51 protein-coding genes (1 of these 51 running past the window's edge) are annotated in these 57,671 nt (G+C 72.0%); 14 read left to right on the top strand and 37 right to left on the bottom strand.

Going from position 1 to position 57,671, the window contains the following annotated elements; translation table 11 throughout:
• On the bottom strand, positions 1–797 hold the 5' portion of the coding sequence (locus AB0K14_RS34965) for an NAD(P)-binding domain-containing protein (protein WP_360460346.1). Its footprint begins 64 nt before the window's first position; the window shows 797 of its 861 coding nt (coding positions 1–797); the start codon lies at positions 795–797; its stop codon lies off the left edge, out of view.
• A 105-nt stretch (positions 798–902) separates the two neighbouring features.
• On the opposite strand from AB0K14_RS34965, the gene AB0K14_RS34960 reads away from it, so the two are divergent.
• Positions 903–3,959, top strand: a complete 3,057-nt coding sequence (locus tag AB0K14_RS34960; RefSeq protein ID WP_360460344.1) for a BTAD domain-containing putative transcriptional regulator — start codon at positions 903–905, stop codon at positions 3,957–3,959.
• Positions 3,960–4,138: 179 nt separating this feature from the next.
• Here AB0K14_RS34960 and tsaD read toward each other — a convergent pair whose 3' ends face one another.
• The 3 genes from tsaD to tsaB are packed head-to-tail and all read right to left on the bottom strand — an operon-like array spanning position 4,139 to position 6,340.
• Positions 4,139–5,191 (bottom strand): tRNA (adenosine(37)-N6)-threonylcarbamoyltransferase complex transferase subunit TsaD, encoded by a 1,053-nt coding sequence (gene tsaD, locus AB0K14_RS34955; RefSeq protein ID WP_360460342.1) that lies wholly within the window; start codon positions 5,189–5,191, stop codon positions 4,139–4,141.
• A complete protein-coding gene (gene rimI / locus AB0K14_RS34950; protein WP_360460340.1) occupies positions 5,184–5,642 on the bottom strand; it encodes a ribosomal protein S18-alanine N-acetyltransferase in 459 nt (152 codons plus the stop codon). The genes tsaD and rimI overlap by 8 nt, the downstream gene beginning before the upstream one ends.
• Entirely contained in the window at positions 5,639–6,340 is a 702-nt protein-coding gene (tsaB, locus tag AB0K14_RS34945; RefSeq protein WP_360460338.1) for a tRNA (adenosine(37)-N6)-threonylcarbamoyltransferase complex dimerization subunit type 1 TsaB, read from the bottom strand. The genes rimI and tsaB overlap by 4 nt, the downstream gene beginning before the upstream one ends.
• 72 nt (positions 6,341–6,412) lie before the next feature.
• On the opposite strand from tsaB, the gene AB0K14_RS34940 reads away from it, so the two are divergent.
• The 4 genes from AB0K14_RS34940 to AB0K14_RS34925 are packed head-to-tail and all read left to right on the top strand — an operon-like array spanning position 6,413 to position 9,765.
• Positions 6,413–6,784 (top strand): MerR family transcriptional regulator, encoded by a 372-nt coding sequence (locus AB0K14_RS34940; protein ID WP_360460336.1) that lies wholly within the window; start codon positions 6,413–6,415, stop codon positions 6,782–6,784.
• Positions 6,772–7,077: a thioredoxin domain-containing protein gene (locus AB0K14_RS34935; RefSeq protein ID WP_360460334.1), complete on the top strand. Its 306-nt coding sequence runs from the start codon at positions 6,772–6,774 to the stop codon at positions 7,075–7,077. Before AB0K14_RS34940 ends, AB0K14_RS34935 begins: the two co-directional genes overlap by 13 nt.
• A 34-nt stretch (positions 7,078–7,111) precedes the next feature.
• Positions 7,112–8,545, top strand: coding sequence for an acyl-CoA synthetase (locus tag AB0K14_RS34930; protein WP_360460332.1), 1,434 nt, complete (start codon positions 7,112–7,114; stop codon positions 8,543–8,545).
• Positions 8,542–9,765: a carboxyl transferase domain-containing protein gene (locus AB0K14_RS34925; protein ID WP_360460330.1), complete on the top strand. Its 1,224-nt coding sequence runs from the start codon at positions 8,542–8,544 to the stop codon at positions 9,763–9,765. The genes AB0K14_RS34930 and AB0K14_RS34925 overlap by 4 nt, the downstream gene beginning before the upstream one ends.
• A gap of 291 nt (positions 9,766–10,056) precedes the next feature.
• On the opposite strand, the gene tsaE is transcribed toward AB0K14_RS34925, so the two are convergent.
• The 5 genes from tsaE to glmS form a co-directional block, all read right to left on the bottom strand.
• Positions 10,057–10,515: a tRNA (adenosine(37)-N6)-threonylcarbamoyltransferase complex ATPase subunit type 1 TsaE gene (gene tsaE / locus AB0K14_RS34920; protein ID WP_360460328.1), complete on the bottom strand. Its 459-nt coding sequence runs from the start codon at positions 10,513–10,515 to the stop codon at positions 10,057–10,059.
• On the bottom strand, positions 10,512–11,615 hold the full coding sequence (locus AB0K14_RS34915) for an alpha/beta hydrolase (protein WP_360460326.1): 1,104 nt from the start codon (positions 11,613–11,615) through the stop codon (positions 10,512–10,514). Before AB0K14_RS34915 ends, tsaE begins: the two co-directional genes overlap by 4 nt.
• Positions 11,612–12,724, bottom strand: coding sequence for an alanine racemase (gene alr / locus AB0K14_RS34910; RefSeq protein ID WP_360460324.1), 1,113 nt, complete (start codon positions 12,722–12,724; stop codon positions 11,612–11,614). The genes AB0K14_RS34915 and alr overlap by 4 nt, the downstream gene beginning before the upstream one ends.
• 208 nt (positions 12,725–12,932) lie before the next feature.
• Entirely contained in the window at positions 12,933–14,327 is a 1,395-nt protein-coding gene (locus AB0K14_RS34905; RefSeq protein ID WP_360460322.1) for an NAD(P)H-hydrate dehydratase, read from the bottom strand.
• Positions 14,328–14,342: 15 nt separating this feature from the next.
• Complete coding sequence (gene glmS / locus AB0K14_RS34900; RefSeq protein ID WP_360460320.1) at positions 14,343–16,205, bottom strand: glutamine--fructose-6-phosphate transaminase (isomerizing); 1,863 nt, start codon at positions 16,203–16,205, stop codon at positions 14,343–14,345.
• Positions 16,206–16,339: 134 nt separating this feature from the next.
• On the opposite strand from glmS, the gene AB0K14_RS34895 reads away from it, so the two are divergent.
• Positions 16,340–17,164, top strand: a complete 825-nt coding sequence (locus AB0K14_RS34895) for a dienelactone hydrolase family protein (protein ID WP_360460318.1) — start codon at positions 16,340–16,342, stop codon at positions 17,162–17,164.
• 91 nt (positions 17,165–17,255) lie between these two features.
• Here the strand turns inward: AB0K14_RS34895 and AB0K14_RS34890 are convergent, their stop codons facing one another.
• The 14 genes from AB0K14_RS34890 to eccCa form a co-directional block, all read right to left on the bottom strand.
• A complete protein-coding gene (locus AB0K14_RS34890) occupies positions 17,256–17,714 on the bottom strand; it encodes a hypothetical protein (RefSeq protein WP_360460317.1) in 459 nt (152 codons plus the stop codon).
• Positions 17,711–20,671: a WXG100 family type VII secretion target gene (locus AB0K14_RS34885; RefSeq protein ID WP_360460315.1), complete on the bottom strand. Its 2,961-nt coding sequence runs from the start codon at positions 20,669–20,671 to the stop codon at positions 17,711–17,713. Before AB0K14_RS34885 ends, AB0K14_RS34890 begins: the two co-directional genes overlap by 4 nt.
• Positions 20,671–20,973 carry a hypothetical protein gene (locus tag AB0K14_RS34880; RefSeq protein WP_360460313.1) on the bottom strand — a complete coding sequence of 101 codons (303 nt, stop codon included), beginning with the start codon at positions 20,971–20,973 and terminating at the stop codon, positions 20,671–20,673. Before AB0K14_RS34880 ends, AB0K14_RS34885 begins: the two co-directional genes overlap by 1 nt.
• 171 nt (positions 20,974–21,144) lie before the next feature.
• The gene (locus AB0K14_RS34875) at positions 21,145–21,573 is read right to left on the bottom strand and encodes a hypothetical protein (RefSeq protein ID WP_360460311.1); all 429 of its coding nucleotides are present in this window, start codon (positions 21,571–21,573) and stop codon (positions 21,145–21,147) included.
• Positions 21,574–21,597: 24 nt separating this feature from the next.
• On the bottom strand, positions 21,598–22,932 hold the full coding sequence (gene glmM, locus AB0K14_RS34870) for a phosphoglucosamine mutase (protein ID WP_360460309.1): 1,335 nt from the start codon (positions 22,930–22,932) through the stop codon (positions 21,598–21,600).
• Positions 22,933–23,045: 113 nt separating this feature from the next.
• Complete coding sequence (rpsI, locus tag AB0K14_RS34865) at positions 23,046–23,570, bottom strand: 30S ribosomal protein S9 (protein ID WP_360460356.1); 525 nt, start codon at positions 23,568–23,570, stop codon at positions 23,046–23,048.
• Positions 23,571–23,704: 134 nt separating this feature from the next.
• Complete coding sequence (gene rplM, locus AB0K14_RS34860; protein WP_033436749.1) at positions 23,705–24,148, bottom strand: 50S ribosomal protein L13; 444 nt, start codon at positions 24,146–24,148, stop codon at positions 23,705–23,707.
• 280 nt (positions 24,149–24,428) lie between these two features.
• Positions 24,429–24,713: a WXG100 family type VII secretion target gene (locus tag AB0K14_RS34855; RefSeq protein WP_360460307.1), complete on the bottom strand. Its 285-nt coding sequence runs from the start codon at positions 24,711–24,713 to the stop codon at positions 24,429–24,431.
• Positions 24,714–24,792: 79 nt separating this feature from the next.
• Positions 24,793–25,104 carry a WXG100 family type VII secretion target gene (locus AB0K14_RS34850; RefSeq protein ID WP_360460305.1) on the bottom strand — a complete coding sequence of 104 codons (312 nt, stop codon included), beginning with the start codon at positions 25,102–25,104 and terminating at the stop codon, positions 24,793–24,795.
• A gap of 145 nt (positions 25,105–25,249) precedes the next feature.
• Positions 25,250–25,672: a hypothetical protein gene (locus AB0K14_RS34845; protein WP_360460303.1), complete on the bottom strand. Its 423-nt coding sequence runs from the start codon at positions 25,670–25,672 to the stop codon at positions 25,250–25,252.
• A gap of 16 nt (positions 25,673–25,688) precedes the next feature.
• Complete coding sequence (locus AB0K14_RS34840; RefSeq protein WP_360460301.1) at positions 25,689–27,503, bottom strand: type VII secretion-associated protein; 1,815 nt, start codon at positions 27,501–27,503, stop codon at positions 25,689–25,691.
• Positions 27,504–27,547: 44 nt separating this feature from the next.
• Positions 27,548–30,442: a BTAD domain-containing putative transcriptional regulator gene (locus AB0K14_RS34835; RefSeq protein WP_360460299.1), complete on the bottom strand. Its 2,895-nt coding sequence runs from the start codon at positions 30,440–30,442 to the stop codon at positions 27,548–27,550.
• Positions 30,443–30,883: 441 nt separating this feature from the next.
• Positions 30,884–33,643: a BTAD domain-containing putative transcriptional regulator gene (locus AB0K14_RS34830; RefSeq protein ID WP_360460297.1), complete on the bottom strand. Its 2,760-nt coding sequence runs from the start codon at positions 33,641–33,643 to the stop codon at positions 30,884–30,886.
• 269 nt (positions 33,644–33,912) lie between these two features.
• Positions 33,913–37,917, bottom strand: coding sequence for a type VII secretion protein EccCa (eccCa, locus tag AB0K14_RS34825; RefSeq protein ID WP_360460295.1), 4,005 nt, complete (start codon positions 37,915–37,917; stop codon positions 33,913–33,915).
• A gap of 309 nt (positions 37,918–38,226) precedes the next feature.
• Here eccCa and eccD point away from each other — a divergent pair, with 309 nt between their 5' ends.
• A complete protein-coding gene (gene eccD, locus AB0K14_RS34820) occupies positions 38,227–39,621 on the top strand; it encodes a type VII secretion integral membrane protein EccD (protein WP_360460293.1) in 1,395 nt (464 codons plus the stop codon).
• Positions 39,622–39,628: 7 nt separating this feature from the next.
• A complete protein-coding gene (gene mycP, locus AB0K14_RS34815; RefSeq protein ID WP_360460291.1) occupies positions 39,629–41,053 on the top strand; it encodes a type VII secretion-associated serine protease mycosin in 1,425 nt (474 codons plus the stop codon).
• Positions 41,054–41,213: 160 nt separating this feature from the next.
• On the opposite strand, the gene AB0K14_RS34810 is transcribed toward mycP, so the two are convergent.
• From AB0K14_RS34810 to eccB, 3 genes are all read right to left on the bottom strand, one after another.
• The gene (locus AB0K14_RS34810; RefSeq protein WP_360460290.1) at positions 41,214–42,299 is read right to left on the bottom strand and encodes a hypothetical protein; all 1,086 of its coding nucleotides are present in this window, start codon (positions 42,297–42,299) and stop codon (positions 41,214–41,216) included.
• A complete protein-coding gene (locus tag AB0K14_RS34805; RefSeq protein ID WP_360460288.1) occupies positions 42,299–42,667 on the bottom strand; it encodes a hypothetical protein in 369 nt (122 codons plus the stop codon). The genes AB0K14_RS34810 and AB0K14_RS34805 overlap by 1 nt, the downstream gene beginning before the upstream one ends.
• Before the next feature lie 88 nt (positions 42,668–42,755).
• Entirely contained in the window at positions 42,756–44,396 is a 1,641-nt protein-coding gene (gene eccB / locus AB0K14_RS34800; RefSeq protein WP_360460286.1) for a type VII secretion protein EccB, read from the bottom strand.
• A gap of 171 nt (positions 44,397–44,567) precedes the next feature.
• On the opposite strand from eccB, the gene eccE reads away from it, so the two are divergent.
• The 4 genes from eccE to AB0K14_RS34780 all read left to right on the top strand — a co-directional run bounded on the left by eccE (position 44,568) and on the right by AB0K14_RS34780 (position 48,607).
• Positions 44,568–45,863, top strand: coding sequence for a type VII secretion protein EccE (eccE, locus tag AB0K14_RS34795; RefSeq protein WP_360460284.1), 1,296 nt, complete (start codon positions 44,568–44,570; stop codon positions 45,861–45,863).
• Between the two features lie 14 nt (positions 45,864–45,877).
• Positions 45,878–46,582, top strand: a complete 705-nt coding sequence (locus tag AB0K14_RS34790; protein ID WP_360460354.1) for a hypothetical protein — start codon at positions 45,878–45,880, stop codon at positions 46,580–46,582.
• A 249-nt stretch (positions 46,583–46,831) separates the two neighbouring features.
• A complete protein-coding gene (locus AB0K14_RS34785; RefSeq protein ID WP_360460283.1) occupies positions 46,832–48,394 on the top strand; it encodes a S8 family peptidase in 1,563 nt (520 codons plus the stop codon).
• A gap of 81 nt (positions 48,395–48,475) precedes the next feature.
• Positions 48,476–48,607 (top strand): hypothetical protein, encoded by a 132-nt coding sequence (locus AB0K14_RS34780; protein ID WP_360460281.1) that lies wholly within the window; start codon positions 48,476–48,478, stop codon positions 48,605–48,607.
• 2 nt (positions 48,608–48,609) lie between these two features.
• Here the strand turns inward: AB0K14_RS34780 and AB0K14_RS34775 are convergent, their stop codons facing one another.
• Positions 48,610–49,677: a glycosyltransferase family 4 protein gene (locus tag AB0K14_RS34775; RefSeq protein WP_360460279.1), complete on the bottom strand. Its 1,068-nt coding sequence runs from the start codon at positions 49,675–49,677 to the stop codon at positions 48,610–48,612.
• A 49-nt stretch (positions 49,678–49,726) separates the two neighbouring features.
• Here AB0K14_RS34775 and AB0K14_RS34770 point away from each other — a divergent pair, with 49 nt between their 5' ends.
• Both AB0K14_RS34770 and AB0K14_RS34765 read left to right on the top strand, forming a co-directional pair.
• Positions 49,727–50,464 carry a PIG-L family deacetylase gene (locus tag AB0K14_RS34770; protein ID WP_360460277.1) on the top strand — a complete coding sequence of 246 codons (738 nt, stop codon included), beginning with the start codon at positions 49,727–49,729 and terminating at the stop codon, positions 50,462–50,464.
• Positions 50,461–51,399, top strand: coding sequence for a lysylphosphatidylglycerol synthase domain-containing protein (locus AB0K14_RS34765; RefSeq protein ID WP_360460275.1), 939 nt, complete (start codon positions 50,461–50,463; stop codon positions 51,397–51,399). Before AB0K14_RS34770 ends, AB0K14_RS34765 begins: the two co-directional genes overlap by 4 nt.
• On the opposite strand, the gene truA is transcribed toward AB0K14_RS34765, so the two are convergent.
• From truA to AB0K14_RS34715, 10 genes are all read right to left on the bottom strand, one after another.
• A complete protein-coding gene (gene truA / locus AB0K14_RS34760) occupies positions 51,365–52,156 on the bottom strand; it encodes a tRNA pseudouridine(38-40) synthase TruA (RefSeq protein ID WP_360460273.1) in 792 nt (263 codons plus the stop codon). The two genes, AB0K14_RS34765 and truA, sit on opposite strands and share 35 nt — an antisense overlap.
• A gap of 59 nt (positions 52,157–52,215) precedes the next feature.
• The gene (rplQ, locus tag AB0K14_RS34755; RefSeq protein ID WP_360460271.1) at positions 52,216–52,806 is read right to left on the bottom strand and encodes a 50S ribosomal protein L17; all 591 of its coding nucleotides are present in this window, start codon (positions 52,804–52,806) and stop codon (positions 52,216–52,218) included.
• Positions 52,807–52,864: 58 nt separating this feature from the next.
• Positions 52,865–53,917 carry a DNA-directed RNA polymerase subunit alpha gene (locus AB0K14_RS34750; RefSeq protein WP_123745287.1) on the bottom strand — a complete coding sequence of 351 codons (1,053 nt, stop codon included), beginning with the start codon at positions 53,915–53,917 and terminating at the stop codon, positions 52,865–52,867.
• A gap of 148 nt (positions 53,918–54,065) precedes the next feature.
• On the bottom strand, positions 54,066–54,671 hold the full coding sequence (gene rpsD, locus AB0K14_RS34745; protein WP_053718426.1) for a 30S ribosomal protein S4: 606 nt from the start codon (positions 54,669–54,671) through the stop codon (positions 54,066–54,068).
• A 23-nt stretch (positions 54,672–54,694) separates the two neighbouring features.
• Positions 54,695–55,102 carry a 30S ribosomal protein S11 gene (rpsK, locus tag AB0K14_RS34740; protein ID WP_033436732.1) on the bottom strand — a complete coding sequence of 136 codons (408 nt, stop codon included), beginning with the start codon at positions 55,100–55,102 and terminating at the stop codon, positions 54,695–54,697.
• 37 nt (positions 55,103–55,139) lie between these two features.
• Positions 55,140–55,520: a 30S ribosomal protein S13 gene (gene rpsM / locus AB0K14_RS34735; RefSeq protein ID WP_360460268.1), complete on the bottom strand. Its 381-nt coding sequence runs from the start codon at positions 55,518–55,520 to the stop codon at positions 55,140–55,142.
• A gap of 218 nt (positions 55,521–55,738) precedes the next feature.
• The gene (gene rpmJ / locus AB0K14_RS34730; RefSeq protein ID WP_010148647.1) at positions 55,739–55,852 is read right to left on the bottom strand and encodes a 50S ribosomal protein L36; all 114 of its coding nucleotides are present in this window, start codon (positions 55,850–55,852) and stop codon (positions 55,739–55,741) included.
• A gap of 53 nt (positions 55,853–55,905) precedes the next feature.
• On the bottom strand, positions 55,906–56,127 hold the full coding sequence (gene infA, locus AB0K14_RS34725) for a translation initiation factor IF-1 (protein ID WP_005166804.1): 222 nt from the start codon (positions 56,125–56,127) through the stop codon (positions 55,906–55,908).
• A gap of 160 nt (positions 56,128–56,287) precedes the next feature.
• Positions 56,288–56,677 carry a DUF1707 domain-containing protein gene (locus tag AB0K14_RS34720; protein WP_360460266.1) on the bottom strand — a complete coding sequence of 130 codons (390 nt, stop codon included), beginning with the start codon at positions 56,675–56,677 and terminating at the stop codon, positions 56,288–56,290.
• Between the two features lie 62 nt (positions 56,678–56,739).
• Positions 56,740–57,342 carry a DUF1707 domain-containing protein gene (locus tag AB0K14_RS34715; protein WP_360460264.1) on the bottom strand — a complete coding sequence of 201 codons (603 nt, stop codon included), beginning with the start codon at positions 57,340–57,342 and terminating at the stop codon, positions 56,740–56,742.
• Positions 57,343–57,671 lie beyond the last annotated feature (329 nt).

Below are 57,671 nucleotides of genomic sequence, written 5' to 3'. Positions count from 1 at the left end.
CGGTCGTAGAGGGACTGGACCGCCCTGGGCAGCCCGGCGTCGATGCCGGCGGCCTCGCTCGCGCCCACGACGTGCGCCGCGGTGGCGCCCATCATGGTCACGTCGGCGAGGTCGCCGGGGTGCTCGCCCGAGTCGACGTGCCGCACGGTCTCCTCCACGTACATCGACAGGGTGGAGAGGTTGTCGGTGAGGTAGGGCGCGTACCGCTCGGCCGTGAGGCCCGCCGACTTCACCAGCGCGATGCCGTGCAGCATCGCGGCCAGCGAGGTGAGGAAGACGTCGAGCTGCGCCTGGTACAGCAGCTGCGCCAGGGTGTGGTCCTCGCCCACGTGGTCGGGCCTGCCGATCACCGCGAGGGTGCCGGCGTGCCGGTCGAACACCTCGCGCGGGCCGCTGTAGAAGACGTACGCGGCCGGGTGGCCGACCATCTCCGCGTTCGCCATCACGCCGCCGACCAGCAGCTCCGCGCCCCGTTCGGCGAGCCACGCGGCGGCCTTGAGGGTCTTGTCCGGCGTCTCGGAGCTGAGGTTGACCACGACGCGGCCGGCCAGGTCGACGCCGTCGAGGATGTCGTACATGGCGGCGTAGTCGGTGAGGCTGAGGATCAGCAGCCGGTTCGCGGCCACGGCGTCGGCGGCGGTGGCGGCGCGGGTGGCCCCGAGGGCGACGACGCCGTCGGCACGGGAGGCGGTGCGGTTCCAGACCGTGGTGGGGTGGCCGGCGCCGAGGAACTTCGCGACCATGGCCTGGCCCATCGGGCCGAGGCCGATCACGGTCAACGGGGTCTTGTCAGTCATGTGTTCTTCACTCCTTCGTGTGATCTCCACGGTGGCCGGAGGCACGCACGGTTCGCTGCGGGTCCGCTGGGGGTCGCCCGTGCGCGGGCCGGTTACGGTCCGGGCGTGAGATTCGGGGTGTTGGGGCCGCTCGCGGTGTGGACCGAGGGCGGTGAGGTCGTCCGGGTGCCGGAGGCCAAGGTCCGGCTGCTGCTGGCGGACCTGCTCGCGCACGAGGGACGGCCGGTGTCGGCGGACCGGCTGGCGTTCGACCTGTGGGGCGACGAGCCGCCCGGCAACCCGGTGAACACCCTCCAGACCAAGGTCTCCCAGCTGCGACGGGCGTTGGGGGCGGCCGAGCCGGGTGGGCGTGGGTTGGTCGCGCACGGGCCGGCCGGGTACGCGGTGCGGGTGGACCCGGCCACCTTGGACGTGCTGCGGTTCCGGGAGCTGGTGGCGGCCGGGCGGTTCGGCGAGGCGTTGGCGTTGTGGCGGGGCGAGCCGCTGGAGGAGTTCGCCGACGCGCCGTTCCTGGCACCGGTGGCGGCGCGGTGGGCCGAGGAGCGGTTGGCGGCGCTGGAGGAGTTCGCCGAGGTCGGTGACGTGGACCTGGCCGCCGAGGTGGCGCGCCACCCGTTGCGCGAACGTTTGCGCGGGTTGCACATGCGTGCCCTCTACCGCGCCGGGCGGCAGGTCGAGGCGCTGGAGAGCTACGCCGAGCTGCGGCGGCTGCTGGCCGACGGGCAGGGGCTGGAGCCCGGCCCCGAACTGGCCGCCCTGCACCGGGCGATCCTCGACCACGACCCGGCGCTGGGGCCGGTCGCCGCGGCGCGCACGAACCTGCCCGTGCCGGTGGCGGACCTGGTCGGGCGGGACGAGGCGGTCCGGGACCTGTGCGACCTGCCCCGGGACGCCCGGCTGGTGACGCTCACCGGTCCCGGTGGCGTCGGCAAGACCAGCCTGGCCCTGGAGGTCGCCCGGCGGGTGTCGACCGCGGACGGGGTGTGGCTGGTCGAGCTGGCCGGTGTCGCCCGGGCCGAGCAGGTGGCGGGCGCGGTGGCCGACGTGCTCGGCGTGCGCGAGGACGCGTCACTGGTGGAGGCGTTGCGCGGTCGGGACGTGCTGCTGGTGCTGGACAACTGCGAGCGGTTGGTCGACCCGGTCGCCGCGCTGGTCTCCCGGCTGCTGCGGTCCGCGCCCGGGCTGCGCGTGCTCGCCACCAGCCAGGAGCCGCTCGGCCTGGCGTTCGAGACGGTGTGGGCCGTGCCGCCGCTCGACGTGGCGAGCGCCGTCGCGCTGTTCGCAGCGCGCGCTGCCGCCGCCGCTCCCGGCTTCGCGCTGACGCCGGACAACGCGCCGGTGGTCGAGGCGATCTGCCGGCGGCTGGACGGGCTGCCGCTGGCGTTGGAGCTGGCCGCGACGCGCGTGCGCGGCCTGGGCGTGACCGCGCTGCTCGATCGGCTGGACGACCGGTTCCGGCTGCTGGCCACCGGGCACCGGGACGCGCCCGCCCGGCAGCGCACCCTGCGCGCGATGATCGACTGGAGCTGGGACCTCCTCGGTGACGCCGAGCGGGTCGTGCTGCGGCGTTTGTCCGTGCACGTGGACGGGTGCGCGCTGGACGCCGCCGAGGCCGTGTGCGCGGGTGGCGACGTGGCGGCGGACGAGGTGCAGGACGTGGTGGCCCGCCTGGTCGACCGGTCGTTGGTGGTCGCGCCCGAGCACGGTGGCGAGCCGCGGTTCCGGCTGCTGGAGTCGGTCGCCGACTACGGGCGGGAGCGGCTGCGCGAGGCGGGCGAGTTCGAGGACGTGCGGCGACGGCACGCGGAGTTCTACCTGGGGCTGGCCGAACGGGCCGACCCGGAGTTGCGCACGGCGCGGCAGCTGGAGTGGCTGCGGCGGCTGGATGCCGACACCGCGAACCTGCGGGCCGCGCACGAGGCGTTGGGGCCGGCCGGCGCGGCTCGGTTGAGCGGCGTGTTGACCTGGTACTGGTTCCTGCGCGGGCGGTTGCGGGAGGCGCGGCGGTTGATGACCTCGACCGATCCGGTGACGGTGGCGTGGCGGGTCGGGTTCGGGGTGCTGCTCGGTGAGGCGGTGGACGCGTCTGCGGTATCCGGCACTCAGGATATTGAGGATTGTCTACAACAAGCCCGGGCCCGGTGGTTCCTGGGTTACGTGTTGTCGACCGTGGGCGACATGCCGGCCGCCGAGAAGCTGACCGACCAGGCGCTGGAGGCGTTCGAGGAGCTCGGTGACGAGTGGGGCGTGGCCGCCGCGCACAGCGACCGGGTGAGCCAGGCCCTGGCCCGGGGAGTGGTGGACGAGGCGCGGGCGTCGGCGTCGCGGTCCGCCGAACTGTTCACCTCGTCGGGCGAGCGGTGGGGGCAGTTGAAGGCGTCGTTCGGGCTGGGGGTGCTCGCACAGCTGGCCGGTGACAACGAGCGGGCCGAGGCCGTGCACCGGGACGGGCTGCGGGTGGCCGAGGAGCTGCGGTCGTGGCCGGAGGTGTCGTACAAGCTGTCCTGGCTCGGCCGGGTCGCGTTGACCGACGGTGACTACGAGAAGGCGCGTGAGCTGCACGAACAGGCTCGTCGGGCGGCGGCCGAGCACGGGTTCAGGCCCGGTGAGGTGTACGCCGAGACGGGGTTGGCGCTGGGGGCGCGGCGGGAGGGGCGGCTGGACGCGGCGGAGGCGCACTGGGAGCGACTGCGGTCGTGGCACCGGCAGGTCGGGTTCGAGGCGAGCGGGACGTTGATGCTGGCCGAGCTGGGGTTCGTGGCCGAGCTGCGGGGTGACGTGGAGCGGGCGTCGGCGCTGCACGCGGAGGGGTTGGCGTTGGCCCGGGAGGTGGGCGACCCGCGGGCGATCGCGTTGGGTCTGGAGGGGATGGCGGGCGCTCGGGCGCTGGCGGGTGACGCGGTGCAGGCGGCGCGGTTGCTGGGCGCGGCGACGGCAGCACGGGCGTCGGTGGGCGTGCCGCTGCCCGCCGGCGAGCGCGGTGACGTCGACCGCATCGCCGCCGCGGCCCGTGAGGCGTTGGGCGCCGACGCCTACGCGACCGCCTTCGCCGCCGGCCACGCCGAAGGCCTGACCATCACACCTCGCGAGTCGAACCCACACGTCCCGCGAGTCGAACGTTCAGGTACCCCGAGTTCAACGCTCGGGTCCGGGTCGAGCTGACGCGAACGCAGAACTCAGGGGTCCTGAGTGGTCGACTCGCGGGTCCTGAAGGTTCGACTCGTGAGACCTGAGGGTTCGACTCGCGGGACCTGGAGGTTCGACTCGCGGGACCTGAGGGTTCGACTCGCGAGACCTGAAGGTTCGACTCGCGGGATCTGAGGGTTCGGCTCGCGGGTGGGTCAGAGGATTTGGATGGTGCTCACCGGGAGGCCGGGGGTGGTGGAGAGGTCCATGGCGGAGGGCTTGGCGCCCGCGGCCACCAGGTGGGCGCCGAGGGCGGCGATCATGGCACCGTTGTCGGTGCACAGCCGGGGGCGCGGCACGCGCAGTTCCAGGCCCGCCTCGGCGCAGCGCTCGGCCGCCAGACCCGACAGGCGCGAGTTCGCGGCCACGCCGCCGGAGATGACCAGGGTGTCCACGCCGAGGTCCTTGCAGGCCCGGATCGCCTTGGCGGTCAGCACGTCGGCCACCGCCTCCTGGAACGACGCGGCGACGTCGGCCAGCGGGATCTCCTCGCCCGCCCGCTCCTGCTTCTCCACCCACCGCGCCACCGAGGTCTTCAACCCCGAGAACGAGAAGTCGTACTTCGCGTCACGCGGCCCGGTCAGCCCGCGCGGGAACGCGATCGCGCAGCCGTTGCCCTGCTTGGCGAGCTTGTCGATCGGCGGACCGCCCGGGTAGGGCAGGTCGAGCAGCCGGGCCACCTTGTCGTAGGCCTCGCCCGCCGCGTCGTCCACGGTGGACCCGATCTCGGTGATCTTCTCCGCCAGGCCCTCGATCAGCAGCAGCTGCGAGTGGCCGCCCGACACCAGCAGCGCCACGCACCGCTTCGGCAGCGGCCCGTGCTGGAGGGTGTCCGCGGCGACGTGCCCGGCGAGGTGGTTCACGCCGTAGAGCGGCTTGTCCAACGCGGCCGCGTACGCCTTGGCCGCCGACACGCCGACCAGCAGCGCGCCCGCGAGCCCCGGCCCGGCGGTGACCGCGATGGAGTGCACGTCCCGCAGCTCGATCCCGGCCCGCTCCACGGCGCGGCGCATGGTCGGCACCATCGCCTCCAGGTGCGCGCGGGACGCGACCTCGGGCACGACGCCGCCGAAGCGGGCGTGCTCCTCGACGCTGGACGCGACCTCGTCGGCGAGCAGTTCCACCGACCCGTCCGGGCCGAGCCGGACGATGCCGACGCCGGTCTCGTCGCACGAGCTCTCGATACCGAGGATGAGCCGGTCAGTCACGGTTCGCGGGCCTTCCCATCGTGTAGGCGTCGGCGCCCGACGGCTGGTAGTAGCGGCGGCGCACGTTCAGGTGCTCGAAGCCGTGCGCCAGGTAGAGGCCGATCGCCGGCGCGTTGTCCGTGCGGACCTCCAGGAACACCGGCAGGCGCAGCTCGTCGGCCTTGGCGAGCAGGGTGCGCAGCAGGGTCTTGCCGACGCCGCTGCCCTGGTGGTCGACCACGACGGCGATGGTGTGCACGTTCGCCTCGAAGTCGGTCAGGCCCAGGCCCGCGTAGCCGATCAGGGCGCCGTCGAAGTAGGCGCCGACGTAGAAGTTGCCGTTGTCGAGCTCGCTGCGGAAGGCGTTCTCGCTCCACGGGTCGTCACCGGGGAACAACGCCTGCTCGATCTGCGCGCAGCGGGCCGCGTCCTCGTGGCGCAGCGGCGCGACCGTGACGGTGCGGGGGCTCACGCCTTGGTCACCCGCTTGCGGCCGACCGGCTCCACGGCGTCGGGACGGCGCAGGTAGAGAGGGGTGAGCGCGGCGGGGCGCGCCCCGGCCAGCAGCTCGTCGGCCGCCGCGGCGACCAGGGACACCGGTGACGGGTAGCGGGCCCCGACCACCGGGAGCCCGATCACGTCGGCGTACATCTCGGCGCCCTCACCGGCGGCCTCGACCACCGCGGGCAGCAACGAGGGCAGCTTCGCGACCAGGTCGGCGGGCCGGTCCACGTGCGGGCCGTCGGTGCGCCGGCCGACCGCGTCGTAGGCCGCCCAGTACACCTCCTTGCGCCGCGCGTCGGTGGCCACGAGCAGCGGTTTGCCGGTCGCGGTCGCCAGCGCGACGGCGTCCAGCGCGATGGCGTCCGGCGTCGGCACGGGGTAGACGGGCCGGTTGAGGGCCTGACCGAGGGCGGCGGCGGTGACCAGGCCGACGCGCAGGCCGGTGAACGGCCCCGGCCCCGAGCCGCACACGATCGCGTCGAGGTCGGAGAGCCGGTGGCCGGCCTCCGCCAACGCCGCTTGCAGGTGGGGTGTGAGCAGTTCGCCGTGCGCCTTCGAGTTCACCGTCACCCGCTGGGCGAGCAGGCGCGGCGGCGAATCGGGCGTCAGTTCCACGACACCGGCCGTGACGGCGGGGGTCGCGGTGTCCAAGGCGAGCACCAGCACAACTGCCAAGGGTATCGGGTGGCGTGAGCCACACTTGTGTTGACGTCGACGTCAAGTCGGAGGATCGGTCACGTGCGCATCGGAGAACTGGCACGGCGGGGTGGCACCACCACCCGGGCGCTGCGCTACTACGAGTCCCTCGGCCTGCTGCCCGCGCGCCGCGGTGCGAACGGGCAGCGGGAGTACGACGAGGACGACCTGAGGCTGGTGCACGAGATCCGCTCGCTCACCGGCATCGGGTTCGCCCTGGAGGACACCCGGCCGTTCGTCCAGTGCCTGCGCGACGGGCACACCACCGGTGACGCCTGCGCGGCGTCGGTCGAGGTGTACCGGCGGAAGCTGGCCGAGCTGGACGACTGCATCACCCGGCTGGACGCCGTCCGCGACCAGGTGCGCGCACAACTGCGGGAAGCCGAGCAGAGGAGCAAGCCGTGCGGACGTTGACCGACGACGAGTTCACCGGGGCCGTGGCCGCCGGGAACGTGCTGGTGGAGTTCGGCGCCGACTGGTGCGGGCCGTGCCGGATGCTGGAACCGGTGCTGGACGAGATCGACCTGGAACGCGGTGACCTGACCGTGGTGAAGGTGGACATGGACGCGAGCCCGCGCACCGCGCGCGACCAGCGGATCATGTCGGCGCCCACGCTCCAGCTCTACAAGGACGGCCGGTTGGTGGCGCAGAGCGTCGGCGCTCGGCCGAAGATCCACCTGATGGCGTGGCTCGAACCACACTTGTGATGCGTGCGGCGGCGGGGGCGGTCACTGTAAGGGGATGCTGCTGCCAGCGCTGACCTCAGCGTCGTCGCCAGAGTCGTGGTCGCCAGAGTCGTGGTCGGCGTCGAAGATTGCGTTGCGGTTCCCGGAGAGGGAGCTCACGTACGAGCAGTTGGCGCGCGAGGCGCGGGCGGTCGCGCACGGGTTGGTGGGCAGGCGGCGGGTTGCGGTGTGGGCCCGGTCGACGGCCGAGACGTGCGTGGTGGTCGTCGGGGCGTTGTTGGCGGGTGTGCCGGTGGTGCCGTTGAACCCCAGGATCGGGGAGCGGGAGCTCGCGCACGTCCTCGCCGACAGCGCACCCGACCTCGTGGTCGACGACGAGCTGCCGTCCGGGCCGGCTGTCGACCTGCCGGAGCCGGGGGGCGAGGCGCCCGCGTTGATCGTGTACACGAGCGGCACGACGGGACCGCCCAAAGGGGTGGTGCTGCCGAGGCGTGCGTTGGCCACGAACCTGGACGCGTTGGCCAAGGCGTGGGCGTGGACCGAGGACGACGTGGTGGTGCACGGCCTGCCCCTGTTCCACGTGCACGGTCTTGGGGTGGGGGTGCTCGGGCCGTTGCGACGTGGTGGGACCGTGCACCACCTCGGGTCGTTCAGCGTGGCGAAGGCCGCCGGGGCGTTGCGCGACGGCGGCACGATGATGTTCGGCGTGCCCACGATGTACCACCGGATCGCGGCCGAGCCCGAGCACGCCGAGGCGTTCGGGAGGGCACGGCTGCTGGTGTCGGGATCGGCCGCCCTGCCCGCGTCGGTGCACGAGCGGATCGAGCGGCTGACCGGGCAGCGGGTGGTCGAGCGGTACGGGATGACCGAGACGTTGATGAACACCAGCGTTCGGGTGGACGGTGATCGCAGGCCCGGAACGGTGGGGTTGCCGTTGGACGGGGTGGAGCTGCGGGTGGTGGGCGATGAGCCGGGTGAGGTAGGGGTGCGGGGAGTCGAGGGCGAGCCGGGTGAGGTACGGGTGCGGGGAGTCGGGGACGAGCCCGGTGAGATCGAGGTGCGCGGGCCGAATTTGTTCTTGGAGTACCTGAACCGGCCGGACGCGACGCGGGAGGCGTTGCGGGATGGTTGGTTCCGCACCGGCGACCTGGCCGTGGTCGAGCCGGACGGGTACGTGCGGATCGTCGGCCGCCGGGCCACGGACCTGATCAAGAGCGGCGGTTACAAGATCGGCGCCGGCGAGATCGAGAACGCCCTGCTGGAACACCCGTCGGTGGCCGAGGTCGCGGTGACCGGCGAGCCGGACGAAGACCTGGGCGAGCGGGTGGTGGCGTGGGTCGTGGCGGACGGGGAGCCGCCTGGGCCTGAGGTGTTGAGCGATCACGTGGCGCGGCTGTTGTCGCCGCACAAGCGGCCGAGGGTGGTTCGGTACGTGGACGCGTTGCCGCGCAACGACATGGGCAAGGTGCTGAAGCGGGAGCTGCGGTGAACCCCCTCGGCTGGCCCGGGTACGAGGCGCAGCTCGACCGGGCGCGGGAGCGTTCCGGCGGCGTCGAGTCGGTGTCGTGGCGACGGCTGCCGCGCGCGGTGGAGGTCACGTTCGACTTCCGGTTCCTGGGTGGTTCGGTGGGCACGGCGACCGGCGCGTTGATCGAGGAGGCGTTCACCGAGGCCCGGTCGGCGCGGCTGCCGGTGGTGTCGAAGATCGCGACCGGTGGCAGCCGGATGCAGGAGGGGATGCTGTCGTTGCGGCAGCTCCAGCGGGTGGCACGGCTGTGCGCGGCACATCGTGAGGTCGGTCTGCCGCACGTGTCCGTGCTCGGGGATCCGACCACCGGCGGCCTGTGGGCATCGTTGGGAGCCGGCGCGGACGTCGTGGTCGGGGTGTCCGGCGCGCAGGTCGGGTTCGCGGGCAGCCGGGTGCGGCCGGCCGGTGACCGCGACGACCCCGCGTACACGGCGGAGGGCCAGTTCACGGCCGGCACGGTCGACATCGTGGTGCGGCCGGACGACGTGGACGCGACGGTCACGCGGGTCCTCGACGTGCTGACGCGTGGCGACGCCGTGCCGGCCGAGGTGCCGCGCGCTCTGGGTACCGCGGAACTGCCCGTGGACGGGTGGAGCGCGGTGTTGGGAGCGCGCGCTCCGGAGCGTCCTCGTGCGGCTGAGTACTTGGACGACTACTTCGACTCGCGGGTGCCGATCAGTGGTGACCGGGCGGGGGGTGTGGATGCGGGGATGCTGTGCGGCATCGGGCGGCGGGGTGGGCGGGCGATCGCGTTCGCCGCGCAGACCGGTACGGCCAACACCCCGGCCGGTTTCCGCACCGCGGCCCGCCTGATCAGGCTGGCGTCGCGGTTCGCGCTGCCGGTGCTGACGTTGGTCGACACGCCGGGCGCGGCGAACGACGCGGCGGCCGAGCGGGCCGGTGTGGGGGCGGCGATCGCGGAGCTGTTCGCGGCGGTCGCGGAGGCACATGTGCCGATCACGACGTTGGTCATCGGGGAGGGCGGGTCGGGTGGGGCGTTGGCGCTGTCGTCGCCGGAGCACACGTGGATCACGCCGGACGCCTACTTCTCGGTGATCGCGCCGGAGTTGGCGGCGGCGATCCTGAAGCGCGACGACGTGCGTCGGCTCGCCGACGACTTGAGGCTGCGGCCGCAGGACCTGGTGGAGCTCGGTGTGGTGCGTGGCATTTCGGAGCGTTAGGTCGGGTTCGGTGCGAGCAGACTAAGAGAGAGAAGAGAGTCCTCGCCGGACGGGCAGATCAGCAGGATGACGGGGTTGGTGCGAGATCCCCTGTACCAGCGGGGGTCGGGTTTCGTGTCATCCCGCCGACCTCCACAAGGGCAACCACACGCGTCAAGGGGGCCGTTCCAGCGCAAGGTGCGGTAGGGATGAGAGTGCCCCCTTGACACGCGCGGTTGGGCGTAGCCAGGTCGGCGGGATGACACGAAACCCTTTGTTGAAGGGCTTGGTGGTGAACGGGTGGGGTCCTGGTCAGGCAGGTAGTTCCCGGTCGGTCCAGGTGCCGTGGGGGTGGAGGTGGGCGATCCGCACGTCGTCGTCCCGTCGTTCCAGCCTGATCAGCAGGTGGTCCTCGGACAGCCGCTCGGCGGCGCCCTCGCCCCACTCGACGGCGACCACGGCGTCCACGAGGTCGGTGTCGAGGTCCAGGTCGTCCAACTCGTCCAGGTGACCGCCGAGCCGGTAGGCGTCGACGTGCACGAGGGGTACGCCGCGGCCGTTCGGTGCGGGGTCGTGGACGCGGGCGATCACGAACGTCGGCGAGCTCACCCGGCCCGCCACGCCCAGACCGTCGGCCAGGCCGCGCACCAGCGCCGTCTTGCCCGCGCCCAACGGCCCGGACAGCAGCAGCAGGTCACCGCCCCGCACCAGACCACCCAACTTGCGCCCGAACTCCTCGGTGTCGTGCACCTCGGGGAGCGTCACGCTCACGCTCGTCGCCACCACCGCCGCCTGCTTTCCGACCGTTCGGCGGCACTGCGCCGAACCACACCGACCAGGTGTCCGGTGACCAGGTCTGGTTGTTCCAACATGAGCATGTGGCCCGCACCGGACACGCGGACCAGTTCGCCGTGCGGCATCTCCTCGGCCATCCGCTCGGCGTGCGAGAACGGCGTCAGCTTGTCCGCGTCGCCGCTGATGACGAGCACCTCGCAGTGCCGCAGACCGGCCAGCGCCTTGTAGCGGTTGTGGGTGCCGAGGGTTTCCAGGAACTCGGTGAGCACCTGCACCGTCGTGCGGTTGATCATCTGTTCCATCAGGTCGACCAACGACGGGCTGACCTTGCCGGTTCCGAAGGCCAGCGCGCGGATCCCGCTCCACGTGAGCGTGGACGCGCGGCGCCTGACCCACTCGACCAGGCCCGGTTGCAGGCCAGCGAGCCTGCCGACGCCCAGCGTCACCGGGTTGTGGCGGGACAGCACGGACTTCGGCAGGCCCGCGCCGCCGACCGCGCCGGCCGCCGTGCCGACGAGTGCGACGCCGCGCACGCGGTCGGCGAACAGGTCGGGCCGCTGCTCGGCCAACGCCATGATCGTCATGCCGCCCATGGAGTGGCCGACCAGCACCAACGGGCCTTCGGGAGCCATCGAGCGGATGACCGCGTCGAGGTCCTTGGCGCACTGCTCGATCGTGCTGCCCTCGGCCGTGGAGCGGCCGGAGCGGCCGTGGCTGCGCTGGTCGTAGAGGACCTGGCGGACGCGCGGCTCGGTCAGCGCGGCCAGGTCCCGGCGCTGGAAGTGCCAGCAGCGGCGGTCCAGGGCGAAACCGTGCACGAGGATGACCGTGACCTCGGGTTGCCCGCCGTCGGCCGGGTCGACCTCCTCGGCCGACAGGGGCACGCCGTCGTCCGCCGCGACGGTGGACTCGCGGGTGGGGGTGAGGCGGCCCAGCGGCTCGTCGGCGAGCGGGTCGTCGGCTTGGCGGTCGTTCGAGACCTTCTTCTGGTTGGCGGCCACGCCCACGGCGACGCCGGTCGCGGCCGCGCCGAGGATGCCGCCCGCCCAGCCGACGGCCTTCCACACGGTGTTCATCGGTGTGTCCCGACATACGTTCGGGTGACGCGCGGCCGGTACATGCCGGTGACGATCTCGTAGTCGATGGTGCCGGTGGTATCGGCCCACTCGCGGGCCGTCGGCTCGCCGTTCCCGCCCGGTCCGAACAGCACGACCTCGTCCCCCTCCGCCACCGCGTCGTCACCGCAGTCGACCACGACCTGGTCCATGCAGACGCGGCCGACGACGGGGCGTCGGCGTCCGGCGAGCCAGACGTCCATCCGGTTCGACAGGCTGCGCGGCACGCCGTCGGCGTAACCGACGGGCACCAGGGCCAGGTTCGTGTCGCTCCTAGCGGTCCAGCTCAGCCCGTAGGACACCGATTCCCCGGTCGGGACGCGCTTGGCCAGGGCGACCGTGGACCGGAACGTCATCACGGGCCGCAGGTCGGTCGGGACCGGGACGGGGTTGAGGCCGTAGATCGCGATGCCCGGGCGGACGAGGTCGAGGTGCAGGTCCGGGCGGGTGATGAGGGCGGCGGAGTTGGCGATGTGCCGGCGCGGGTCGAGGCCCGCGGCCAGGGCTTCGCGGTAGGCGTCGTCGAAGCGCTCGGCCTGGGCGTCGGTGGCGCGGTGGCCGATCTCGTCGGCGACGGCCAGGTGTGACCAGATCGAGTGAACTTCGACGTTGTGGGTCTTGGCGGCCCGCTCGACCAGCTCGGGCCACTCGGCGGCCGGGCAGCCGTTGCGGGACAGGCCGGTGTCGATCTTGAGGTGGACGCGGGCCGTCTTGCCGGCCTTGTCCGCCGCCGCCGAGATCTCCTCCAGCTGGGTGAGCGAGGACGCGGCCAGGTCGACGTCCTGCTCGACGCCGGGGACGTAGTCGGTGCCGGGCGGGTCGAGCCAGGCCAGGATCGGCGCGGTGAGCCCGGCCGCGCGCAGGGTGAGGGCCTCGGCGAGCGAGCAGGAACCGAGCCAGGTCGCGCCGGCCTCCACGGCGGCTCTGGCCACCTCCACGGCGCCGTGCCCGTAGCCGTCGGCCTTGACGATGGCCATCGTGTCGGCTTGCGGCGCGAGGGCGTCGAGGTGGGCGACGTTGTGCCGGAGGTTGTCGAGGTCGATCACGACCTCAGCGCGAGGAGCAGCCATAACGCCGCTCATGGTGACACAGCCCCACCGACCCCGACCGCGCGTGTCCTACGTTCAGAACGCGCGTGTCCTACGTCCAGGTCACGCGTGTCCTACGTTCAGGACCCCTGAGTTCAACGTTCAGGACGGCGGGCCGTGTTCTGAGCGTTCAACTCGGGTGTTCTGAACGTAGGACACGCGTGACGTGAACGTAGGACACGCGCGTGGGTCAGAGGGGGCGGACGGCGCGGATGGCGTCGGGGATCGAGCGCAGGAGCGCGGTGGCGGGGATGGGGGCACCGTCAGCGGCCAGGTCGGCGGCGATGACGTGGACCTTCGCGGCGCAGCCCGCGGCCAGGACCGGGTCCAGGCCGGCGGCCAGGAGGGAGCCCAGGACGCCGGAGAGGACGTCGCCGGAGCCGGCGGTCGCGGCCCACGAGGAGCGGGCGCGGTTGACCAGGACGCGGCCGTCGGGGCCGGCGACGACGGTGGCGTGGCCCTTCAGGAGCACCACGGCGTTGAACTGCTCGGCGGCCTTGCGGGCGGCCGTCACGCGATCAGGGCCCACTGGCCCGGCGAGCCGCTCGTACTCGCGGTCGTGCGGGGTCAGGACGAGCGGGGTGTCGGGGTCGCGGGCGTCCCACAGGTCCGGGTTGTTGGCCAGCATGGTGATCGCGTCGGCGTCCGCGCACACCGGGACACCGGCCTCCAGGACGGTCCGGAGGACCGCCTCCGCGCCGAGCCCGGTGCCCAGGCCGGGACCGACGACCCACGCCTGCACGCGGCCGGCGTCGGTGGTCGACCCGGTGCAGATCGCCTCCGGCCACCGGGCCCGGACGCCCTCCGCCGCCGCACCGGCGTACCGGACCAGGCCGGACGTCGACAGCAACGCCGCGCCGGTCGCCAGCACCGCGGCACCGGGGTAGGTCGCCGAACCGGCCGCGACACCGGTCACGCCCTGGGTGTACTTGTCGTCCTCCGGCCCCGGCACCGGCCACGCCTCGCCGACGTCGACGACGTCCAGTTCGAGCAGGTCGGGTCCGTGCAGCTCGCCGCCCAGCCCGATGTCGACCAGCCGCACGTCACCGCAGTCCGCCAACGCGTGCACGGGCTTGAGGCAGCCGAACGTCACGGTCGTGTGCGCGCGCACGGCGGGACCGGAGACCGCGCCCGTGTCCGGGTCGATGCCGCTGGGCAGGTCGACCGACAGCACGGGCGCGTCGAGGTGCGCCACGTGCTCGGCGGCGTCCGGGCGCAACGGGCCGCGGGCGGACAGCCCCACGATGCCGTCGATCACCAGGTCGACGTCGGCCAGGCGGTCGACCACCCGACCGCCGACCCGGCGGAACGCGGCCAAGCCCTCGGCGTGCACACGATCAGGTGTCAGCAGGACGGCGGACACGGCGACGCCGCGCTTGCGCAGGTAGTAGCCCGCCCACAGCGCGTCACCGCCGTTGTTGCCCGCGCCGACGAGCAGGCCGACGCGCCTCTTGCCCGCCAGCAGCTCCGCCGCGACGACCGCCACGCCGAACGCCGCCCGGCGCATGAGCGTGCCGGGCGGCACGACCGCCATGACGCGTTCCTCCGCCGCCCTGACCCGATCCGTCGTCCACAGACCCCGCATGGGGCCAAGCCTGCCCTACTCGACGGTGACGGACTTCGCGAGGTTGCGGGGCTTGTCCACGTCGTAACCGCGGCTGCGCGCGATCTCCGCGGCCAGCACCTGCAACGGCACCGTGGAGATCAACGGCTGGAGCAGCGTCGACACCGCCGGGATCTCGATCAGGTGATCCGCGAACGGGCGGACCGTCTCGTCGCCCTCCTCAGCGATCACGATCGTGCGCGCACCCCGGGCCTGGATCTCCGAGATGTTCGACACCAGCTTCGAGTGCAGCACCGCCCGGCCCTTGGGCGACGGCATGATCACGACCACCGGCAGGCCCTCTTCGATCAACGCGATCGGGCCGTGCTTCAACTCGCCCGCCGCGAAGCCCTCCGCGTGCATGTAGGCGAGTTCCTTGAGCTTCAACGCGCCTTCGAGCGCCACCGGGTAGCCGACGTGCCGACCGAGGAACAGCACCGCCTTGGAGTCGGCCAGCTCGCGGCCGAGCGCGCGGACCTGCTCGACGGTGCCGAGCACCTTCTGCACGGCGTCCGGCATGGCCTCCAGCTGGTGGAACTCCTGCGCCACCTCGTCGGGGTACTTCGTGCCGCGCGCCTGCGCCAAGGCCAGGCCGACCAGGTAGTTCGCCGCGATCTGGGCGAGGAACGCCTTGGTCGAGGCGACCCCGATCTCCGGGCCCGCGTGCGTGTAGAGCACGGCGTCGGACTCGCGCGGGATCTGCGCGCCGTTGGTGTTGCACACCGCCAGCACGCGGGCCTTCTGCGACCGCGCGTGCCGGACGGCCTCCAACGTGTCCGCCGTTTCACCCGACTGGGAGACGGCGACGACGAGCGTGTCGCGGTCCAGCACCGGGTCGCGGTAGCGGAACTCGCTGGCCAGCTCGACCTCGACGGGCAGCCGCGTCCAGTGCTCGATGGCGTACTTGGCGACCAGGCCGGAGTGGTAGGCCGAGCCGCAGGCCACCACGAAGACCTTGTCCACGTCCCGCAGGTCCTGGTCGGACAGGCGCTGCTCGTCCAGCACGATCCGGCCGTCGCGGAAGTGCCCGCGCAGCGTGTTGGCCAGCGCTTCCGGCTGCTCCTCGATCTCCTTGAGCATGAAGTACTCGTGGCCGCCCTTCTCGGCGGCCGACAGGTCCCAGTTGACCGTGAAGGGCTTGGCCTGGGCGTCCGCGCCGTCGAAGTCGGTGACCCGGTAGCCGTCGCGGTCGATCACCACGAGCTGGTCCTGGCCGAGTTCGACGGCCTCGCGGGTGTGCTCGATGAACGCCGACACGTCGCTGGCGACGAACGTCTCCCCCTCGCCGACGCCCACCACGAGCGGCGACGAACGGCGTGCGGCGACGACCACGTCCGGGTGATCGGCGTGAGTCACGACGAGGGTGAACGCGCCTTCGAGGCGGCGGACCACCGTGCGGACGCTGGCCACCAGGTCGCCCTTGGTGTCGCCGTCGTCGTACGCGCGGGCGATGAGGTGCGCGGTCGTCTCGGTGTCGGTGTCGCTGGCCATCTCGACGCCGTCGGCTTCGAGCTCGGCGCGCAGGGCGGCGAAGTTCTCGATGATGCCGTTGTGGACGACGGCGACGCGGCCGGTGACGTCGCAGTGCGGGTGGGAGTTGCGGTCGATCGGGGCGCCGTGGGTGGCCCAGCGGGTGTGGCCCATGCCGGCGGTGCCGGTGAAGGCGTCGCGGCCGACCTCGTCCAGGCGGGCCTCCAGGTTCGTCAGGCGACCGGCCTTGCGCTCGACGGCCAGACCGCCGGCTCCGTCGAGGACGGCGACCCCCGCCGAGTCGTAACCCCGGTACTCCAGCCGTCGCAGCCCGTCGAGCACGACGTCCAGCGCCGACCTGTGTCCCACATATCCCACGATTCCGCACACGCCGCACAGCGTAACTAGACCAGGGCCGTCACCCGAACGGGCCACTTCGCCGCGTTTGCGCAGGTCAGAGACGTAATTGGTGTAGACCAATCGAAGCGTGCGCGGTGCGACCACGATCGACTACCGTTCGCGTGGTGAGCGGCTACTCGGCGAAGCAGGTGCTCGACCAGCTCAGCAGGCCCGGTGACCACCCCGTGCTGCGCGGTGACCTGGCCCTGGTCGGCCTACCGGGCCTGGTCTACACGCCCGCGGCCGGGCTGGGGCTGCCCGCGGTGGCCTTCGGTCACGGCTGGTTGCAGCCGGTCGAGCGCTATCGGGCGTTGCTGCGGCACCTGGCGTCGTGGGGTTTCGTGGCCGCCGCGCCGGGCACGCAGCGCGGGCCGCTGATGTCCTCGCGGCTGCTGGCCGGGAACCTGCGGACGACCCTCGACGTGTGCACGGGCGTGCGGCTGGGCGACGGCGGGATCAGCGTCGACGCGTCCCGGCTCGCGGTGGCGGGCCACTCGATGGGTGGAGGAGCGGCGGTCCTGGCCGCCGCGGACGACCCGCGCGTGCGTGCGGTCGTGACGTTGGCCGCGTCGGAGACCCGGCCGTCGGCGCTGGACGCCGCCCGGCGGGTGACCGCGCCCGGGTTGCACCTGGCCGGCGGGGAGGACCGCATCGCGCCGCCCGTCGGTCACGCCGAGGCGATCGCGGAGGCCTGGCAGGGGCCGGTGCAGCTGCGGTCGTTGCCGAAGACCAGCCACCTGGGCTTCGCGGAGGGGCGGCACTGGAGCGAGCTGCTGCTCGACGGCAAGGGTGAGCGGGCGGCGCAGAAGTTCGCGCGGGCCTTCACAACGGCGTTCCTGCTGCGGACGCTCAAGGGCGAGAAGAAGTGGGACGCGCTGCTGGACGGCGACGTGAAGGGCGCGGTGCTGACCTTCCAGCGCGGCCGGCTGGTCCGCACGCCCCTCGGCTGAACCGCGCGACCGCGGCCCGGGACGCACCTGATCCCTCCGGCCCCTCGACGTGTGCCGGGCGGTCGTGCTGGTCGAGGGGCCGGAGGAGTGGTCAGGTCAGCCAGCTCTGGCCGCCGAAGTCGTCGTCATCGTCCACCGGCGCGCGTCGGCGCGGTGCCGGGCGGGCCGGTGGTGGCGGCGGTGGCGGCGGCGGGACGGGAGCGGCTGCCGGGGGCTGGACCGGGAGTGGCGTCGTCCACGCCGTGCTCACCGGGGGCGGCGTCTCGTAGGTCGGCTCGTCGTCCTCGGCACCGAACTTGAACTCGCCGCTCTTCTTCTCCGTCGCCGCCTTGGTGTTCCACCCACCCGCGGCCTTCTGCGCCTTCTCGTTCTCCTCGATCCGCTCGACGATCTTCTGCGCGATCTGGCCCTGCTTGGAGAAGCTGTCGCGCGCCTGCTCCTGCGCCTCACGCGTGCGACGCTCCCGCAGCTCACGCCGATCGACGTGCTCCCGCGAGATCTGGTCCATGCGGCTCATCGCCGCGGCCAACCGCTCCGACGCAACGCTCATCGGCCCTCCTCACCCAGCACACCCTGGACGCGGCTGAGGCTGACGTCGTCGTCGAACAGCGACCCGGTCGTGCGCCACTGCCCGGGGCTGCTGCGCTCGTTGTCGCCGCCACCGCCCTGCTGACCACCGCCGGCCATGCCGCCGCCCATCATCCCGCCGCCCATCATGCCGCCACCGACGGCGGAACCGCCGGGCTGGCCCGGGGTCTGGGACTCCTGCATCGACGGGAGGGTCGCGGAACCGGCCTGGCCCGCCTGCGCGGCGTAGGTGTCCGACGCCAGGCCCTGGTCGGCGGAGCTGGACGGGGGGCTGCTCCACGTGTTGTCCGAACCGGACGAGGACGAACCGCCGCCCAGCACCGAGTCCGCGCCGTTGAAGCCGGAACCGCCGCCGAGCACCGACGCGCCGGACGCCGACGTGAGGCCCTCGGTGTTGTACTGGCCGAACCCACCGCCGGAACCGCCGGCGAACCCTCCGCCGGAGCCACCGCCGAAACCGCCCTCGGACGGGCCCGGCGACTGGAAGCCGGTGGCCTGGAACGACGGGGACGACGCGGCCGCCGGTGCCTGGAAGCCGGACGGCTCGGTGAAGCCGCCGGACACGGGACCGCTCGCGGCAGGGGCGACACCGCCGGTGAAGCCGGAGTTGTCCGGTGCGGGCATCGTGGAGACCTGCGGCTCGCTGAAGCCGCCACCCGCGGCACCACCGCCGGCAGCGCCACCGTCGATGCCACCGCCGGCAGCACCACCGCCACCGTCGAAGCCACCGCCACCGCCGCCACCTCCGGCGAAGCCCGCGTCGGCGGCCGGCACCGCGGCGAACTCGGGCTCGGTGAAGCCACCGGCGACCGCCGCGCCCGCGGGCGGTTCGGGTTGGCCGACCAGCGATTCCGCGTCGGCGGGCAGGGCGTTGACCTCGCCGGGGGCGAACGGCTCGCCCTCGGCGGGCAGCGGCACGGCGTTGTCCATGCCCGGGATGCTCGGCGTCTCGCCCGCGCCGGAGTCGGCGGTGTCCTCGCCGAACTCCACGCCGTACTCCTCGGGCGTGCCGTCGCCGTTGTCCACGGTCAGGTTGATCTCACCGGTCAGCGGGTCGACCTCGGCGGTGATGGACAGGCCGTCCGCCTCGATCAGCGCCTTGCCGTCGGCGCCCGCCTCGATCGGGATCGCGCCGTTCGCGGCGGCCTCGCCCTGGTTGCCCACGCCGAACGCGGCGCCGGTCGCGCCGGGGGTCGCACCGCCGGCGGCACCGGGCACGGCCGCGCCGGTGGTCGACGTCGCACCGGCCAACGCGCCCGCCAGCGCCGCCCCGCCGTTCTGACCCATCAGGGCCTTCAGCGCGTCCGGGTTGTTGCTGAAGTCGACGTCGTAGGTCTTCGGCTCGCTCTGCGGCGTGTCGACGGTGATCTGCACGTGGCCGTTCTCGTCCGGCTCAGTGATCTTGATCTCGTTGTCGCCGCTCTTGATGGTGACGGTCTCGGGCGGCTCTTCCTCGCCCTTCAGCCCGTCGGGCTTGCCGTCGCCGTTCTGGTCGTCCGGCTTGCCGTCACCGTCGAGGTCGTCCGGCTTGCCGTCGCCGTCGGTGTCGCCGGGCACCTTGAGCTCGTCCGGCTTGCCGTCGCCGTCCTTGTCCAGCGGGTTCTCGGGCTTGGGCATCTCCGGCACCGGCGGCGGCGTGCCGCCACCACCACCGGAACCGCTGCCGCCACCCCCGGTGCCACCACCCGTGCCACCACCCGTGCCACCGCCGGTGCCGCCACCCGTGCCGCCGCCGGTGTCGCCACCCTTGTCGCCGCCCTTGTCCCCGCCCTCGTCGCTCGCGGGCGCCGGGAACGGGTTCTCGAACTCCGCCATGTAGTTGGCGAGCGTCTCCCACTGGGCGTCCACGGAGGACTTGGTTTCCGTGCAGCACGTCTTGAACTGCTCGTAGAGCTGCCAGAACTCGCGGTTGAACGAGTCGCGGATCCACTTCTTGCACTGGTTGATCGCGTAGTCGCGGTTCTCGTCGTTCAGGCTGCAGTCGTCGGAGTGGATCCGGTCGGCGATGTTGCTGCCGGTCTTCGAGTCGACCCAGCCGGCGATCTCCAGCACGCGGTCCTTGGAGTAGTCGCCCTCGCCGCGCGCGAACGACACGACCTTCTCGGCCATGTACGTGTCCGCCTGGCCGATCTGCTCCCGGTACATGCCGAGGACCTCGTCGGCCTTGCTCTTGCACAGCTGGTAGACGCCCTTGACCGCAGTGCGGGTCAGCTTGGCCGCGCCGTCGAACGCGTCGGCGAGCTCGCCCACCTTCGGCACGATCTGGCCGGTGTAGTGCTCGTGGGACTTGGTGGCCGCCTGGCCTTCCCACTCCCCGTACAGGCCCTTGAGCTGCCCGTCCACGTCCGACTTCATGTCGTCGATCTTGGACTTGGCAGTGCTGAACTCGTCGGCTTCCATCAGCAGCTTGTGGAAGTTGATCCCGCGCTGCTCGTCGTACGGCTTCTGGATCTGCTCGGCGTAGTTGATCGCCGTGGTGTTGCCGATGCAGTCGCCCGGCCGGTTGTTCCAGATGCCCTCGAACTTCTCGAACACCTTCAGCCCGGCCTTGCCGGCGTCGAACAGCTCGTCGGACAGCTTCACGCCCGCGCCGGACGAGGTCGGTGGCCGCGACGCGTCGAGCTGGTCCTGGCCCTCGTTGACGGCCTTGGTCTGCTCCTCCGAGTTGTAGCTGTTGCTCTCGCCCTCGGCCTTGGCCTCGTCGTAGCGGTTCTTCAGGCCGTCGTCGCGGGACGCGCCGTCACCCCAGTTCCAGAAGCTGGAGGTGTCGTAGCGGTCCTTGTAGGTGTTCGCCTCGTCGGGGATGTTCCAGGGCGCGGTCTCGGACACGTAGGCGTGCATGAGCTCCGCCTTCTTGTCCTCCGACACGTTCGGGTCGTCGAGAACGGCCTTGACGTCGTTCCAGCTCGGATCGGCCATCAGTACTGGCTCCCCAAGTCACCGGCGTTGGTGGATTCGACGTCGCCGTAGGTCGAAGCGCCGGAAGCGATCTTCCCGGCGAATCCGCCGAGCACGCTCGCCATGTTCACGATGCCCTTGCCGAAGTTGTCGATCCCCGTCTTGTACTTGGTGAAGTGCTGCTGGTGCGCTTCACCGAAATCACGGGCGACCGTCTGGGTCTGGCCGACGTCCTTCAACCCGTCAGCCGTCTCCTTCGCCGCATCGGAAATGCCCTTCGAGGCTTTTTGCATCGCCTCGGTACTGGTGCCGTAACCGGCCACGGCGCTCCACTCCCCTCCGCGGCCCGGAGGCCACGACCCAACTCGACGACTCGCCCCTTTTCGACGCGACGCTTCGGCGTGCGGTTCCCATCGTGGCAGGCCGACGAGCCGCCTGACGGCGGTTCCGGCCTGGTCCTTGCAGGTGTAAACGCCGGCGCGCGGACTCCGGTCCTACTGCGGCGGCTGCGGCGGACCAGTCGGCGGCTGCGGCGGACCAGTCGGCGGCTGCGGCGGACCAGTCGGCGGCTGCGGCGGACCGGTCGGCGGCTGGGGCGGCTGGTGACCGTGGGGAGGGTTCTGGCCGTGCGGCGGCTGACCCGGGTACGGGCCGCCCTGCGGCGGCCGGCCCGGGAACTGCTGCTGACCCGGGAACTGCTGACCGGGATACGGCTGGCCGGGGTGCGGCTGACCCGGATAGGGCTGACCGGGGTGCGGCTGACCGGGATAGGGCTGGCCGGGGTGGGGCTGGCCGGGGTGACCCTGGTGGGGGTGAGGGGCCTGCTTGCTGCCGCTCTTCTTCACCAACACCACGATCCCCACGATGACGCCGATCACCACCACCGCGATGATCGCCATCTCGACGAAACCGATGCTGCCCATCCCCGGACCCCCGAACGACTCGTGTCAGTGCACCGAGGAAACCACACCCGCCAGCCGCTGTGCCGCGGACTCCGCCAGCTCGTGCGTGGCCGCCTCGACCATGACCCGCACCAGCTGCTCGGTACCCGACGGTCGCAGCAGCACTCGACCGGTCTCGCCCAGCTCGGCCGACACGGCGGCGACCGCCTCGTTGACCGCCGCGTCCTTCGCCACCGCCGCCTTGTCGCCGACGACCACGTTGATCAGCACCTGCGGCAGCCGGTGCATCACGCCCGCCAGCTCGGCCAGCGGCTTGCCGGTCTCCGCCATCCGCGCCATCAGGCGCAACGCGGTCAGCAGGCCGTCGCCGGTGGTGGCGTGCGCCGGGAGGATCACGTGCCCGGACTGCTCGCCGCCCAGCGCGAACCCGCCCGCGCGCAGCTCCTCCAGCACGTAGCGGTCGCCCACGGCGGTGGTCTTGAGGGCGATGCCGTGCTCGCGCATCGCCAGGTGCAGGCCGAGGTTGCTCATCACGGTGGCGACCAGCGTGTTGTCGGTCAGCTCGCCGGCTTCCTGCATGCCCAGCGCCAGCACCGCCATGACCTGGTCGCCGTCGAGGTCGTTGCCGTCGGCGTCGACCGCGACGCAGCGGTCCGCGTCACCGTCGTGGGCGATGCCCAGGTCGGCGCCGTGCTCGACCACCGCGGCGCGCAGCAGGCCGACGTGGTTGGAGCCGCAGCCGTCGTTGATGTTCAGCCCGTCGGGCGCGGTGTGGATCTCGACGACCTCGGCGCCCGCACGCCGGTAGGCGTCCGGTGCGGCCACGGACGCGGCGCCGTTCGCGCAGTCCACCACGACCTTCAGGCCGTCCAGGCGGTGCGGCGTCACCTTCAGCAGGTGCTGCACGTACTGGCCCTCGGCGTCCTCGATGTCGTGGACGCGGCCGATGCCCGCACCGGTCGGGCGGTGGTCCCGGTCACCCAGCTTCTGCTCGATCTCGTCCTCGACCGCGTCGGGGAGCTTGTGGCCGCCCGCGGCGAACAGCTTGAGGCCGTTGTCGGGCATCGGGTTGTGCGAGGCGGAGATCATCACGCCGACGTCCGCGCCCAGCGCCGACACCAGGTAGGCGACCGCCGGGGTGGGCAGCACGCCCGCCCGCAGCACGTCCGCGCCCGCCGATGTGAGGCCGGCCACCACGGCCGCCTCCAACATCTCGCCGCTGGCCCGCGGGTCGCGGCCGACCACCGCCACCGGGCGGTGCGAGCGGTCGTGCTCGGCCAGCACGCGTGCCGCCGACGCGGCGATGGACAGCGCGAGTTCCGGGGTCAGGTCCGCGTTGGCGAGACCGCGTACGCCGTCGGTGCCGAACAGCCGAGCCATGATCGCCGTGACCTCCATGTGCACACACAACCGGGGGAAAAGCACTGCGGGAGCAGCAGTTCGACGAAGAACTGACTGCTCCCGCAGGATGGTGCTCGCTCGACCTGGAAAGGTCAGCGCTTGCTGTACTGAGGCGCCTTGCGGGCCTTCTTCAGACCGTACTTCTTCCGCTCCTTGACCCGGGGGTCACGGGTGAGGAAGCCGGCCTTCTTGAGCACCGGGCGGTCCTCGGAGTCGACCGCGATCAACGCACGCGCGATCGCGAGGCGCAGCGCACCGGCCTGACCGGTGGTGCCGCCGCCACGCAGGGTCGCGATGACGTCGAACGTCTCCGGCTTCTCCGTCGTCACCAGGGGCTCACGGATGAGCTGCTGGTGCACCTTGTTCGGGAAGTAGTCGTCCATCGACTTCCCGTTCAGGGTGAACTTGCCGGTGCCGGGGAGGAGCCGCACGCGGACGATGGCCTGCTTGCGCCGGCCGACGGTCTGCGCGAGGTGGTGCGCACCCGCGTTGAGGGTGTGCCGCACGACGGGCGGTGCCTCGACCTCGGCGGTCTCGGCGTCGGTGCCCTCGGCCGCGGGGGCCTCGGCGACAGGCGCCTCCGCCTCGGTCGCCTCGACCTCGCCGCCGTCGGCCACCGGGGCGTCGGCCTCGGTGGTCTCGGCGTCGGTGGCCGGAGCCTCGGGGGCCTCGGCCTCGGTGGCGTCCGCCTCGACGGCGTCGAGCTCGGCCTCAGGGGTCGTCACGTCGATGTCCTCGGTCTGCTGCTCGGTCACTGGGCGACCTTCTTGATCTCGAACGGCTGCGGCTGCTGCGCAGCGTGCGGGTGGTTCGGGCCCGTGTAGACCTTGAGCTTGCCCGCGATCGCGCGGCCGAGGCGGTTCTTGGGCAGCATGCCCTTGATCGCCTTCTCGACCAGCCGGTCGGCGCGGGTGTCGAGCACCTCGCCGAACGAGCGCTGGCTCAGGCCGCCCGGAAAACCGGAGTGCCGGTACACGAACTCCTGATCACGCTTCTTGCCGGTCAACGCCACCTTGTCCGCGTTGATGACGATGACGAAGTCACCGGTGTCAACGTGTGGGGCGTAAGTCGGCTTGTGCTTGCCGCGCAGCAGCGTCGCGGCCTGGGTGGCGAGCCGACCGAGCACCACGTCCTGGGCGTCGATCACGTGCCAGGTTCGGGTCACCTCGCCGGGCTTCGGGCTGTACGTGCGCACGGGTCTACCTCGTCGTCACTTGCGTCTGGGGTCATTGCGGCGGCTGCTCAGGCCAGAGACCCCAGGTGGGCAGAGGACCAGAACACGAGGAACGCATAGAGCGCACCAGTTACCGCACAACAACGTAGGAAGATACCGGTTGGGGTGGACGCGGGTCAAAACGACCCCCCTCCCACCCCTCCCGACCCGGCTCGAACGCCCCTGGCGAACCGGGCCGGAACACGCCCGCGGGCCCCGGATCCTGCAGGATCCCGGGGCCCGCGATGGGTCGCGAGGCAGATCAGCCCCAGCGGCCCTCGTTCTTGCGCTCGGCGGCCTGGTAGGCCTCGGTCGCGGAGGCGACGGCGGAACCGATCTGGGCCAGCACCTGCTGGAGGCCGGCGGCGGCCTGGTCCCAACGGGTCTGCGCGTCCTGGTAGGCGGCCGAAGCGCCACCTTCCCACTGCGCGATGACGGGCTGGAGGCGGCTCTTGAGGTTGTCCAGCTCGGAATCCACCTTGCCGGCCTGGCCGGTGATGTCGCCCGCCGCGCTGCTCAGGGCGCTGAAATCGACCTTGATGTCCATGGTCTCCCCTTGGAAGTGAAGTCAGAAAAAGAGCGGAAAAAGGTGCTTGTTGGCAGAACGTTCAGACGAATGCGTCTGGTCACATGCCGAGACGGCTGGTGATGTTCGACATCTCCGCCGCCTGCTCCTCTTCCTGCGCGAGGTAGGTGGCCGCGCCCTGGTCCATCTGCTCGGCGATGTCCATGAGGGCCTTCTGCAGCTTGTCGGCGTCCTCGCGGAAGCGCTCCATCAGCTTCGCGAACGCCTCGGCCGCGCCACCCTTCCAGGCGGGCGCCAGACCGTCGATCGTGCTCCCGAGCTGGCCCAGGATGCCCTGGATGCCCTCGTTGGTGCTGACGATGTCCTTGGCGGCACCGATCAGTTCGGGATGTCCGGTGGAGTAACCAGCCATTGGGTGAGCCCCCTAGGTCGATGAGATCAGGCGTTCTTGCTTCGTACGCCTCTTACGACGCAGACCTTGCCATGACCGGTTCCACGCTGTCGCGACTTCTTGGGAAGTCGTTGCGGTTGTAAACGCAGGGGGTGGCAGATGGCCCTCAGTAGAGGATTCGCGCTTGCGAAAAGTCCTCGTCATCGCCCCTGTCGGGCGGCAGTTGCCCACTCGGACCCGCAACCGCGCGGGAACCGAGCACCGGGCGCGGCGGAACTGCATTTGCATTCGCGTCCGTTTGCTCTCGCGATTTCTCCGGTGTGAGCAGTTCCTCACCCGAAGGCAACTGCTCCACGGGCAGGCCGCGGTGGTGGCGGAAACCGGTGGCGACCCGCTGAACGTCCGGTGAAGTCGGCGCGTGCCGGTCCGGCTGGACCTGCCGGGCCTTCGCCTGGTCGGCCAGCTGCCGGTTCCGGTCGCGCTGGGCCGCGGCCTTCGCGCCCGCGGCGGCCGCCGCGCGCCGTCCTCTGGTCACGGCCGCGTCGAGGTCGGCGCGGAACCGGGCGAACGCCTCCGGAGTGCCGGTCATCACAGTCCCCACAAGGTCAGCTGGTCACGGTCAGCGTGCGGACGACCTGCTCGCACGCGGGGCGGACCCGGTCGCGCCCGTCCTGCGCGTACTGGCACCCGACGCTGACCTGGACGTCGTCCTGGAACAGCACGTACCAGTCGATGGTGGCCGAGTCCGTCGCTTCCCGGTAGTAAACGACATCCTTGGTGGCGAAGTCGGCGGAAGCGTCGAAGTCGGACACGTTGGCGCGCTGGTCGTACTGGCCGCGCAGCTCGGTCTCGGCGCGGGCCCGGTCCTCGGTGGCGTTGTAGTTGAGCAGCCGCTCCTCCACCGCGATGACGTCCAGGTTGGACTCCGGCGACTCGGGCTTGAGCAGCACCCTGCGGGCCTCGACCTGGCCGCCGGTCTGCTGCCACCCGGTCGGCGCGACGAAGCGGTAGTCGTACTGCGCGACGATCTTGCCCTCGGCCTCGCCGGACGTGGTGGTGGCGGACGTGGGGGGCGTGGTCGCCCCGCCCTTCGTGCCGCCGTTGCGGCTCAGCGCGTACGCCACGGAACCGCCGACGACGGCGACCACCGCGACGACGGCGACCACGAGCAGCGGCACGCGGCTGCGGCGCGGCGGTGGCGGCGCGGGCACGGGCGACGGGAAGAACGACGGCTGCGCGAAGCCGCCCGGTGGCGAGGGCGGCGGGGTGATCCGCCGGGTGATCTTGCGGGTCTGGTCGTCGGTGATCTTCCGGGTGACCTCGCCCTGCCCCGCCGGCAGCGCGCCGGTGCGCAACGGGTCCACGCTCACCGCCCGCAGCGCGCCCCGGGCCACCACGGTCTCCGGCTGGTCGATGCTCGTGGGCACCACGCCGGACTGCTCCAGCACCAGGCGCGCCACCAGCGGGATCCGGCTCGACCCGCCCACCAGGAACACCCCGGCGAGCCCGCGCGGGTCGAGCCCGGCGTCCCGCACCGCGGTCACCAGCAGCGCGGCGGCGCGGTTGAGCGGCGTGCTGATCAGCCGTTCCAGGTCGGTGCGGGTGACGTGGGCGTCGGGGAACGGCGGCGGCATCGGCACGTCGGTGTAGGCGTGCCGGGACAGCGTCTCCTTCGCGCCGCGCACGTCCTGGCGCAGCACCCGGCGCTTGCGGCGGTCGGACAGCTCCCGGCCCTCCACGAGCTGCCGCCACGCCTGCGGGTCGCCGGGCGAGACGAGCGAGCCGACGTGCTCCAGCAGCGCCTGGTCGACGTCCGCGCCGCCGAAGCCCGGGTCGCCCTTGGTGGCCAGCACGCGGAACGTGCCGCCCTGGCGGGCCACCACGCTGGCGTCGACCGTGCCGCCGCCGAGGTCGAGCACGGCCAGCGCCGCGCCGTCGGGGATGGCGTGGGTCGCCGAGTGGAACACCGCGGCCGCGACCGGCTCGGGCACCAGCCGGAGCTCCTGGCCGAGGCCGCGGGCGGCCTGGAGCAGCACCCTGGTGCGGATCGCGCCCCAGTCGGCCGGGTGGGTGAGCACGAGCAGGTCGATCCGCGCACCGCCCGCCACGTGCCGCGCCTCGTCGACGGCCCTGGTCAGCACGGCCCGCACGACGTCGACCACCGGCAGCACGCTGGCGCCGAGCAGCAGCTCGCCCTCGTCGACGCGGCGCTTGGGGTGCGGCTCGTAGCGGGACGGGTCCACCGCCGCCTGGCGTTCGGCCTCCTGCCCGACGAACAGGGTGCCGTCCGCCGCGGCGAACACCGCGGAGGGCACGATCGGCTGGCCGTCGACCACGACGACCTGCGGTTCCCGGCCGTGCAGTGACATGGCGACGCAGGTGCTGGACGTGCCGAAGTCCACCGCCACGTGCAAGCTCATCCGTCATCCCCTCGTCGGCCGGGGCGGGCCTGCATATGCATACCTCACGACACCGACGACTCGTCGGCTGGTCTTGAGATCGCCTCCCGCGCCCGGTCGAAGGCCGTCCGCATCCGCTCGACCGCCTCCGCCGCCCCGACGTCGCGGTACCGGCGCAGCGCGGGCTCCAGCACCCGCAGCGCCTCTCCCGGCCGGCCGAGCCCTAGCCACGCCTCGGCGATCGAGGCGACCGCGTCCGGCGCACCGATGCTCTCACCGATCTCGACGAAGATCCGGTAGGCGCGTTCGGCCAGGGGCAGCGCGTCGGCGGCGCGGCCGACGGTGAGCCGCACCCTGGCGGCCAGGCTCGACACGTACCCGACCGCGCGCATGTCGTCCACGCCCCGCAGCAGTTCGATGGCCCGGTCGGACGTCTCGACCGCGCGGTCGAGGTCGTCGTTGTCCATCGCGTACCGGGCGACCCGGTACAGCACGCCCACCGCGGGCAGCGGGTCCTCGAACGCGCGGGTCAGCTCCAGCGTCTCGGCGAAGTGGGGCAACGACTCGGCGTACCGGCCGGACGCGGCGAGCATCGAGGCGTACTCGCGCAGCACCGAGCAGTAGACGTTGTGCACACCGCTGCGCCTGGCCACCTCGGCCGCCCGACGGGCCAGGTCGATGTCGGGGGTCCCGCTGTGCAGGTAGCGGTAGTGGACGACCGCCGCCAGCGCGATGGCCTCGCCGGACAGGTCGCCGATCGCCCGGAAGCCCTCGGCGCACGCCGCGATGTCGCCCAGCAACGACTCGTCCAACGCCCGCTTCACCCGCTGGGTCGACCCGCCCAGCGCCATGCGCCACCGCAGCCTGTCCGCACCCGCCTCGGCCGCGGTGTCCCCGACCAACCGGTAGAGCTCGATCACCCGGTCGAGGGGGATGTAGACGTCGAGGTGCGTCATCGTCCGCTCGATGAGGGCCACGGCGAGCGCGACCCAACCGCGGTGGGCGGCGATCTCCACCGCCTGGGCCAGGTGGACCTGCTCGGCCAGGAACCAGCTCGTGCCGTCCGCGGTCAGCCGCGCCACCTCCGCGGCGGGCAGCAGCCGGGACGGCTCGATCGGGTCGGGCGGCAGCTCGTCCACCACGGACGGCAGGCGGTGCGACGCGGCGTCCGCCAAGGTCAGCAACGCCTCGACGTAGCAGCGCAGTGCCTCGTCGATGCACTCGACCTCCTCCGCGCGGGCCAGTTCGGCGGCGTAGACGGCGAGGATGTCGTGCAGCCGGTACCGCGGCTCGCCGGTCGCGTCGCGGCCGACGTCCTCCAGCAGGTTGGCCTCGACCAGCTGCTCGACCGCGTGCTCGGGGTCGTCGAGCCCGGTCAACCCGCGCGCCACCCAGGACGCCACGTCGGACGCGCCGAGCAGCCCCAGCCTGCGGAACGCCAGCGCCGCGTCCGGCGGCAACGCCTCGTAGCTCAGCTCCAGGCTGGCCCGGACCTCCATGTCGCTGGTGGCCAGCTCGTCCAGCCTGCGGCGCTCGTCGGCGAGCCGGACGGCCAGCTTCGCCAGCGGCAACGACTGCCGCGCGGCCAGCCGGGCGCCCACGATGCGCAGCGCCAGCGGCAGGCCGCCGCACGCCTCCACGATCGCCGCGGCGGCTTCCGCCTCGTCGGCGACCCGGCGTTCGCCGATCATCCGGGCCAGCAGGTCCAGGCCGGACGGCGCGGCCAGCGGCGGCACCCGCAGGCTCCGCACGCCGGGCAGGCCGCCGAGCTGGTGCCTGCTGCTGATCAGCACGGCGCTGCTCGCGGTGCCCGGCAGGAGGTGCCGCACCTGGTCCACGCCCGCGGCGTCGTCCAGCACCAGCAGCACGGCGCGGTCGGCGAGGTGGGACCGGAACGCGGCGGCGCGCGCCTCCAACCGGTCGGGCACCGCCGACGGGCTCACGCCGACCGCCGTCAGCAGCTCGGCCAGCACCTCGGCCGGGTCGCGCGGCGCGTTGCCCGCACCGTCGAGGCGGACGAACAGCTGGCCGTCCGGGAAGCTGGCACGCAGGGCGTGCGCGATCCGGATCGTCAGGGTGCTCTTGCCGGTGCCCGGCGCGCCGGTGATCGCGAGCACCGGCACGGCCGTCCCGGTCGGGTCCGCGGTGAGCAGCGCCGACGCTTCCGCGTAGAGGTCGTCGCGGCCGATGAAGTCCGCCGTGTCGGGCGGGAGCTGGCACAGGGCGGTCCACGGGGTGAGCGCGGGCGCGGGTTCGGCGTCACCGACCAGGACGGTGCGGTGCACCGCGCGCAGGTGCTCGCTCGGGTCTACGCCGAGCTCGTCGGCCAGCAGCTCGCGCACCGCGCGGAACGCGGCCAGCGCCTCGGCCTGCTGGTCGCTGCCGTGCAGGGCGAGCATCAACTGGCCCCAGAACCGCTCGCGCAGCGGGTGCGCCCTGGTCAACGAGCGCAGCTCGGGCACGAGGTCGCCGGCGCGGCCCGCCGCCAGGTCGGCCTCGATCCGGCGTTCCAGGACGACCAACCGCTCCTCCAGCAGTGGTTCGACCTCCTCCGCGTGCAGCACGTCCGACCGCACGTCCGACAGCGGCGCGCCCCGCCACAGCGCCAGCGCCTCCGCGTACTCGCGGTTCGCCGCGAGCTCGCGGAACCGGTGCAGGTCCAGCGAACCGGGTTCGACCTCGGCGACGTAGCCGTTGGTGGTCGTGCGGACCACGTTGGCGTCGCCCAGCGCCTGGCGCAACCTCCGGACCACCATCTGCAAGGTGGCCTTGACCCGGTCCGGGTTCGGCGCGCCGCCCTCCCACAGCCGGTCGACCAGCACGTCCACCGACACCGGCTGGTTGGCGTGCATCAGCAGGGTCGCCAGCAGCACCCGCGCCCGTCCGGCCGGGATCGGGACCTGCCCGTCGCCGTGCCACACCTCCAGCGGGCCGAGGACGTTGAACCGCAGCGCCGTCACGCCGACCGCCCGCCCCGGTGCCGCGGGACGTGCCGACGGCCACCGCGCCGACGGCCACCGTGCCGAGCCTGACGAAGGAGCGCTGGTGGCGTGGATCCAGTCGCCATTACCCCTCCCCCCGGACGTGTCAGTTTACGACTTTCGGCGCGGGCGCGACCGGGCGCGACCCGGCGGCCCCCGCTCGAACTGGGGCAGGTGTACCGGAATTCACCGTTTGGTGTCGCGCCGATTCCGCCCGGTGTCCGGCATCCGGGTGAGCCCGCCGTGAGCCGACTGTGAGGCGCTTCGCGCAGAGTGGACACGTTCACCGCCGCGACCCCCAGCGGGCGCGGGGCCGGAGGTCCGATCGAGGGGGGCGCCGGCCGGGTGCGAGGTGGGCCGTCGGGGGGCGGCTCACCGGTACTGCCCCACGCCGCGGTGACGACGGACCCGCGGGCGTCCTCAACTCCTCCCCGTTGAGGGCCCCGCGGTGTCGGTGCCGCACCCCTCGCAGTCGTCCAGCCACAACCGCACCACCCCGGCCAGGTCGCGCTCGTACTCGTCGTAGATCGCCAGCGCCTTCCGCCACGACTCCAAGGCTTCCGCACGGCGGTCCAGGCAGAGCAGCACGGTGCCCAACTCGTCGAACAGGTACGACTGCCCGAGCGGGTCCGCGAACGCCGTCAGCGCCGAGATCCCCTCGCGCAGAAACGACTCCGCCTCGGTGAACCGCCCCATCGCCCGGCACGCGGCCGCGGTGACGCTGGTGGTCCGGGCGGAGTGGTACTCGTCACCCTGGCCGTCGAAGAGCGCGCGCGCCCGGCGGCCGTGCTCCAGCGAGTCCTCGTACCGGTAGAGCCGGAGCAGGTTGTACGCGAGGTTGAAGTGCGCCGCCGCTTGGCGGTGGTGGTCGTCCTGGTCCCGCGCGACGGCCAGCCCGCGCGACAGGTGCTCGACGGCCTCCTCGTACCGGCCGATCCGGCTGTAGGCGCCGCCGAGGTTCGCCTCGATCACGCCCTCCAGCCGCCGGTCGCCGTCCCGCACCGCGATCGCGAGACCGCGCTCGTAGGCGTCCACCGCCGCGTCATGCCGGTTGACCTGCGAGTAGATCCAGGCGAGGTGGTTGACCGCGATGCCGCTCAGGTGGCTCAGGGACGTCTCGCGCACCGAGTCGTGGCCGGTCAGGAAGATCCGCACCAGGTCGTCACCCCTGGGTAGCAGATCCACGATCCACCACACCGCGTCGCTGATGCGCCAGGCCTGCTCGTGCCACCCGCGCTCGGCCGCGACCCTGGTCACGGCCGCCAGGTTGAGCAGCTCGTACCGGCCCCACTCACCCGGGTCGGCCACCGGGCCGATGTCGAACTCCGCCGCCTCGGCGGGCAGCGCGGCGCCGGCCCGCGGCCGGTAGGACGGCGTCCGCGCGGCGGCGGCCTCGGCCGCGCGGACGTACCACTCCACCAGGGCGCGCAGGGCGTCCGTGCGGTCGTCCTCGGCGTCCGACAACTCCCTGGAGTACGCCCGGAGCAGGTCGTGGAACTCGTACCGGCCGGGCGTGCGGGAGTCGAGCAGGTGGTCGGCGGTCAACCGCTCCAGCTGACGGCGCGCGGCCGGTCCGGGCACGCCCGCGAGCGCCGCGGCGGCAAGCACGCCGATGTCGGGACCGGGGTGCACCGACAGCAGCCGGAACATGCGCGCGACGTCCGGCGTCGACGCGCGGTAGGACCAGAAGAACACCGAGCGCACGTCGGTGTCGTCGCCGTCGTCGGCGCTGAGGTGGTCCAGCCGCGACCGCTCGTCGGCCAGCTCCGCCGCGAACGCGCCCATCGGCGTGCCCGGGAACCGGGCCACCCGCTCGGCGAAGACCCGCAACGCCAGCGGCAGCCCGGTGCACCGCTCGACGACCTGCCTGCCCGCCACCGGGTCGGCGCTCATCCGGTCACGGCCCAGCACCGACGACAGCAGCTCCGTCGACTCGGCCGGGGACAGCTGGCGCAGCGCGATCCGGCGCACGCCGTGGTGCGCGGTGAGCCTGCGCAGCTGGTTGCGGCTGGTCACCAGCACGGTGACGGTGGGCGTGCCGGGCAGCAGCGGCAGCACCTGGTCGCTGTCGGCCGCGTTGTCCAGCACGAGCAGCATCCGGCGGCCCGCCAGGGTGGCGCGCAGCAACGCGGTGCGCGCCTCCAGCCCGGACGGCACCTCCTCCGGCCGCACGCCCAGCGACACGAGCAACGCCTCGGCGGCGCTCGCCGGCTCCACCGGGCGTCCCCCGGCGTCGAACCCGCGCAGGTTCACGTGCAGGTCGCCGTCACCGAAGCGGTCGCGCCGCCGGCTCGCCCAGCTCGACGCCAACGCGGTCTTCCCCACACCGCCGATGCCGTGCAGCAGCACCACCGCGCCCGGCTCGCGCGCGGCTTCGTCCAGCGCGGCCAGTTCCCGTTCCCGGCCGACGAACAGCGACACCTCCGGCGGCACGTGGCGCAGCGCCTGGCGCGGAGGTGCGACCACCGGGCCGCCGGGCACGTCGTCGCGCAGGATCCGGTCGTACAGGTCGGTCAGCGTCGGACCCGGGTCCACGCCCAGCTCCTCGACCAGCATCGCGCGCACCGCGCGGAACGCCGCCAACGCCGCCGCCTGCTGGTCCGAGCGGTACAGCGCGAGCATCAGCTGACCCCAGAACCGCTCGCGCAACGGGTGCTGCCCGGTCAGCGTCCGCAGCTCGGCCACCAGCTCGCCCGCCCGCCCCGCGTCCAGGTCGGCGTCGATGCGGCGTTCGAGCACCACCAGGTGCTCCTCCAGCAGCGGCGCGACCTCCTCCCGGTGCAGGACGTCCGACCGGACGTCCGACAGCGGTGCGCCGCGCCACAGCTCCAGCGCCTCGGCGTAGTCCCCCGCGGCCGCCAGGTCGCGGAACCGGTGCAGGTCGAGCGCTCGCGGCGGCACGTCCGCCACGTACCCGCCGGTGGCGGTGCGCACCACGTTCGCCGGGCCGAGCGCCTGGCGCAGCCGGGTCACCACCATGTGCAGGGTCGCCCTGGTGCGGGCGGGGTTCAGCGATCCGTCGTCCCAGAGCCGGTCGGCCAGCAGGTCGACCGGCACCACGCGGCCGGCGCGCAGCAGCAGGCAGGCCAGCAGCACCCGCGCCTTGCCCGTCGGCAACGGGACCTGTTCGCCGCCGTGCCAGACCTCCAGGGGCCCGAGCACCTTGAACCCAGTCTCCACGCCACCCCCTTCAGTGCGGGGCGAAGCTTAAGGCAGGGCACCGACAACGCAGAGGTCAGCGGTGTCGCGCGAGGACCGTCCACTCGGGTGGGAAACATGGAAGGCCCCGCCGAAGCGGGGCCTTCCACGTCGTTCGCGTTGCGAGGTCGCGTCGGTCGTCCGTTGCTCATCCCGCGGCAATCACGCTTTTCGATTGTCGCGGGATCAGCGGCGGACGACCGACTTCCAGGCGACCTCGCCCGCCGTCTGCGGAGCAGCGGCAATCCAACTCAGTCCGGGTCGATCCACGCCAGCTGGATGCGCTGCTGCCCCAGCTTGCGGGTGACCAGCGTGCCCCGGCCGGGAGGCTGCGGCGACGGCTTGAGGTTGCCCACGATCGCGCCCTCCTCCTTCGAGCCGGAACCCACCATGATCGGGGCCGAGATCTCCTTCAGCTTGCCCAGGATCGGGTCGTACATCGCGCGCGACGCGCCACCCATGCGGCGCACGGCGACGATGTGCAGACCCACGTCCTTGGCCTGCGGGATGAACTCCGCCAGCGGCGCCAACGGGTTCTGCCCGCCCTGCGGCGCGACCAGGTCGTAGTCGTCCACGACCACGAACAGCTCCGGGCCCTTCCACCACGAGCGGTTCTTCAGCTGCTCCTGCGTGACGTCCGGGCCGGGCAGGCGGTTGACCATCGAGCCCCGGACGTCCTTGATCATGTCCGTGAGCTGCGCCGACGACACCGCGTAGGACAACAGATGGTCGGTGTCGATGAAGCCGAGCATGGTGCGCCGGTAGTCGACCAGCATGATCAGCGCCTCGGACGAGGTGTAGCTGGTCATGATGCCGCGCACGACGGCGCGCAGCAGGTTGGTCTTGCCCGACTCGCCGTCGGCCAGCGCCATGAAGTGCGGGTCGGCGTCGAAGTCCAGGTACACCGGCGCCAACTCGTCCTCGTTGACACCGATCGGCACCAGGTGGCCGCGGTTGGGCCGCTGCTGCTGCACCTGCGCCATGAAGTCGTGGTACGGCAGCAGGTCGGGCAGCAGGCGGACCTGCGGCGCGTGCCTGCCCCGCCAGGCGGCGCGGACCTTGGCGATCATGTCCTGCACGCCCGCTGCCACGTTCTCCGCGTCCGACGACGCGTCGACGCGCGGCAGCGCGGTCAGGAAGTGCAGCTTCTGCGGCGACAGACCGCGACCCGGGCGGCCCGGGGGCACGTTGACCGCGACCTTGCGGTCCACCTCGGACTCGCTGACGTCACCGAGGCGCAGCTCGAACCGCGTGCCGAGCAGGTCCTTCATCGCGGGCCGGATCTCCGCCCACCGGTTCGCCGCCACGACCACGTGCACGCCGTAGGACAGGCCCTGCGCGGCCAGCGCCTGCACCGCGGGCTCCAGCGCCTCGAACTCCTGCCGGAAGTTCATCCAGCCGTCCACGATCAGGAACGCGTCACCGAAGTTGTCGTCGCGGATCTCGCCGCGCCGCCGCCGGTTGCGGAACTCGACCATCGAGTCGATGCCCTGCGCGCGGAACCGCTGCTCGCGCTCGGAGATCAGGCCGGACAGCTCGGCCACCATCCGGCGCGCCTTGTCCACGTCCAACCGGCTGGCGAAACCACCGACGTGCGGCAGGTTCTCCAACGAGGCGAGCGTACCGCCACCGAGGTCGAGGCAGTAGAACTGCGCCTCCTCGGGGGTGTGCGTCAACGCCATGGACGTGATCAGCGTGCGCAGCATCATCGACTTGCCCGACTGCGGACCGCCGACGATCGCACCGTGACCGGCCGCACCGGAGAAGTCCGCCCACAGCAGGTCGCGCCGCTGCTCGAACGGCTTGTCCACCACGCCCAACGGCACCTGGAGCTTGCCGTTGGAGAAGAACCCGGGCGCGGTCAGACCGCGGTCCTCGGTCGCCTGCAACGGCGGCAGCAGCGTGTCCAGCGACGGCGGCTCGTTCAGCGGCGGCAGCCACACCTCGTGCGCCGGCGGGCCCTGGCCGACCAGGCGCTCGACGATGACTTCCAGCTCGGACGGCTCGTTGGAGTCGTCCTCCTTCTTCTCCTGCTTGACCGGCTCTATCGGCCGCACCGGCTCCTTGGGGATCTCGATGTAGTCCGGCACGAAGTAGCGCGGCCGCTTGTCGCTGGTGACCGGCGCGGACGGGCCCGCGACCTGCAAGCCGGCCGGCCGGTACGGGCCGGACACGTACAGCGCCTTGAACCGGGTCAGCGGCGAGCCCTGCACGCCCAGGTACCCCGAACCCGGGATGGGCGGCAGCTCGTAGGCGTCCGGCACGCCGATCGCGGCGCGCGACTCGGCGGCGGAGAAGGTCTTCAGACCGATCCGGTAGGACAGGAACGTGTCCAGACCGCGCAGCTTGCCCTCCTCCAGCCGCTGCGAGGCCAGCAGCATGTGCATCTGCAGCGACCGGCCGACGCGGCCGATCTGGAGGAAGATGTCGATGAAGTCCGGCTTCGCGGTCAGCATCTCGGAGAACTCGTCGATGCAGATGAACAACGCCGGCAGCGGGTCGAGGTCGGCGCCGTTCTCGCGCGCCTTCTCGTAGTCCCACACGTTCTTGTAGTTGCCCTTGGCCAGCACTTCCTGGCGACGCGACACCTCACCGGCGATCGCGTCCTTCATGCGGTCGACCAGGGTCAGGTCGCCCGCCAGGTTGGTGATCGTCGCGGCGACGTGCGGCGCCTTGTCCAGGCCGAGGAACGTCGCGCCACCCTTGAAGTCGACCAGGATCATGTTGAGCGAGGTCGAGGAGTGCGTGGCCAGCATGCCCAGCACCAGCGTGCGGAGGAACTCGGACTTGCCGGAACCGGTCGCGCCGATGCACAGGCCGTGCGGGCCCATGCCCTCCATGGCCGCTTCCTTGATGTCCAGCTCGACCTGCTGACCGAACTCGCCGATGCCGAACGGCACCCGGTAGCGGTCGCGCACCGGCCTCGGCCGCCACGCCGCCTGCACGTCGAAGGTCATCGGGTCGCCGGGGATGCCCAGGAACTCCAGCAGCGGCGGGTTGTTGCTCATCGACAGCGGGTCCTCGTCGCTGCCGCCCGCGTCCACGCCACCGATCCGGTACGGCGAGATCCGCCGGGCCAACGCCTCGGCCTCGACCACGCTCAGCCAGTCCGGGCCGCCGAACCACTCGACGCCGCTGGCGCTGCGCGCGCCGAGCTTGCCGTCCTCGATCACCAACCGCAGGCCGCGGCGGGCGGTGAGGTTGCCCAGGGACTCGGACAGGTCGAGCAGCGTGACGCCGACCAGGCCCTCCTCCAGGATGATCTGCTCTTCGCGGGTGACGTCGCCGTCGTCGATCAGGATCACCACGTGCGGCTGGTCGGCGGGCGGCGGCGCGTTGCGGGTGAACCGCTGCCGGTCGCGCAACTGCTCGTCCAGCATCTGCTCGACCTCGGCCAGCGAGCCCGCCATCATCCGCATCTGCCCGATGCCGTCGACGATCGCCGGGTGCTGCACGTGCGGCAGCCACTTCATCCACTCCCACTCGGCCTTCGTGCGGCCGGTGGTGACGACCGCGATCAGCAGGTCGTCCGGGGAGTGGAAGGTGACCATCTGGGCCAGCAGGGCGCGGGCCAGGCCGCGCTTCTCCTCGATGTCGCCGATCAGGCCGACGGCGGCGAAGCCGCGCAACGCGATGGAGATCGGCAGGTCGGGCACCAGCGAGTGGGCGCGCACGAACCGGCGCAGCGCCAGCGTCGCGATCGGCTCCAACTCCTCGACCGGCCCGGTCTGCGGCGGCACGAGCCGGGTGGCCAGCCGCTGCGAGCCACGGCCCGCGCGCAGGTGGCAGAAGTCCGGGTCGTTCTGCCTGCGCTCCCACATGCGGCGGGTGGTCGCCAGGGACCACAGCATCTGCGGGTCGGGGTGCACCCACTCGCGCTCGGCGCGCTGCTCGTTGGCAGCCTCGCGGGCGCGGTCGCGCATCTGGCCGAGGTACCGCAGGTAGTCCTTGCGGTCCTCGTTCATCTCGGCCTTCTTCTGGCCCTTGCCGCTGCCCATGCCGCCGGCCATCATGCCGATGGTCGAGACCAGCATCATGCCGGGCATGATCATCGCAGCGGGGCTGCGCCCGCTGTAGCTGAACATCAGCACCATCATGCCGACGGACGACACGATCATGACGACGGGCATCGCCTTCATCATGACGTTGCCGGGGATGACCCGGGGCACCTCGGGCGGTGGTTCGAGGTGGACCTCACCGCCCGGTGGACGGGGAGCAGCGAGGCGTGCCGTGCGCTTGAACTGCAGCGTGCTCACCTGACAGGCACCTCTTCAGCATCGATCCGTAACCGACCACCCCGACTGCGCCCGGGACCCACACCACCCGGATCCCGGCCGGGCGCGGGCCCGCCACAGTCGCAACGACACTATGGCGCATCGGAACCCCGCACGACGCGGGGTCGGGGAAATCAGCGGCCAACGTGTTGCGCGGAACAGCCCTGCCACGACCCCCGCTGCCCCCATACTGGGTCCGTTCCTCCGGGGCGGGCCTCAGCACGCCCGACCGGACCAATAGGGTCGGGGCGGAACCACAGCACACACTGATCAGGACTTTAGGGGGCGCTGGTGGCGACCGGTACGACGGTGTTCAGCCGGGTGACGGTGGTTGCGCCGCGAACGCGTATCGACGTCGCGCTGCCCGCCGACGTCGCGGTGGCCGACCTGCTGCCGATGCTGCTGGACATGGCCAAGGAGGCCACTCCGGACGGTGGCGTGCGGCACGGCGGCTGGGCGTTGGCCAAGCTGGGCGAGGGTCCGCTGGACCCCAGCCGCACGCTGGCCTCGCTCGGCGTGGTCGACGGCGAGCTCCTCCAGCTGCGCAAGCGCAACGAGAACCCGCCACCACCGCTGTACGACGACGTGGTCGACGCGATCGCCGAGTCGGACCCGGACAGCTTCCGCCCCTGGACCAAGGACACCGCGCGGCGCTACGGCCACCTCGCGGGCGCGCTCGCGCTCATCACGGCCGCGATCGCGGTGCTGATGGCCGGTCCGCTCGCGGGCGGCGGCAACCTCGCGCCGGCGATCTGCGCGGGCGTGGTCGCCATCGCGGCGCTGGCCGCGGGCGCGGTCGTGGCACGGGCCTACGCGGCCACCGGCACGGGCGTGCTGATCGTCGCGGCGGGCGGCCTGCCGATGGCCTACGTCGCGGGCCTCTACATCGTGCCCGGACCGGTCGGCCGGCCCAGCCTGCTGCTGGCCAGCGTGCTGGTGCTGATCTTCGCCTCGGCCGCGATCATGCTGATCGGCCGGGGCATCACGGTGTTCATCGCCGCCGCCACGGCGGGCGCGCTGAGCGCCGCCGCGTTCCTCGTCGGCATCTTCGTGGACCACCCGCTGCAGGGCATCGCGGCGGCCACCGCGGCCGTCTCGCTGGCGATGCTGTCCGCGCTGCCCCGGTTGACGATCCAGCTGGCGAAGCTGCCGCTGCCGACCGTGCCGGGCAGTGCCGAGGACCTCAAGGAGGACACCGGCTTCCCGGAGTACTCCGTCATCGAGCGGCGCACCGCCAACGCGCACGAGTACCTGACCGGCACGATCATCGGCTGCGGCGGCATCGCCGCCGTGTTCGCCGTGATCGCGGCGGGCGACGGTTCCATCTGGGGCCCGCTGCTGGCGATCGTGGTCACGCTGGTGCTGCTGCTGCGCGGCCGGGCCTACGCCAACGGCGCGCAGGCGGTGGCGCTGCTGGCCAGCGGCATGGTCGCGGGCACGGGCGTGCTGCTGGGGTGGCTGCTGGAGTCCTCGCCCGCCGACCGGCTGCTGTACGTGTTCGGCACCCTCGTGGTGGTCGGCGCGGGCGCGCTGGTGCTCGGCGTGATCTTCCCCAACCAGAAGTTCTCCCCGGTGCTGCGCCGCACGGTCGACATCCTGGAGGCCATCCTCATCGCCGCGGTGCTGCCGCTGGCGCTGGCGGTGATGGACCTCTACGTGGCCATGCGCCAGCTCATCCCCGCGTGAGGCCCTGATGCGCATCCGCAAGTTCGCCGCGCTGACCGCGGCGGCGGTCGCCCTGGTGACCGCGCCCGGCGCGCACGCCCAGCCCTCGACCACGAACCCGAGCGGCCGGCCGAACTCGCAGCCGCCGCCGGTGGACCGGGCGTTCCTGCGCCAGCCCGCGGCGCCGGTGGAGGACGTCAACTACCAGAAGGCGACGCTGTGCGTCACCTCGGGCACGGGCAACCGCCCCATCCCGAACAAGCCGTGGGGCCAGATGCAGCTGCGGCTGGAGGAAGCGCACCGCTTCGCCACCGGCAAGAACCAGAAGCTCGCCATCATCGACACCGGCGTGAACAAGAACCACCCGCGGCTGACCGGCCGGGTCACCGCGGGCGGCGACTACGTCGAGACCGAGAAGGGCGGCGTCGAGGACTGCGACGGCCACGGCACCGAGGTGGCGGGCGTGGCCGCGGCCAGCCGGGACGAGGCGACCGGGTTCATCGGCGCCGCGCCCGACGTGCAGGTGCTGGCGTTCCGGCAGACCAGCAAGCACTTCAAGTACGAGGACCCGGCGAAGGTCGACAGCCGTCCGTCCGCGGGCAAGGTCGGCACCCTGGCGCAGGCCATCCTCGCCGCCGTGCAGCAGGGCGCCGACGTCATCAACATCTCGCTGACCTCGTGCGAGCAACCGCGTGAGCCGAGCAACCAGGAACGCGAGCTGCAGGCCGCGATCAACTGGGCGGTGAACGACAAGGACGTCGTCATCGTGACCGCCGCGGGCAACATCGACTCCGAGGGCGGCTGCCAGGGCCAGAACGACAACCAGAACCCGAGCACGGTCAACGTGGTCGCGTCGCCGCCGTGGTACGCCGACGACGTGCTGTCCGTGGCGTCGATGAACATGCAGGGCGAGGTGTCGTCGTTCTCGGTGTGGGGCCCGTGGGTCAGCGTGGCCGCGCCGGGCGAGAACATCGTCACCCTCGACCCGGCGGGCCAGGGCCTGACCGACGCCAACGGCGACGCGAACGGGCGGCTCACCGCGATCCAGGGCACCAGCTTCGCCGCGCCGTACGTGGCGGGCGTGGCCGCGCTGGTGCGCGAGCGGTTCCCGGACCTGACCGCGCGGCAGGTGATGGACCGGATCAAGGCCACCGCGCAGCACCCGGGCAACCCGGGCGGCCGCGACCACAAGGTCGGCTACGGGATGATCAACCCGGTGGCCGCGCTGACCGCCGAGCTGCCGTCCGAACGGCCCGGCGCGAAGCCGGTCGCACCGGAGCAGCTGATCACCAACCTCGGTCCGCTGAACCCGCCCAGCAGCACGCCGATGATCGTGGCGCTGTCCGGCACCGGCGCCGGCGTGGGTGCGCTCCTGCTGACGATGTTCATCGTGCACACGGTCAACCGCAACCGCGCCAAGCGCGTAGCCAACCCGAAACGCTCTGTGATCTGAACCGGGCCGCGACGATCTGAACCGGCCGCGACGCGAGGTCGCGTCGGTCGTCCGTCGCTCATCCCGCGGCAATCACGCTCTTCGATTGCCGCGGGATCAGCGGCGGACGACCGACTTCCAGGCGACCGAGCCGCCGTCTGCGGAGCAGCGGCAATCCGACTCAGTCCTCGCCGAGGACCGGTGGGGCGGACTTCTTGGGCTTGCCGAAGACCTGCTCGGTCGAGCCGGCCAGCTGGACCTTCGACTTGTGCTCCTTGTCGCCGCCCTGCTGACCGCCGGCGCCCATGCCACCCATCATCCCGCCGCCCATCATCCCGGCGCCGCCGACGGCCGGGCTGGACGGACCCGCCGCCGCGGCCGCCGCCGGACGTGGGCCGGACTCGGCCGGACGGGGTTCGGAGACACCCGTCGTCCCACCCTGCTGCATCCGTTCCCCGGGGTCGCCTGCGGGCATCCCGCCACCGCCGGGCACACCGCCGCCACCGCCACCGGGCACGCCACCGCCACCGCCACCGCCCGGCGCGCCCCCACCGGAGCCCGAACCACCACCGGCCGCGGCCGGTTTCGTCTCGGCGGGCGGAGTGGTCGGCGCCGTCGGCACCGCCGGCGCCGTCGGCTTCTCGGGCGCGGTGAACGCCCAGTTCTGCTCCGGGTAGCGGTGCTCCATCTTCACGTCGGCGAAGTCGTCCGATCCGGACACGCCGTCGCACAGCCGCAGGAACGCCTCCAGCACGTCCCGCACCGACTCGTGCAGCTCCTTCGCCGGGTCGTGCAGCTCGTCCAACGCCTCCGCCACGCGCCGGTCGCCGTCCACCGGCAACGCCGCCGCACCGGACACCGTGTCGGCCGCCTCGGCGAACACCCGGGACATGTCCTCCACGATGCCGCGGATGCCCTCGGCGGTCTGGTCGAGCGCCTCGCCCATCGCGTGCATCGCGTCGGACATGTCGTGCCCGGCCAGACCGACCTTCTGCATGTGCTCGACGAACGAGTCCGCGTCCCGGCCCTGCCACGCCGAGTCCAGCTTGCCCAGCGGCTTGGTCAGGTCGCGCGTCACGTGCTCGGCGACCAGCCCGGCCTTGCGCCAGCGCTCCGCCTCGTCGTGCAGGTCGTTCCAGTCGCCCACGACCGGCGCGAAGTAGTCCGCCACGAGGTCGCGCAGACCGAGCCTGCGGCTGATCCCCGACAGGTAGTCCAGTTCCGGCCCCACCTCGGCGGCGATCTGCCTGCCGTCCTTGCCCCGCATCAGCTCAACCCCGCCCGGCGGTCGACCGCCTTGATCAACGCCACCGCGTCGTCGTCCTGGGCGCCGTAGTGCTCGGCCACTTCCTGCAAGCCCTTGGCCGCGGACGTGAGCACCTCGCACGCCCGGTCCAGCTGCTGGTTCAGCATCCCCGCGGCCCGGCCGTACGCCTCGGCGTTGCGCAACGTGCGGCCCAGCTCGCCGAAGCTCTGGGCGCGCACCGGCTCCGCCCGCAGCTCGGACCGCGCGCGGGTCAGCTCCTCGGCCGCTTCCTCGACGCGCTTCGCGTACAGCTCCAGCCAGCGCGGGTCGACCGCGACCTGCCCGCCGCCCGTCGCCATGGGCGCGGACCTGCGTGTGACCTCGTTCACCCGGACACCTCCCGCACCCTATGACGGGAACCGGCCCACGCCGGTTCCGCCGAAGGGCTCAAGCTCGTGCTCGACCGCCCGGCTCGGCTCAGCCGCCCTGCTTCTGCGCCTTCTCCTCGGGCAGCAGGCCGTTGCCCTTCGGCACCGGGATGGAGTCCCAGCTGCGGGAGGCGTCGTTGCGGTTGAGCTGCGGCCCGTTGGGCAGCAGCCGCAGGATCGACTCGGGGCCCGGCGAGAAGCCGTCCGCGCCGAGGCCGAGCGCGCCGCTGGTGATGACGTCGGGGATGCCGTACTTCACACCACGACCGGTGACCAGGTGGATCGGGCCGCTGGCGAAGTCCTGGGTGGACGTCGCGCTGCGCACCACGGCCGACTTGCCCGGCGCCATCACGAACTGGCTGACGACCTCGCCGGTCGCGCCGACCTGGTTGATCTCGACCGGCACCACGTTCGACGGGATGGGCAGCGACGGCGCGATGGTCACCTTGGTGTGCTGCGACTTGTTGGCCGAGTTGACGTTCTGGGCCTGCCAGCCCAGGCACAGCACCCTGTTGTTCTGGTTCGGCTCCAGCGTCTCCGGCACCTCGGACGGGTAGTCGGAGAAGTCGAGCTGGCTGACCTTCTCCGCGTCGTTGGTCTTCGCGATGTCGACCAGCTTCGGCTTGGCGCCCTGCGCGTAGGTGGCCCGGATGAGGTCGCCGGCGGCCTTGCTGACCTCCTGCAACCCCTCCTTGAGCGCGACGTAGAACTTGGAGTCCGCGCCGGTGCGGGAGACCTCGATCACGTCGCCGACCCGGAGGTTCTCGCCCGGCACGTACGCCACCGCCTGGCCGCGGCCGGCGATCTCCGGCGCCACCAGCGGCTTGGCCTCGGGGATCGCGTTGAGCAGGCCCGAGCTGACCGCGCGCGGCTTCTGCTGGCCCAGGTTCAGCGCGGTGACGACGTTCGCGTTGGTGAGGTCGACCTTGGCGCGGACCGTCGACGTCGAGGTGATCTTGGAGTTCTGCGGCGCCTTGTAGATGAGGTACGCCTGCTTGTCGTCGGTACCCGCGCGCACCAGCAGTGCGCGGTTGCCGTCGAGCAGCTCGCCGCCGCCGCTGTAGCCCGCGAGGACGGTGGTGGTGAACTTGCCCGGCGCCGACGGGTCGTTCAGCGACTCGTCCAGCGTCAGGGTGTCGCACACCGACCAGTCCGGGCCGATCCGGTCCGCGGGCTTCGGCAGCACGTCCGGCCCGTCGGGGATGCCGGTCAGCCGGCCCTTGGGCAGCTTCGCCAACGCCTTCTCGCTGACCAGCTTCGGGTCACCGCCCGCGACCTGCGGACCCGCGTTCACCTGGCCCGCCGCCGCGTCGGCACCCGCCACCTGCGCCTGCCCCTTGTCCGGGGTGGACCGCTGGAGCAGCAACAACCGCGCGGACGCGAGGTTCGTCATGGGGATCAACGTCTTGGTCGTGCCGACCGTGTGCACGACGTAGACCTGACCGGTCTCCTTGGAGATGGCGATCTGCGTCTGGTCGTCGACCTGCGGGTCCGGCGAGAAAAAGCCGAAGATCAGGAACCCGATGAGCCCGATCACGCCGAGCAGGACACCTACCGCGGTCGCGCGCGAGTGCGTGCGCATCGGGTCGTGCAGCATCACCGCGTCTCTGCGCACCAGGGCGGACTGCATCCTGCGCAGCACGAAGCGGTAGGCCTGGACCTGTGACTTGGTGGTGGGTGTTGATGCCATTCTCGGCTCGCTGCTCTCCCAGTCGCGGTACGGTCTGCACGATAGCCGGACGGCGGGTGGTCCGTGTGCGGGTTGGTCAGACCCGGTCGGTCCACCCGGCGCACGCCGACGGAAAGAGAACCAGAGCGGATGTCCGTGACCACCCCACATCCGGGCCAGCCCAATCCCGCCATGGCGCGCGCGCAAGCGGCGGGCGGCGCCGTGCGCGCGGCACTGCTCCGGGCGCGTCGCCGCACCACGGGCGCGAGCCTGGGCGCGCTGCCGGTCGCCAACCTGGTCGTGCTCGAGGTCGGCGTCGCCATCGGCCTGGTCCTGCTGGCCGTGGGCGCCACCGGCGCCGGCATCGAGCCCGTGCACATGTACGTCGCGGGCGGTGTCGTGCTGATCGCCCTGATCCTCGCGTTCACCAGGTCCAAGGGCCGCTGGCTGACCCAGTGGATCGGCCTGGTGGTGCGCTACAGCTTCCGCTCGCACAGCCACACCGCCAAGCGCACCGGCCCGGTCGAGATGAAGCCCCCGTCGGAGGAGGAGTCCTCGGTCATCGGCCCGGACGACCCGCGGGTGGCGTTGCTGCGCCTCGCGGTGCCGGACCTGGTGGTGGCACGGGGCGTCGACCACGAGCACCGTCCGCTGGGCATGGCCTGGCACCAGGGCGCCTGGACCGCCGTGCTGCTGGTCGACCCGGCGCCGGGTCTGATCACCGCGGTGGGCAGCGCGCCGTCGCTGCCGCTGGGCGCGCTCGCGCCGACGTTGGAGGACCGCGGTGTGGTGCTCGACGCGATCTCGGTGATCTGGCACTGCTACCCGGGCAGCGCCGCGCTGCCCACGAACTCGCCCGCGCTCAACTCCTACATGGAGGTGCTCGGCCCGCTGCCCGCGGCGGCGCGCCGGACCACGTGGATCGCGGTGCGGCTGGACCCGCGGCGCTGCGCGGCGGCGATCCGGGAACGCGGCGGCGGCGTCGTGGGGGCCCACCGGGCGTTGATCGGTGCGCTGTCGCGCGTGCGCAACGCGCTGGAGTCGACCGGTGTCTCGATCCGACCGCTGGACCCCGACGAGCTGATCCGGGCGGGCATCTCGGCGGCCGAGCTGACCTCGGTGGCCGGGTCGAACAACTCGGTGTCGTTGCGGGAGAAGTGGTCCGGTGTGACGGCGGGTGGCGTCGGCCACGCCAGCTACGCGATCACCGGCTGGCCGGCCAAGGGCATGCGCAACAACCTGAACGCGCTGACCGGCGTGCGGGCGCTGTCCTCGACGTTGTCCATGACGATCTCGCCGAGCAGCGAGCAGGGCCAGGTCGGGTTGCGCGGCATGGTGCGGGTGAGCGCCCGGACGCCGTCCGAGCTGGACCGCGCCGACGACCGGCTCAAGGCGCTGGCCGACAAGCTCGACATCACGCTGACCCCGTTGAACGGCCTCCAGGTCGCCGGGCTGTCCGCGACGCTGCCGCTGGGAGGTGTGGCGTGAGCAACTCCCGGTTGATGGACTCGCGGGGCAAGGGCGTGGCGCCGGAGTTCCTGGTGTCGCCGCAGATGCTGGACGTGGTGAGCCCGTCGGGCGACCGCGGCGGCATGGTGCTCGGCTCCGGCCTGCAGGGCGAACCGCTGACGATCTCGGTGCTGCGGTCCGCGCCGACCCGCATGGTCGTGGTCGGCGGGCTGTACCTGGCCCGGCAGATCGCGCTGCGGGCGATGGCGACGGGCGCGTGGATCACCATCGCGACGGGTCGCCCGGCAGCCTGGCAGCCGGTGGTGCGCGCGGCGGGCGCGGGCCAGGACGGCCGTCCCTCGCCGCTGGTGCAGCTGCGCCGGCTGAGCCCGGTGGAGCTGCCCCGGCCGTCGGAGGACAGCCCGCTGCTGGTCGTGCACGACGGCGGCCACGTGCCGCAGGAGTTGTTCCCGCCGCGGTCGCCGTGGCAGACCACGATGTACGTGCTGCCCTATTTGCACCCCCAGGCGGCGACCACCGCGAATTCCGCGGACCTCGTGCTGCTGCAACGGCTGCCGGTCGGGCAGGCGCAGTTGGCGAGCCAGATCTGGCGGTTGCCGCCGCAGATGGCCCACCAGCTGACCACGCTCAAGGACGACCAGGTGATCGCGCTCGGCACGAACCTGTGGCGGCCGTTGCGGCTGGTCACCACGCCCGGTGAGCAGCAGATCCTCGGTGCCGTCCGGCGCGGCGACTGATCCGCGCAGGCAAAGCCGACGTGCCCCCGGACGGTTGTCCGGGGGCACGTTTTTCGGTGTGGGTCCAGTCACTCTCCGCACGAATTCGTTCACAGCACGAATAAAACTGTGGAGGAGCCGTTCGTCGGTTCTTACCGACAAATTCTTGCGCCTCACCCGCGAGGCGAACTAGGAACAACTCATCGTGTCCGCCGGGCTCGGGGGCGACGCCGACCGGACACCCACCCTGCGAAGAGGAGACCCCCTGCCATGGGAGACGTTCGCGCGTCCTGGACCAAACGGTCGGCCGGTGTCGGGCTGGCCACGGGCACGGCGTTCGCGGTCACGGCCGCACTGACCACCTTCACCTCCGCCGCGGCGGAGGGCGAGATCCGCGGGTTGGGCGCGCCCAACGCGGTCAAGGACAGCTACATCGTCGTGCTCAAGGACATGAGCACGAGCAGCGTCGGCTCGCTGGGCGCCAAGTACCAGGCGAACGTCAAGCACACCTACACCCACGCGGTGCGCGGCTTCTCGGCCACCATGAGCGAGGCGCAGGCCCGCAAGCTCGCCGCCGACCCGTCGGTGTCGTACGTGCAGCAGGACGGCGAGGTGAAGATCTCCGGCACGCAGGCGCCGACCCCGTCGTGGGGCCTGGACCGGATCGACCAGGCCGCGCTGCCGCTGGACAACTCCTACACCTACCCGAACGAGGGTGAGGGCGTCACCGCCTACATCATCGACACGGGCATCCGGTTCTCGCACACCGACTTCGGCGGTCGCGCGGTGACCGGTCGCGACACCGTCGACAACGACAACGACGCCAGCGACTGCAACGGCCACGGCACGCACGTGGCGGGCACCGTCGGCGGCACGAAGCACGGCGTGGCCAAGAAGGCCAAGCTGGTCGGCGTGCGGGTGCTGAACTGCGCGGGCTCCGGCACGTACGCGGGCGTCATCGCGGGCATCGACTGGGTGACCGCGAACGCGGTGAAGCCGGCGGTCGCGAACATGTCGCTCGGCGGCGGCGCGGACGCCACGGTCGACCAGGCCGTGCGCAACTCCATCGCGTCGGGCGTGACCTACGGCCTGGCGGCGGGCAACGACAACGGCGCGAACGCGTGCAACGTGACGCCGGCCCGCACCCTGGAGGGCATCACGGTCGGTTCCACGACCAACACCGACGCCCGGTCGTCGTTCTCCAACATCGGCACCTGCCTGGACATCTTCGCGCCGGGCTCGTCGATCACGTCGGCGTGGTACACCGACGACACCGCCACCAACACGATCAGCGGCACGTCCATGGCCACGCCGCACGTCGTCGGCGCGGCGGCCGTGTACCTGGCCGCCAACCCCACCGCCACGCCGCAGCAGGTGCGCGACGCCCTGGTCAACGGCGCGACGAACAGCGTGGTCGGCAACCCTGGCACCGGTTCGCCGAACAAGCTGCTGCGCCTGGTCGGCTCGTCCACCCCGCAGCCCGGCAACTGCGCGCCGAAGACCAACGCGACCGACGTGGCCGTGCCCGACCTGGGCACCGCCTCCAGCCCGATCGCGGTGACCGACTGCGCGGGCAAGGCCGGCTCGTCGGCCACGGTCGAGGTGCACGTCAAGCACACCTACCGGGGCGACCTGGTGATCGACCTGATCACGCCCAGCGGCGCGGTCAAGCAGCTCAAGGTGCAGTCCGGCTCGGACAGCGCGGACAACGTCGACGCGACGTACACGGTGAACCTGTCGGCCGAGAACGCCAACGGCACCTGGCAGCTGCGCGTGCGTGACGCGTTCAACCAGGACACCGGCTACATCGACACCTGGACCCTCGACCTGTAAGCGGTCGCCTGATCCAGTCGGCCGACAGCGGCCCCTCGCCAGTCCCACCGGCGGGGGGCCGCTCCGCGTTCACCTACCCGCGTGCCGGCGATCCGGACGGTCGACCTGGCCGGTCAGTCGCGGGGCGCGAACCTGACCTCCCACCGGTTCGAGCCCGAGGCGGAGACGTACGTGGTCGACGACGACTTCGGTCCACCCGTACCCCGACCTTGATCTCACACCCGGGCCGCGCACGACTGGAGGGCCTCCAGCACCCGCGGCCACGTGCAGTCGGTCGGCTCGGTGGTCCGGTTGTGCGTCGTGATCCGCAGGCGTTCCTCCCGGTCGGTCGCGAGGCGGGCGATCCCGGCGGCCAGGTCGTGGGTCAGCACGCCCTCCACGCCGTCGCGCACGAAGTCCGCCACGCCCGTCCCCGGCCGCGCGACCACCGGCACCCCCGCCGTCCGCGCCTCCAGCGCCGCCAGCCCGAACGCCTCCTGCGACGCCGCGTTCACGAACACGTCCGCACCGGCCAGCAGGTGGCCCACACCCCGCCGGTCGAGTCGGCCGGGCAGGCTGACCCACCCCATGCCGTGCCGCTCCACGTACCGCCGCAGGACCGCCATCTCCGGCCCGGAGCCCGCCACCGTCGCCCGCAACGGCACGTCCGCCGACACCGCCCGCAACGCCCGCAGCAACGCCAGCGGCTCCTTGCGCGCCGCGAGCCGGCCCACCGACACGACGTGCACCGCGTCGTCCGGCCGCTGCGTCGGGATCCCCCGCCACGCCGACGGCACGATCCCGTTCGGCACCACCCCCACCGGCACCCCCGGCGCCGCCGCGCGCACCCGGTCCGCCGCCGCTCGGCTCACCGCCGCCACCGCCACCCGCGCCGTGCTCCACGACGCCAGCCGGTCCAGCACCCGGTAGCACCGCTGCACCACCGGGTCCCACATGCTGTGCACCACGACCACCGTCGGCAACCCCAGCCGCAACGCCGACCGCACCCCCGACCACGCGAACGGCGACACCGCTCCCACGTGCACGTACACCACCGACGGCGACAGGGAGCCGAGCACCCGGTCCAGGTGCGCGCCCGCCCGCGGGTGCACGGGCAGGTCCCACGGCAGCCGCACGGCGATCCGGTGCACCGAGTACCCGTCACCCGGCGACGCGAGCCTGGTCGCGGTCACCACGTGCACGTCCTCCCCGGCACCCGCCTGCTCCCGCGCCAATCCGGATACCTGCACCTCGATCCCGCCCAGCCGGGGCAGGAAGCAGTCGGTGACGTGGATGGTGGACAAGTGCACTCCCGTCAAGCCGCCGAACGGACCAACTGACACTCTTGCACTCGTGAGCCGAACGTGCGTTTTCTTCCACGCCCACCCCGATGACGAAGCCCTGTTGACCGGCGGCACGATGGCGCGCCTCGCGCGGGAGGGACACCGCGTGGTGCTGGTCGTCGCCACCGCCGGTGAACGGGGCCTGAGCGCGCACGGGACCGACCTCGGCGCGGTCCGCACCAGGGAGGCCCACGCGTCGGCGCGCGTCCTCGGCTGCGCGCGGGTGGAGTTCCTGGGCTACCCGGACTCCGGCCTGGACGGTCGGCACGGGTTCGCCCGCGCCGACGTGGGCGAGGCCGCGGTACGGCTGGCCGAGCTGCTGCACGAGGAACGCGCCGACCTGCTGACCACCTACGACCCCCACGGCGGCTACGGGCACCCGGACCACGTCCAGGTGCACCGGGTCGGCACGCTGGCCGCCGAACTCGCCGGCACGCCCCGCGTGTGGGAGGCGACGGTCGACCGCACCTGGCTGCTGCGCGGCCTGCGGCTGCTCAGGCTCGCCCGCCGGTTCGACCTGGCCCAGTTCGAGAAGGCCTACACCGCCCGCGCGGAGATCACCCACTCGGTGGACGTCCGGCGGTACGCGCACGTCAAGCGGGCGGCCATGGCGGCGCACGCCACGCAGACCACCGGCGGCGAGTCGACCCGCACCCTCGCCGCGCTGCTCCGGCTGCCGCCACCGCTGTTCAAGGTGGTCCTGGGCACCGAGTGGTACGTCGAACGCCCGCGGTGGTGCGCACGGTGAAGCCGTGGTGGCGGGTCACCGCGTCGTTGGCGTCACTGGGCCTGGCGGCGTGGCTGGTGGTCGCGCTGGTGCCCGCCGTGGGCGGGGTGGCGTGGACGGCCGTCGGCGCGCAGTTGCGCGAGATCGGCCCTGGCACCGCCCTCTGGTTGACGGCGCTGTGGCTGGCCGGGCTCTGGGCCTACACCTACGTGCTCACCGGTTCGCTGCCCGGCCTGCGCAACACCCAGGCGTTCAGCCTGAACGCGGCGGGCAGCGCGATCAGCAACGTGCTGCCGTTCGGCGGCGCGGCCGGGGTGGCGGTGACCGCGGTGATGGCGTCGAGCTGGGGCCACTCGGCCCGCGCGATCACCACGTCGACGATCGTCAGCGGCCTGTGGAACGCGCTGTCCCGGGCGGCGCTGCCCCTGGTGGCGCTGGTCGTGCAGGGCGCGGTGGTGCTCGGCAACGGCGTCCTGGTCGCGACGGTCACGGCGGTCGCCGGGCTGCTGGTCGCGGTGGTCCTGGTGCTGCGGATGCGGTGGCTCGGCCGGCTGCTGGGCGGCCGGGCCACCCGGTTCCTGCTGCGGCTGCGCCGGCAGACCGCGCAGGTGATCCGGGCGAGCTGGCGGCAGATGACCGCGGGGATGCTCGCCTACCTGCTGTTGCAGGGCGTGCTGCTGTGGTGGTGCCTGGCCGCCGCGGGGGTCCACCTGGGGCTGGGGGCGACGGTCGCCGCGTTCGCGGTGAGCAGGCTGCTCACGCTGGCCGTGATCACACCAGGCGGGGTCGGTGTCACCGAGAACGGCACCATCGCGCTGCTGATCAGCCTCGGCACGCCCGCCGCGCCGGCCGTGGCGGGCGTGCTGCTGTTCGCGTTCTTCACCTACCTGGTGGAGATACCGCTGGGCGGTGCGGTCTGGCTCAGCTGGTCGGTGCGCCGCGCACGTTCCGGGTGACAGCGGCGCGCGCGGCGAGCTCGTCGTCGGCCGGGTAGTCGACCCGGACCAGCGCCAACCCGTGCGGCGGCGCCACCGCCACCTCGCTGGACCGCGCGGCCAGCGACAGCAGCGACGCGGGCCAGGCCACCGGCTTGCGGCCCTCGCCCACCGCGAGCAGCGCACCGACCAGGCTGCGCACCATCGAGTGGCAGAACGCGTCCGCGGACACGTGCGCGGTCAGCACGTCACCGTCGCGCACCCACTCCAGGCGTTGCAGCTCACGGATCGTGGTCGCGCCCTCACGGCGCTTGCAGAACGCGCAGAAGTCCCGTTCGCCCAGCAGCAGCCGGGACGCGGCGTTCAGCGCGTCCAGGTCCAGCGGACGCGGCCAGGCCAGCGTGTCCAGCCGCCGCAACGGGTGCGCGCCGAACGCGGCGTCGGTGACCCGGTACTCGTAGTGCCGGCGCAACGCGGCGAACCGCGCGTCGAACTCGACCGGCACCACCCGCGCCGAGAACACCCGGACGTCCGCGGGCAGCGCACGGGCCAGGCGCCTGGGCAGGCCCGCGACGTCGGCGGACGCGGGCAGGTCGACGTGCGCCACCTGCCCCGACGCGTGCACACCGGCGTCCGTGCGACCCGCCACGGTCAGCCGCACGTCCTCCCGCAGCACCGTCGACAGGGTGTCCTCCAGCACGCCGCACACCGTGCGGCGGCCGGGCTGGCGCGCCCACCCGGAGAACTCCGTGCCGTCGTAGGCCAGGTCCAGGCGCACACGAACGAGCCCGTCGTCCCCAGCGGGGACGACGGGCTCGTCGATGAGGTTCGGGTCCGTCAGGACTCGTCCTTCTTGTCCTCGGCCTTGTCCTCGGCCTTCGGGGCCTCGGTGGCCTCGTCCGAAGCGCCCTCGGCGGGCTCCTCGGCGGCGTCCTTCGTGGCGGACTCGGGCGCGTCGGCGTCCTGGTCCTGCACGTCCTCGGACTTGGTCGCGTCGGACTCGACGGCCTTGGGGGCCTGGTCCTTGGCGAACTTCGTCTTGCGGGCGCGCTCCGCCTCGGAGGTGACGGTGGACTCCGCGACCAGCTCGATCACGGCCATGGGGGCGTTGTCGCCCTTGCGCGGCAGCGTCTTGGTGATGCGGGTGTAGCCACCGGGGCGGTCGGCGAACTGCGGACCGATCTCGGCGAACAGCTTGTGCACGATGTCCTTGTCGCGGATGACCTTGAGGATCTCGCGACGGTTGTGCAGGTCACCGACCTTCGCCTTGCTGATCAGCTTCTCGGCGTACGGCCGCAGCCGCTTCGCCTTCGCCTCGGTGGTCGTGATCCGACCGTGGGTGAACAGGGACGTGGCCAGGTTGGCCAGCATCAGCCGCTCGTGGGCCGGCGAGCCCCCGAGACGGGGTCCCTTGGTGGGGGTGGGCATCGAATTGCTCCTCGGATTTCTTTCTGATCCTCTGCTCCGGCCCGGCCGCTAAGCGGCCTCAGAGCTGCTCGGTCTCCGCGTAGTCCTGGCCGTCGTCGTGGGTGTCCACGGCGGTGTCCGTGCCCCAGCCTTCGGCCGGGTAGTCGGACGCGGCGGCCGACGGGTCGAACCCAGGGGGGCTGTCCTTCAGCGCCAAGCCGAGGCCGACGAGCTTCATCTTGACCTCGTCGATCGACTTCGCACCGAAGTTGCGGATGTCCAGCAGGTCCGCCTCGCTGCGCGAGACCAGCTCGCCCACGGTGTGGATGCCCTCGCGCTTGAGGCAGTTGTAGGACCGGACGGTGAGGTCCAGGTCCTCGATCGGCATCGCGAACGCCGCGATGGTGTCCGCCTCGGCGGGCGAGGGGCCGATCTCGATGCCCTCGGCGTCGACGTTCAGCTCGCGAGCGAGACCGAACAGCTCGACCAGCGTCTTACCGGCCGACGCGACGGCGTCGCGCGGCGTGATGGACGGCTTGGTCTCGACGTCGAGGATCAGCTTGTCGAAGTCGGTCCGCTGCTCGACACGGGTGGCCTCGACCTTGTAGGTCACCTTCATGACGGGCGAGTAGATCGAGTCGACCGGAATGCGGCCGATCTCGGCACCGGCCTGCTTGTTCTGCACGGCGGGGACGTAGCCGCGACCGCGCTCGACCACGAGCTCGATCTCCAGCTTGCCCTTGCCGTTCAGGGTGGCGATGTGCAGGTCGGGGTTGTGCACGGTGACACCGGCCGGAGGCACGATGTCGCCCGCGGTCACCGCGCCCGGCCCCTGCTTGCGCAGGTACATGGTCACCGGCTCGTCCTCCTCGGAGCTGACGACCAGCTCCTTGAGGTTGAGGATGATGTCGGTGACGTCTTCCTTCACACCGGGGACGGTCGTGAACTCGTGCAGCACACCGTCGATGCGGATGCTGGTCACGGCCGCGCCGGGGATGGACGACAGCAGGGTGCGGCGGATCGAGTTGCCGAGGGTGTAGCCGAAGCCCGGCTCCAGCGGCTCGATGACGAACCGGGAACGGGTCTCGTTGACCGCTTCCTCGCTGAGCGAGGGACGCTGTGAAATCAGCACTGGGTTCTTCCCTTCTAACCCCGACGCCCGCTATTTGACGTCGTGGAAGCCGGTCGCGGAGACCGGCAAACGCATGCGGCACACCATTTCGCGCCGCCGCGGGACCCGACTGGAGGGCCCGTCCTCGCGGACGGGCCCTCCAGGAGGATCACTTCGAGTAGAGCTCGACGATCAGCTGTTCGGTGACGGGCGTGTCGATCTGCGCCCGCTCCGGCAGCTGGTGGACCAGGATGCGCAGGTTGGACTGCACGACCTGGAGCCACGCCGGGATCGGCCGGTCACCGAAGGAAGCACGCGCGGCCTCGAAGGGCAGCGTGGGCAGCGACTTCGGCTTCACGTCGATGATGTCGAACTTCGACACCCGGAAGCTCGGGATGTTGACCTTCTGGCCGTTCACGATGAAGTGACCGTGGCTGACCAGCTGGCGGGCCTGACGACGGGTGCGCGCGAGACCCGCGCGGTACACCACGTTGTCGAGCCGGGACTCCAGGATCTGCAGCAGGTTCTCACCGGTCTTGCCGGGGCGACGAACCGCTTCCTCGTAGTAGCGCCGGAACTGCTTCTCCAGGACGCCGTACGTGTAGCGGGCCTTCTGCTTCTCCTGGAGCTGGAGCAGGTACTCCGACTCCTTGATCCGACCGCGGCCGTGCTGGCCGGGCGGGTAAGGACGACGCTCGAACGCCTGGTCCCCGCCGACGAGGTCGACCTTGAGACGGCGCGAGATGCGAGTGGCCGGTCCGGTATAGCGAGCCATGTTGTCTTACTCCTCCCCGTGCCTCAGACCCGGCGCCGCTTGGGCGGGCGGCAGCCGTTGTGGGGCTGCGGGGTCACGTCCTGGATGGTGCCGACCTCGAGGCCGGCGGCCTGCAGCGAACGGATCGCGGTCTCGCGGCCGGAGCCGGGACCCTTCACGAACACGTCCACCTTGCGCATGCCGTGCTCGGCGGCCTTGCGGGCGGCGTTCTCGGCGGCCATCTGCGCGGCGAACGGCGTGGACTTGCGAGAGCCCTTGAAGCCGACGTGGCCGGCGGACGCCCAGCTGATCACGTTGCCCATCGGGTCCGTGATGGACACGATGGTGTTGTTGAACGTGCTCTTGATGTGCGCCTGGCCGTGCGAGACGTTCTTCTTTTCCTTGCGCCGGACCTTCTTGACCCCGGCGCCCGTACGGGACTTGGGTGGCATGTCTGGGTGAACTCCTACTTGCTAGAGACGCGAGGTCTTACTTCTTTCCGGCCTTCTTCTTGCCGGCGACGGTCTTCTTCGGACCCTTACGAGTGCGCGCGTTCGTCTTGGTGCGCTGCCCGCGGACGGGCAGGTTGCGACGGTGCCGCAGCCCCTCGTAGCAGCCGATTTCCATCTTCCGGCGGATGTCGGCCTGAACCTCGCGGCGGAGGTCACCCTCGACCTTGAAGTGGTTCTCGATGTAGTCCCGCAGCTTCGCCAGGTCGTCGTCAGCGAGATCCTTCACCCGGATGTCCGGGGAGATCTCGGTGGCGGTCAGCAGCTCCTTCGAGCGCGTCCGACCGATGCCGAAGATGTAGGTGAGCGCGATCTCCAACCGCTTTTCGCGGGGGAGGTCGACGCCAGCGAGTCGTGCCATACGGCGCTTGCTCCTAACAGTGGTGTCGCTCCAGGTCTGCTCCTCGCCCGATCCCGGGACTGACTCGCTGTGTCAGTTCCGGTCGCTCTCGCGACCGGTGTCCCGGCCCCGGCCTGGAGTCCGGGGGTGTGCCGCACGTGGTGCGTGGTGCGCGGCAGGTGCGAGGAGGCTTACTCATGTCGCGTCGGTGAAGACTCGACTCGTGCTCGTGGTGCTGGTCAGCCCTGGCGCTGCTTGTGGCGCAGGTTCTCGCAGATCACCATGACCCGGCCGTGGCGGCGGATCACCTTGCACTTGTCGCAGATCTTCTTGACGCTCGGCTGGACCTTCACGCCTGAGCTTCTCCTGCGTCAGCCGGTGCGCCCGTGCCCGGGCGCGCCGGAGGTCACTTGTAGCGGTAGACGATGCGCCCGCGGGACAGGTCGTAGGGCGAGAGCTCCACGACAACCCGGTCCTCAGGGAGGATGCGGATGTAGTGCTGACGCATCTTGCCGCTGATGTGTGCCAGGACCTTGTGACCGTTCTCCAACTCGACGCGGAACATCGCGTTGGGGAGCGGCTCGACTACGCGGCCCTCGACCTCAATGGCCCCGTCCTTCTTGCCCATGTCCTCCGCGTTTCGTGACGGTGAGTGTTACTTCTGGAGTGCGGGCACGCGGCACCCCGACTCCTCCAGGCCCTTGCGAACCCTGTCAGCTGCGGGAGCGGTGCCCCCGGGCATGACGGAACCGGCGCGACGTATGCGCCACCTGTCCATACTACGCGCGTCAGCGCCGACGCCCAAATCGGGCCAGCCGACCGGCCACGAGGACCAGGCCCCAGGGTCCGGCGACCCAGATCCACCACGGGTACAGCGCCTCGCTGGTGGACAGGCTGATGATGCCCCAGATGAGGAAGTTGATCGAGCTCGCGGCGAACCACGCGCCGGTCATGGCCCTGGACAGCGTGCTCGACCGGCGCTTCGCGGGCGGGGACGCGTCGTGCGGCAGGTCGGCGGTCAGGGCGTTGAGCTCGGCGTACGTGCGGGCCTCGTAGACGGCGCGGGTGCGCTCGTCGTACTCGGCCAGGGTCAGCCTGCCGTCGGCGTGCGCGCGGAACAGCTCCTCGGCGACCGCGGCCCGGTCGTTGTCGGCTGCCCGGATGAAGGACTCGTTCACGTCGACGTCTCCCTTCGCCGCAAACGCCGCGATGCGCGCAATGCGCCGTGATGGTAACAGCGTTACCGTTCCGGGTGGGAGGTTGGGTAGGTGGTGCTCGGGTAGATGGTGCTCGGGTAGATGGTGCTCGGGTAGATGGTGCTCGGGTAGGTGCCTGGGTAGGTGCCGGTCGAGCCGGGGTTCCGGCGGGAGCCCAGGCGGGCGTTCGAGCCGGTGCTCGGGCGGGTGGACCACCAGATGACGCCGAGCACCGTGCCCGGCGGCACCGCGACCCAGAGGAACCACGGGTGCACGAGGCCGTCGCCCGCGAGGAGGCTGACGAGCAGCCAGAGGGCGAAGTTCAGCGCGCTGACGCTCAGCCAGATCGTGGTGAGCACCTTCATCGCCTTGCGCCCGCCGCTCGTTCTCGCCCGTTCCGGGGTGAGCGGGGCGGCGGAGGTGGCAGGTGCGAAGGGTGTGGACGGCGCGGACGGCACGTGGGGCAGGTCGGCGGTGAGGGAGGCCAGTTCGCCTCGGGTCTTGGCCTCCCAGGTGCGCACGACGCGCGCGTCGAACTCGGCGAGGTCGAGGCTGCCGTCGGCGTGCGCGCGGTGGAGCCACTGCTGGACCAGTTCGCGTTCGGCGTCGGAGGCCCGGATGTCCTCGGGCCGCACAGGCTGGGTCACCCGTACATCGTGACGCGGCGAACCTGTCGGGGGACATGGGGCTAACCCCCCGCTTCACCGCCGCCGAACGGCTCTGGTGTGGGTGTGGATGCGGGTGTGGGTGTGGGTGTGGGGAGAGCGTCGAAAGGTCCAGAGCGTCAAAAGATCAAAGATCAAAAGCGTCCTCGCCGGACGGGCAGATCAGCAGGATGACAGGGCCACGCGATCCACTCCCGAACCAGCGTGGTCCGGGCTTCGTGTCATCCCGCCGACCTCCACAAGGGCAACCACACGTGTCAAGGGGGCGGCAAGACACCCACAACCCGGCAAACCTGAACACCGCCCCCTTG

The sequence above is a fragment of the Actinosynnema sp. NPDC050801 genome (assembly GCF_040673975.1).
GTDB lineage: Bacteria > Actinomycetota > Actinomycetes > Mycobacteriales > Pseudonocardiaceae > Actinosynnema.
This window is presented reverse-complemented; position numbering and strand designations above follow the sequence as displayed.

Coding starts and splice junctions, on each gene's coding strand:
- AB0K14_RS34855 (WP_360460307.1), bottom strand. CDS start 24,713: ATGGACATCAAGGTCGATTTCAGCGCCCTGAGCAGCGCGGCGGGCGAC.
- AB0K14_RS34905 (WP_360460322.1), bottom strand. CDS start 14,327: ATGCGGGGTCTGTGGACGACGGATCGGGTCAGGGCGGCGGAGGAACGC.
- AB0K14_RS34890 (WP_360460317.1), bottom strand. CDS start 17,714: ATGAGCGTTGCGTCGGAGCGGTTGGCCGCGGCGATGAGCCGCATGGAC.
- glmM (WP_360460309.1), bottom strand. CDS start 22,932: ATGGCTCGGCTGTTCGGCACCGACGGCGTACGCGGTCTCGCCAACGCG.
- rpsM (WP_360460268.1), bottom strand. CDS start 55,520: ATGGCACGACTCGCTGGCGTCGACCTCCCCCGCGAAAAGCGGTTGGAG.
- rpsD (WP_053718426.1), bottom strand. CDS start 54,671: ATGGCTCGCTATACCGGACCGGCCACTCGCATCTCGCGCCGTCTCAAG.
- rplQ (WP_360460271.1), bottom strand. CDS start 52,806: ATGCCCACCCCCACCAAGGGACCCCGTCTCGGGGGCTCGCCGGCCCAC.
- AB0K14_RS34850 (WP_360460305.1), bottom strand. CDS start 25,104: ATGGCTGGTTACTCCACCGGACATCCCGAACTGATCGGTGCCGCCAAG.
- alr (WP_360460324.1), bottom strand. CDS start 12,724: ATGGCTGCTCCTCGCGCTGAGGTCGTGATCGACCTCGACAACCTCCGG.
- mycP (WP_360460291.1), top strand. CDS start 39,629: ATGCGCATCCGCAAGTTCGCCGCGCTGACCGCGGCGGCGGTCGCCCTG.
- rpsK (WP_033436732.1), bottom strand. CDS start 55,102: ATGCCACCCAAGTCCCGTACGGGCGCCGGGGTCAAGAAGGTCCGGCGC.
- eccE (WP_360460284.1), top strand. CDS start 44,568: ATGGCGCGCGCGCAAGCGGCGGGCGGCGCCGTGCGCGCGGCACTGCTC.
- AB0K14_RS34790 (WP_360460354.1), top strand. CDS start 45,878: ATGGACTCGCGGGGCAAGGGCGTGGCGCCGGAGTTCCTGGTGTCGCCG.
- AB0K14_RS34845 (WP_360460303.1), bottom strand. CDS start 25,672: ATGACCGGCACTCCGGAGGCGTTCGCCCGGTTCCGCGCCGACCTCGAC.
- AB0K14_RS34875 (WP_360460311.1), bottom strand. CDS start 21,573: ATGGGCAGCATCGGTTTCGTCGAGATGGCGATCATCGCGGTGGTGGTG.
- AB0K14_RS34915 (WP_360460326.1), bottom strand. CDS start 11,615: ATGAACACCGTGTGGAAGGCCGTCGGCTGGGCGGGCGGCATCCTCGGC.
- infA (WP_005166804.1), bottom strand. CDS start 56,127: ATGGGCAAGAAGGACGGGGCCATTGAGGTCGAGGGCCGCGTAGTCGAG.
- AB0K14_RS34810 (WP_360460290.1), bottom strand. CDS start 42,299: ATGCGGGGCAAGGACGGCAGGCAGATCGCCGCCGAGGTGGGGCCGGAA.
- AB0K14_RS34930 (WP_360460332.1), top strand. CDS start 7,112: ATGCTGCTGCCAGCGCTGACCTCAGCGTCGTCGCCAGAGTCGTGGTCG.
- AB0K14_RS34840 (WP_360460301.1), bottom strand. CDS start 27,503: ATGAGCTTGCACGTGGCGGTGGACTTCGGCACGTCCAGCACCTGCGTC.
- AB0K14_RS34885 (WP_360460315.1), bottom strand. CDS start 20,671: ATGGCCGATCCGAGCTGGAACGACGTCAAGGCCGTTCTCGACGACCCG.
- eccB (WP_360460286.1), bottom strand. CDS start 44,396: ATGGCATCAACACCCACCACCAAGTCACAGGTCCAGGCCTACCGCTTC.
- AB0K14_RS34785 (WP_360460283.1), top strand. CDS start 46,832: ATGGGAGACGTTCGCGCGTCCTGGACCAAACGGTCGGCCGGTGTCGGG.